Genomic DNA, 55811 nt, shown 5'->3' with positions numbered 1-55811 from the left:
GCTACCTCCAGATGGCCGGGGTGCTGCTCGGCGCCGGCCTGGCCGTCCTCGGTGGCGCCGGAGCCAGCGGCCACCTGCCCCGCACCGCCTTGGTCGCGAGTGCGGTCACCGCCTTGGTGGTCTTGGTCGCCGTGGTGCTGCTCCTGCTCGCCTCCCGGCCCCGCCTCGGCGGCGACTTCGGGTTCATCGCCTGGGCCGACGCCGATGACGCCCAGGGTGTGCTCACCCGGCTCGTCGCCGGTGACGCCCGCCAGGTCGCGCAGATCACTCCCCTGGCCAAAGCGCGGGAGCTGTGGTGGCTGAGCCGATCCGTACGCGCCAAGTACGTCGGCATCTCTCGGGCGGTGCCGCTGCTGCTCGCCGGGTACGCCGGAGCCGCCCTGACCGCCGCCCTGGCGATCGGCGGGTGGTGACCGTGATGGTGACCACCACGATCGTCGTCGGTGACCCGGTCGACGCCTACGAGCTGTTCGCCCACGCCCGCACCGTGCTCGGCCTGCCGCTGGACGGTCGCTGGCACCTGGTCGACCACGGGCAGGTCCACACGCTGCACTCCCTGCCCGAGCCCGGCGTGCCCGCCCAGGTCAGCGTGTCCTTCCCCGTCCAGATCGGTACCCGCCACCCCGGCGACCCGGACACCGGGATGCCCGGCGGCTACGCCCTGCTCGCCTTCACCAGTGAAAGCCTGGACCGGCGGTGGCACCGCGACCTCGCCGGCCGGGCCGGCGCCTGGCTGACCGGCCGCCGGCTGTGCTGGACCTGGCAGCACGCCGACGGCCCGTGGACCGTCGGCTACGCCCTGCACCCGCAGGTGGTGGCCCGATGACCGACCGCACCTTCGAGACGATCGTGGCCGGCACGACCGACGAGTACCGCCTGGACGTCGTCACCGACCCCACCGTCGACAACCCGCAGATCGTCACCTACTTCACCGCCACCGACGTCGAGGCCGCCTGCCACCAAGCCACGCGGTTGCTCACCGCCGTCACTGGCCCGGACGACCGCTACGGCGAGCTGTACGCCCACGACGGCGACGGCGGCGCCGTGCACTGCGACACCATCCACCTGCCCGCGTGACCGACCACCACACCGCGCACGGGCGGCCCGCCACACCGGGCCGCCCGTCACCCCGTCCGTGCCTGAAATCCGTTGCGATACAAGGCCGTCCGTCTTGTTGCCTTATGTACCGAATTTGGGGCGTAGTCCACACAGGACTGCCCGTGTCGGCGCGTGTTGGTACCCCTACGCCGATGAGAGTGCCCGTAAGATCCTCGGGTCATCCGTCTCACTTGACCTTGAGGGAGCGCCTGCGCTCAACCCCTAACTGCAGACAGCAAGAGAGCCCCAAACCCCCATTCGTTTGGCCGCGATCAGGGTCTGAGGCTCACACAAGCTCGGAGGACACCATAGCACCCACCTCCGGGCTGGGTGCACTTTTGTCTCCGGGCACGTTTTCAGCGTGTCGTGGCGACGCCTGCTCGCGCCCAGCCTCATCCCCCATGCCTGCGGCCCTGATGACGGTGCCGCGATGACCATCGCACCGCAGCGGACGCTGCTGCCTGCGGACCTCGGGTACTGCCCCGACTGCTACGCCACCGGCACGATCGCGCTCGTCGCGCCGGGCACTCGGCGATGCCGGGCGCACCTGGTCGACCAGCGGTTGCTGGTGGAGACCACCAGCACCGGGCAGGCCCGGCTGGCCGCACCGGCCGGTGGCCGCCGCCGGCCGACGTACGCGACCGGTGTCCAGACGCCGTGCGTGGCCTGCGCTACTGCTGGCGTCGACCGGCAGGGCCTGCCGCGCGACGGCGCCGGTTCGGACCCGCTGTGCATCCCGTGCTGGCGCGGCCGGACCGACCGGCAGGACACCGCGGACCGGCGCCGGCTGGTGGCTGCGCTGCGTGAGCGCCTGGACGTCGACGAGTCGACCGGGTGCGCGGCGTGCGGCGAACCGGACCCGGTGTCGACGTGCTGGTTGTGCGGCTACTCGTGGCTGGCCGAGGTCCGCGCCGACCATGAGCACATCGTGGCGCTGGAGGCCGCCGCCGTGGCCACGCGGTTCGCGCAGCTCGCCGAGACGGCCGAGGCCCAGCAGCGCGTCGACGCGCTGACCGCGTGGATTGACCGGCTCACGGAGACGCTGACCGCGTTCCACGCTGGCGACAGTTGGGGCCGTCCGGTGTGGCTGCTCGCGGACCTGCTCGCCCGCAACGCCGCCGCCCGGACCAGCCGCCGTGGCCGCCGGTCCGCGTTGGGCATGGTGTGCGGCGTGCTGGCCGTCGACAGTGACCGGCGGTCCGGCCGCCGGGCGATGCCGGGCCGGGCCGTCACCGCCGAATTGGCCGGCTGCGGCGACAGCACCCGGCCGGTCACCGACGCCTGGCGCCGGGCAGAAGCCCTCGGCTGGTGCGTGCGGGTGGAGCAGGGCCGCCGGCTGAGCTACGCCGAGCGGTGCGCCACCGGCCGCTCCCAGGCACGTGCCGTCTTCGACATCACCCCGCTGCACCACGGTGACCCGGCCGCCCAGGCCGCGCACATCCCGGCCGCACTGGACGTCCTAGCCGACCTGCTCGACCACGCCCGCACCCTGCTCGCCGCCGCCCAGGAGCACGTCGACGCCCTCAACGCCCGCGCCGGTGGCTGGGTCGACTACCACGAGCAGGTCCGCCGCCAGCAGATGCGCCGCGCGGTCGCCGCCACCCGCGACCACGCCCGCCAACAGGCCACGAATTTCCGCACCCCCCACACGGTGACTCAAGCTATGAGTGTTTACTCCAGCTTGTCTTGGGGTCTGCTGCTCTCACCGCCGATTGCGTCCACACCGTCGGTGGATGGCCGGCCAAGCCGGAGGAAGGACGGCGCTTCGCGCTCATCGACAAGGACGGAGGTCGGTCGCACGTGTGCCGGGCCATCGCCTGTACAGCGTCCTAGGTCGCCTCAGAGGCACAGTGACGCGTCACTGTCACGCCGGGCACGTCCTGAGTGGTCGGCGTGGGCGTACGACCTGGCACGGGCTGTTCAGGGCCGGTGGGTGTGGCTACGTCGCACTTCCCTGCCCCGGGTCGCGGCGACGCTGGGCGCCACGCTAGGTCCGGACTGGACGGCTGAGGCGCTGGACACCTGGTTGCGCCGCAGCAGGTCTCGGCCGCTGCTGTCCGAGCCGGACAGCCCACTGTCGTACCTGCGTGCCGTGCTCGAAGACGCGCTGACCGGCCCGGCCGCGCCGCCGCACCCTGCCCGCCGCCACACCGAACACCGGCGGGCCCTGGTCGCCGCCAACGCCGCTGCCCAGGCCGAGCACCGCGACGCGGTCCGCGCCAACCTGAACGACCGCGAGTGGACCGCCACTCGACCCGGCCGGCGTAGCCCAGCCGCCGAGGCCGCCCTCGCCGCAATCCGCGCCAACACCTCCGGACACCTGCGCCGCGCCGACCGCGCCACGTTGCTCGGCGAAGGGCCTGACAGCGACTGCGACTGGCCCGAGGTCGCGCAACCCGGCAGCGGCCTGCCGGCGGCCTCGCGCCGCCCCTGAAACCAACCTCGTCCGCCTGGAAAGGAACTGTTGCCCCGCGCCCTCGTGGTCGCCGCTCGCAGCGTAGGTTCCCCGCCGGCGGTTGCGCGCGGGGAGAGCCGGTGGCGACCTCTGCGGTTTAAGGGGCCGCCACCGTAGCTACCCGGCGAAGAGGCTACGGACGAGAAGCCGCAACCTGGTCCGAGGTGAGCAGTAGATCCACTAGCGCCCGGAGGTCTTCCTCCGTCAACTCCTCCCGGAGGGAGGCCGCAATCTTGTCTGGGGTGCCACCAAGGCGTTTGATGGCTGACGCTGCGGCAGACCTACGCGGAGGTGCGACCTTGCCGTTGGCTGAAGCGGCGGCCTCGGCCGGATCCGAGTTAACCGCGGTTAATCCTTCCTCGACTCTGGGTGACGGTGCGCGTCGGAGCCTCAACTCCTCCAGCTGCATCTCAGGCGGAACCTGGTGGAGATCCCGAACCTCCCGGAGTGGAACTTCGCCGCTTCGCACCAGCGCTTGCAGCTCCGGTGCCAGCTTGAGCAGGTTGAGTCGCTGAGTTACCCAGGCTGGGGTGCGAGACATCTGTTCCGCTGCCGCTTTGCCTGAACCGCACTCGTTAACCAGAAGCTGGATGGCTCTGGCTTCCTCGATGGGATCAAGATTCTCCCGGTCCAGGTTCTCCGCAGCGGTCGCGCTGACCCACGCCTTGCGACTCTCGGCCGGCTCTTTCTTGACGACGATGTCCAGTGTCGGCAGATTCGCCAGCAGCGCTGCTGCCCGACGCCTGCCACCGGTCACCTGAACCCAAGCAGCGCGCCCGACCGCCTTCTCGTGCTCTGGATAGATGCGTAGGAACGCCTCTCTAGACACCACGGCGCATGGCTGAAGTTGGCCATGGGTCCGCATCGACTCCGCGATGCCTTCGATCTTCGCCCGGTCGGACTCAAGATCGCGGGTGTTGAGGGGGTTGGGCGCGATCTGTTGCACCCGTGCCGTGCGGGGGGCAGCCTCAGCGAATGCTGGCAGGCGCGCCTCGGGCAACGCCGGTTCGGTGGCTAGATCTGACAGGTTGACGCGCTTACCTGCCATCGTCAGACCTCCTGCAGGTTCGGCGAACCAGCCTGCGACGGTACGGCCGCACTCCCGCCGTACCCCATCTCCAGTGCCAGGCGGAAGAAGTCCTCACGCGCCTCCATCGCCACACGGTTGCGGGGGTACTGCGTGACCACCAGGCCCTCGGCGGAAGCCCGCGAGTGAAGCTTGTACCGCCGGATGACCGTGTTGCACATCGGCCACCCCTTGCGCTGAATGAACTGCGCGGTCTGCTGGAGATCGGGCAACCCATCACGCGGATCCCAGCTGTTGACCACCACCCGGTAGGGGATGCCGCGCGGCGCGATGACCGCTTCGATCGTCCGGGTCGTCGGGTCATAGCAGAGGGGCTCCGGCACCATCGGCACCAGCACGTCGTCGCACTCATCAAGCGCTGCCTGCAGGATCCGCTCATCTTCCAGGGAACCCGGCGTGTCCACGAAGATGTGTTCGTAGTGCAAGTTCCGCAGCTTACGTAGGTCCCGCGGGTCGTCAACCTGGGCGAAGTCGAAGGGCAGCCCACCCTGCTGTTCGACCCTTCTCGACCACCACACTGACGAGGCTTGAGGGTCGGTAGACACCACCATCACCGGGCTTGCCGGATCGCCGATAGCCTCAGCGGTCGACTGGAGGATCGGCTCAGGGTTGACCAGAACGTCGTAGGTCACCGCCCCGAGATTGACCGCGAGCGTCGTCTTGCCTACGCCGCCCTTCTGGTTGGCGACGACATGGACCTGGGTCACGTTGGCTCCATTCCGTGTGCTTCCCGGGCCGCCAGTCTGCGGGCCGCGGTACTTCGGATGTCCGACATGCTAAAGCCGACCCTGACCTGCGGAGAAGTCGACCGCTCCGGGCCGCCCACAGTTAACCGCGGTTAATCCCACCCGGTCTGCTGCTGCCGCCGACGCAGTGAGAAAACCGGGGCCGCCTCGACCCAGGGGGAGGACCTCTGTCGTTTGCGCGAGGGGCGGCTACTCGCGGTGTTGAACGATGCGAGCTAGCAAGGGCAGCTCGGGTAGGTGGACGGTAACGCGCTGCTGGGTCCAGGGCCGGCGAAGTGCGAAGAGGCTCAGGACGATCCACCACAGGGCGGCGATGCCAGCGGTGGTGGTGCGGGCCGGGCCGGTGGTTGCGGCCCAGACCATTGCCACGGTGGCGGCGCCGTAGAGGATCCAGCCGAGGCGAGCGGCGACGGCACGCCAGAGGAAAGCGAAGGTGAACAGTCCGACGCCAGCAGCGCACCAGGTCCACCAGAGGGTGCTGGCGTTGACGGGGAGGCCGGCGGAGTGGGTGGAGAGGTAGTCACGGACCGGGTCGAGGACAACTCGGGTGAGGTTCCAGTCGTGCAGCCAGCTGGAACCGTCCCTTACCGCGTCCCAGGCGAAGTGGGCGATCCAGCGGAGCAGAGGCATAACGAGTCCGAAGATCAGGAGTGCGACAAGTAGCACCCCGGTGCCGCCGACTGCCGGGATGAACCACTCGGGCGGCCAGTCCTCGCTGGCACGGGCGCGGTGAAAGCGGCGCCACAGATCACCGGCCCATTCGTTGAGCATGGCTGACCACCTGGCGTCTGTGTCCTCGATCGATGCCGGCCGGGCCGGGGCGGTGTCGGTAGTCACGCGTCGTCCTCGTCTTCGTCGTCGACAGCGATGATGACCGGCTCACCGCGGCGGGCGGCTTCCAGTTGAGCGCGGGTGAGCACGGTGCGGTCGGGTAGCTTGCGGGACAGCAAGGCCTCCAGGCCCTCGGGTGCGCCGTTGATGCCGGCGGGGGCTTGGGCGTTGACGTCGTCGAGTAGCGCGTCGACGAGCAGCGCGAGAGAGCCAGGTCCGGATCCGCCGTAGCCCCAGCTGATGCCGTAGTACGAGTCGCGTGGAGCGGGGTAAATCTTCCCGTCTGCGGTACGGATCCAGACCGGCCCGTCAAGGATCAACTCCGCCAGCGGCGCAGTCGCGGGCAACCGTTGGGGCATGGCAGCGGTGTAATCGCCGTCGCTGCTCTTCCAAACCGGGGCGTCGGTATCCGGGTCGACCAGGGCGTCACCCGGCTCGCCGGCCCGAGCGAGCAACTCGAATGCGGCAGTGCGTTGAGTGGGGATGAGTCGCTCGGTCCACTTGAAGGCCCAAGTACTTTCAATGCCCTCGACGTGTTGTGGGTTGCTGTAGGGGAGGTCGGCGCCGGCGTCCCAGTTGCTGACCTCGCGGACACAGCGGCGGGCGAGATCATCGGAGCGGGCGAGCAGGTCGAGCCAGCCGGCGCGACGCTGAGTGGGGTCGAGGTCCAGTTCCGCTTCGGGCACCGATAGGGGCCGGGCTGCGATCCGCAGTACCCCGTCCGGCAGGTTGGCCTTTTCAACCATCTCGACAAGTTGCTCGGCGGAGGCTGCAGCCTGAGCGTGTGCGAGACGTGCGAGATTGACCAGAACCCGGGAGGCGGGGTGCGTCTCCGCGTAGGTGGAGGCCATCATGAGCAGCGCGCCGCTGTCCAGCGCTGGAACGGCCATCGCGGTAACCGTGTCCGTTGACGGCTTCCACTCCAGCAGTAGCTGCTTGTCCCGCAGAGGCAGCGGCCACCATGGCAGTGGCTGTCCCACTACGCCGGCTAGTTCGATCCAGGTCGGAGTGTAGGTGCGGCCAGGAAGGCCGGGTAGCAGTCCCTTGAGTTCCGGTCCGTGCCGTAGCGAAAGCCCGCCCGACACCACGACCACCGCGCCCTCACGGCGGGGGGTGAGTTGTTCGGCCCACTGCTGGTGTGGTGCGCGCCGACTGGTGGGCAGCGGCCACACCAGGTGGACCGGGCCCTGCCGGGTATGCCAGCGCAGCGCGACGGCGCCAGGCAGCTCCACTGTGGTGTCGAAGGCGGCGTTCAACGGCATCGACGGCCAGGCCGTGACCGGCACTCGTCCCGACCATTGGTTCCCGCGTTGGCTTAGCGCCCACTCGTAGGCGTCATCCTCGGACCACCACATCTGGCCGTCGTCGAAGCCGGTCGAGGTCAGCTTTCCGGTCTTGACCCACCACCACACGGTCAGCCGGGGTACACCCAGCAGTCGTCCCACTCCGCCCATGCCGAGTCGCCGGCGGCCCGCAGGTCCTTCCACGCATGATCCTCCGTTACGAAGAGATTGCCCTGTGTCACTGCCGCGCCAGCGTGCCAGAGCGACCCGACGCTAGCCACCCCGGACACGATGAAGGTCGCCAAGAAAAAATCAACCTACTTAATTGCCTATGAGGTCTCAGAGGTCTTAGGGTTTTGGTCATGACACGTAGTCCCCGTTACCAGGAGATCGCCGAGGACCTTCGCCGCAGGCTCGCGGCCGGTGAGTGGCCCGTGGGCACGACGCTTCCCGGCATCAGCGACCTGCAAGAGGAGTACGAGGTCCCAGGGTTGAACACCATCCGTCAGGCGCAGCGGATGCTGGCCGACGAAGGGCTGCTCAATCCGGTTCAGGGGCGGGGCACGTTCGTCACCGCGTTGCCCGGATCGCCGGGTGACCCGGCCAGCTTGAAGCAGGCCCTGGACGAGCTGCGTGTCGCGCTGGCCCAGACCCAGACAGCCCTCACCCGGGTCATGAGCCACCTGGACTGAACCCGCACCACGATGCGAGGCGGCCCCGAAACCGACCAAAGCCCAGGACCGCCCCGCTCCAACTCCCTGGAAGGAGCTACCCCCATCATGTCCCACGCTCTACTACCCGTGTTCTCGGCCTTCGTGCCGCAGCACGTCGTCAACGCGGCGGTGCTGGCACTGTGCGGCCATGACCACCCGGATCTGACCGCACCACCCTGCCTTGCCTGCACGCGGCGAGCCATCGCCACGGTGGAGGCCGCGGTCGTCACGATCGACCCGGCGTTCGGCCGCGACGAGCACGTCCTAGTGCTCGGCGAGGACCGGTGGACGCTGCAACACCCCCTGGCTTGCCGGCCCCGTCTGGCAGCCCGCCCCCTGCACGAGGACCTGGCCGACATAGAGGACTGGTCGACCGTCCAGCCGGGGGAGTACCCGGTCCTCATCGACGGCGACCAGGTCACCGTCGCCGGCATCGTCGTCCGCGACGGTGAGCCCACGACCGTCGGGGAGAACGCATGACCGACGTGGCCGATTCCCCGGAATCACGGGCTGCGGTCGTGGCGCCGATGCGACCCGAGTCGGTAAGGCTGGCCAGCGTGGCCACTCACCCGGCCAACCCCCGAAAAATCATGGGCGACCTCGCCGATCTGGAGGCGTCGATTCGCGAGGTGGGGGTGATCCAACCGCCGGTGGTGCTGCCCGCCGCCCGGGTCGCCGCCGCCTGGCCGGCAGACGCGGGAAAGCTCGGCGACGCCGAGTGGGTGGTGCTGGTCGGCGCCCGCCGCCGTACCGCCGCCGGCCACGTCTACGGAGACGACCCCGACGCCCTGTTGAACGTGCTGGTGCGTGAGGACGCGATCGCCGACGACCCGCTCGCACAGCTCGACGTAATGACCGCAGAGAACGTCGCCCGGTCGCCGTTGAGCCCGGTCGAGGAAGCCCGCGCGTTCGTCGAGCAGGAAGCCGCCGGCCGAAGCCAGCGGCAGATCGCGGCGAAGGTCGGGTGCTCACAGTCGCACGTCTCCAAGCGCCTGAAACTGCTGTGCCTGCCCGAGTCGATGCTGGTCGAGCTGGAGACCGGGCAGGCCCCACCGGGCGAGGACCAGGAGGGCGAGCGGGACCGGCCGGCCTTGCAAATCAAGGACGCGCTCGCGTTCGTCGACGCTGCTGGCGACGACCAGGAGCTGATGCTCGCCGCGTACGGGCTGCGCGACGACCGCCGGCACCACTGGAGCGCCGCCCAACTGGTCGACCAGGTCCGGCGCGACCGGGAGCGGCAGGAGACGGTCGACGCGACGCGTAAGAAGGTGGCCGACGAGGGTGTGCCGGTCATCGACAGCGCGATGCAGCGGTTCGGTGACGGCTACTGGAAGCTGCGCCTGGACGGCGCGAAGGCGATCGCGAAGGCCCGCAAGGACGGCACCGTGGTCGCCGAGGTCAACTCCTGGGGACAGGTCACCTACTACTCCACGGTGAAGCCGAAGGCGGCCGACAACCGCACCCCGGCCGAGCAGCAGCGGATCACCGACGAGCGGGAACGCCGCAAGTCGATGGCCGCCCGCGCCGAGGCCGCCGCGATCCTGGCCGCCCGGCCGCCGAAGCTGCCGCGCAGCGCGGAGGACATCGTCGACGCGTGGCTGTGGGCGCCGGGCAACGAGTGCGCCCAGCTCGCCCACAAGTGGCTGCTCGCCGCTGGTGTCGGCCCGGACCCGGCGCTGCCGAACTACCGGTGGTGGGAGGAGATCAGGCGGGCGGACTGGCCGACCCGGGTGCACGCCGCGCACGCTCTCGGCCTGGCCCGCCGGGAGGTCCAGGTCCGGGCCACCTACCGGTCGTCGTGGAACGCGGCCGACGCGGCGTGGCTGGCCCGACTCGTCGACGACGCCGGCTACACCCTGAGCGAGTGGGAGCAGGCCCGGGTCGACGCCATCGCCCCGCCGGAGTCCGAGCCCGACACCGGGCAACCCGAGCCTGGCGGGCAGACCGACGTTCCGGTGCGTGGGTCGCTGGTCTACGACGCCGGGGACGCGTGCTGCTGGGTGCTGCACTACGACCTACAGGTCGACGAGCCGGCCGCGTACGCCGAGCACCTCACCGACTCCGCCGACGTCGACGCCGCCCAGGCGTGGGCCGTCGAGGTGCTCGCCGACCGGCACCGGATCGAGGTCACTGGCTGGACCGATGGGCACCTACTGCCTGACCAGCCAGCCCGCATCGCGGTGCACGCCGGGGACACCGCCCTGGTCACTTCCATGGCGGGGCAGTGGCGGCTGCTGCGCGACACGGTCGACGACGGGTGGCTGCTGCTGGCCGACGACAAGCCGCACGCCGACCACGACGCCCTCGGCGTCGACGACGTCGACCAGGCGTGCCAGTGGGCCACCGGTGTGTTGACCGAGGCGGGCGTGACCTGCCACGGCTGGACCGCCCGCGCCGACAACGCCGGTGGCGTCGAGTACCTCGCCGACCTGACCGGGGAGTGCTGATGATCCTCGACGCGACCGGCCCGGACGAGATCCGCACCGCGTTCCATGCCGCCATCGCCGCCGCCGGAGACCGGGTCGACGAGCTCGGCGGGATCGCCGGTGTGCTCAGCGACGCCGCAGACCGGTACGAGACGCTGGAGATGGAACCGTCGACGGTGGAGCACCTGCGTGACGCGAGCCGGGCGTGCGGCACCGCCCAAGCGGCGGTGGCCACCGCCACCGGGCAACTCCGGAACGCCCTGACGGACTTCAACAACCACGACGGGGCGGTCGCCGACACGGTCGCCGACGCCGGCACCCTGGCGAGCAAGGAGATCCTGATGGGCGACGGATCCACCCCGACCACCTCCGGCGGCCTCACCAACCCGCTGGCCAGCACGCCGTCCGACCCGGCCGGGGTGGGCGACGTGCTCGGCGTCGCCGACGGCGACACCTGCCACGGCACCGACCAGGTACCCAGCGCGGCCGGGCCGGCCACCACGCTCGCCCTCATGGACTACGGCGACGGCGGTGACCGGTGGGACGGCGGCCGGTACGTCGCGGTCGGCACCTCCCCACACCCGTGGCACCCGGTCACCGGCGCGGAGCACCCCACCGGCGACGAATACGCGCAGCCCGGGATGTACCACCCGCCGCACCTGGACCCGGCCGAGGCCGAGACCGCCGCCCGGCACCTCGACGAGCTGGCCGACCTCGCAGAGGCCGGCCACCGGCCGCCGACGCCCACCAAATGGGGCAGGGCGGCGCAGCGGCTGGAGCACCTCATCGACAGGGACTGCGAGCTGGCCGGGGTGAAGGTGGCCATCGGCGATGACGAGTTGCCGGTGAATGTGCGGGACCTGCTCGCCCTGCTGCGCGACAAGGAGCCCGCGACCGGCCCGTCGACCCGTCGGCACGTCACCACGGCGGCCATCGATTACGCCGGTGGCGACCCCGGGACGCTGTGGATGGACCTGGTCGACCACGACGGCGCGACCCGGATCGCGGTCACCGGGGTCGAGGGCGACGAGAGCCCGGACAGCGACTACTGGCAGCCGTACATCGCCCAGCACACCCCGGTCCAGGCCCGCGACCTGGCCGACAGGCTGCGGACCTTCGCTCACGACGCCCGCAGCGTGCTGCGCCTGGGCCAGGGCGCCGACGCTCCCTACCTGGACTGGTCGACGCGAACGGCCGACGGCGGCCGGAACCTGGCGATCGGTGCCGGCCGGGACGCGGTCAGTCTCGACCTCAACCCGACCCAGCTCCGCGAGCTGCACGACGCGCTCACCGCCACGATCACCGCCGACGACTTCGCTGAGGCGCCCGGCGGCTACTGGCCGGAGGAGAACAGCACCCGCTACATCGACTGGTCCGACTTCGAGTACGAGCGCGGTTTCCTGCTGGGGATCGGAGACGGCACCACGGCGGTGGAGATGACCGTCAGCGCCGGACAGTTGCGGGCCTGGCGTGACCGGCTCGCCACCGACCTCGCCGAGGGGAAACCACAGTGACCACACCGCGACGGGTGCGGGTACTCGGCGACCTGTACCACGGGCGTGTCCCGGCCGGCGCTGTCTACGTCGGCCGGGCCACTCCCTGCCTGCGAGCCAGCCGGTACTCAAACCCCCACCGCGTCGGGAACTGCCGGCGCTGTGGCCACGAGCATGACCAAGCTGGCGCGGTCACCGCGTACGCTGCCGACCTGGACCGGCAACCGGAGCTGGTGGCCGCCGCCCGGCGGGACCTGTCCGGCGTCGACGTCGCGTGCTGGTGCCGCCAGGACGTGCTCGCCTGCCACGGCGACGTGCTGGTCCTGGTCGCCGCCGGGATGACGCCGCAGGCCGCCGTGGCGGCCGTGCTCGGCGACCGTGCGCCGGTCCGGCTCAGGTGATGAGCCACCCGCCGTTCCAGCACGGGAACTTCGTGGTGAAGACATCGGCGGTCAGGTCGAGGGTGTGCGCGGCCGGCGCGAACAGGGCCGCGTAGTCGGGGTCGAGGCAGTACAGCGTCCATCGGCGGCCCCAGCCGTCGACGGCGAACAGCAGCCCCACTCGTCCGGCTCGGCACAGGCCAGCTCGCGCAGTCGCTGGCGGGATCGTTCGGACAGGTGAGCGTGATGCGCGCCACCGACGTCGCAAAGCATGGCGCCGTCACCTCCGGCCGTCCGGGCCGCCGAACGGGCGGTCGCCGCTCACCCTAGCCGCGCCAGCACCTGGGACTCGTGACAACGGCGGGGCGGCAGGCGCCCGGAGAGCCCGCGCCCGGCCCGTCGACCCCCGTCGGCACGCCACCACGGCGGCCATCGATCACGCCGGTGGCGACCCCTGCCGTGGCTCGGGTTCGTACCTGATGAGGCGACCGCCGCGCCTCGGCCGCCGGCCGCCGCGCGCCAGCCCTGGGCGACATCTGCCCGGACACCGGCCGGGGCCGGCTGTCCTACCTGCGCGCCGAGTACCGGTTGAAGCAGGCATCCAAGCTCCACGACCCGCACGGCGCCGGGCACACCCTCCACCAACTGCGGCACTCCGGGTTGACGCACCTCGTCGCCAAGGGCCGCAGCGCCGCCGAACTACAGGCCAAATCCCGCCACCGGCACCTCGCCACCCTCGGCATCCACGTCCGGCTCGGCGAGGAGACCTCGGCCCGCATCACCGCCGAGAACGACGAGCACCCCCGTCGGCACCGGCGCTGACCTCGCGTCCCACTTACCGAGATCGCAGGAGACGGCCAAATGCCTCCCCTGCAACTCACTCCCTTGACGCAGCCGCCCCAGGTGCGGGCCTAGATCAACCGCTTAGCGATGTTTTTGGTCTGGAAACTACGGACGGCCTGCTGGGGTGCTGCACTACGACCTGCGGGCCGACGAGCCGGCCGCATACGCCGAGCACCTCAGCACCGTTTCGTTCCGCTCCAACTCCTTGGGTAGCCCGAAGGGCCGAGGCTAACTCAGCCATCCCCTTGTGGCGGCTACGAAACCTAGCGCTACGAGTGAACTAGACCCCGTCGCCTGCTTCATGTCGCTAACAACCCTGCGGACAGTTCTTTCACTCATATGCTCCGTCAATGCTATATCTCGGTAGCTTCGCCCTTGGATTAAGAATCGCAGTATCCTGATTGATGCTTCACTCGGCTCGTATCTCGTTTTCGTAGTTGAACGCAATCGAATCCCCCGGAGCGCCAAGCGAATTGCCGCGAAGATGGAAGCATATCACCGTCAATCGATGGATGCAATGGCTGTTTGACGCCTGCGAGAATCTGGCCGTGGCCGGCCAATCTATGCCAGGCGTCTTCAACTGAGCCGATCTTTGCATTAGTTTAAAGTGTAGGAGGCGGGCCGTCGCCGATTGCTTCTGCAGAAGGGAATGGCAATGCCGTTACTTCGTCGTGCCTTAATCGCCGCAACAGTTTTCTTGACTGCGCTGACAGTTAGCGCAACTCCTGCGAGTGCGAGCTCGCCGCCCTCCCAGGATGTGTCGACGATGGCCACCGTTACATGCACCATCAGTTACCCCCTCGAGAGAAGTTGTCAGACGGCTATACTCTCTGCCCCGTCAAGTCATAAAATTTACTATAGTGTCCGGTCCACCATCACGCCCTGCATTACTAAACCAATCTACTATCGGTTCTGGGACGTAGATACTAACGTCACCATCAGGTCGGGCACTACGACCTTTGAGGACTTTGAAAATGTAAGCGGCTTGTATGGGCGCTATCGCTTGTCCCTTAATGCTGATTGCAATGCGCAGGGTAGTTTGAGTCAGACGTAGGGGAGGCATCACAGCTTCCCGTTCAAGTAATTCTAGAGGCCCCCATCGAAGTTCTCCCTCTAGGAGATTTCCTTGACGGGCATTTACTCAACTGCGACGGCGTCCGCTTTTGTAACTTGATTGTTGAGTGCATCTCTCGGTGCACTCAACAATCATCTACTGGCGATTAGGGGTGGGCTGGGACTTGGGGGGTAGCTTACGTCGAACACTTCGGCGCATCCCAGCAAACCAACGGCCCACACGCCCCGCCCCCTTTGTCTGGGAGCAGGGCGAGGGCTTTTAACCTTTAACTGGTCGGCGACGCCAGACTAGGCTTAGTACATTCGTAACCTCGCCGATCCGTAGCATCGTGGCCAAGCCCAAGTAGGTTCCTCCGATCGCCACACCGCCGACCACAAGCTGGACCAATGCCTCGAACCTGCTCGGCACCTCGCCGGCGGGCAACAGGCCGACAACCAACGCACCGACCAGCGTGGCGCCTACAGCAGCGGCAGCGACGCGGCTGAGGGTCCAGACGATGTCACGCAGCCCGATCCGGCCGAGACGAGGCCGAAGTAGCCAGGCAGAGGCAATCGCTGCGGCCAGGTAGGAGACCGCATTGCCGATCATCATCCCGGCAGCGGCGAGGTGGGCGGAAAACGCGACGAAAAGCGCGATCTGTACGACAACTCGCAGCACCACAACTGGAATATTGATCAGGGCGGGGGTGCGGGTATCAGGCAGGGCATAGAACGCAAAGGTGAAGAGCTGACTGATTGAGAACGGTACCAGAGCGAGCCCAGCAAATAGCAGCACGAGTGAAGTGTCGGAAACGTTTCTTTCGTTGAATGCGCCGTAGTGAAAGAGTATCACGGAAAGCGGTTTGGCGAGGACTGCGTAACATACGGCAATTGGAGCGAGTACTGCAGAGATAGTCCGAGCCCCCCGAGAGAGATCGGCAGCAATTTCGATGTATCGGCCATCGCTAGCGGCGGCGCTCATTCGCGGCATCAGGGCAGTAACGATCGAAACGGCGATGATGCCGTGTGCCATCATGACCAACAAGAACACATTGTTGTAGATCAACGCTCCGGCGTTTCCAGGTCCGGTCCGGTTTAGCATGTTTATGAGTGCGATAAGGCCTATCTGGCTTACCGCAACGTAGCAAAACATCCAGGCTCCCAGTCGGCCCAGTTCGCGCAGACCGAGCGCGCGGAAGGTGAATCTGGGACGCCATCGGAAGCCAACCCCGCGCAGGGCGGGCAGTAGCCCAACCGCCTGAATCACGACTCCCAATAGTGTGCCACCGCCGATTAGCAGTACCCGTCCGGCAGTCATCTCCGCTGGTTGAATGATCTTCGCGCCGAACATGGCGATGTAGATGCCGGCGGTCGCAATCACTACGATATTATTCAGGATTGGAGCCCACATCGGTGCGGCAAAGTGCCCCCGAGTGTTAAGTACTGCGCTGACAAGCGCGCTCAGGCCGGTAAAGAAGATCATGGGAAGCAGTAAATACGATAACCGAGTAACCAGTTCTTGGTACTCTGGCCCTCTCTCGTCGCTAACGTACAGCGTGGTGAGAAACTGCGCGGCTACTATGGCGATAATTACGGCAATAGCCAAGGTGAGCACCGCGAGGGTGAGCAGTCGCTGAGCATATTCCTGGCCGCCGTCGCTGTCGGTCTTTCGGCGCCGCATCAGAACAGGAACAAGCACGCTGGTGAGAATCCCGCCGAGCAGGAACTCGTAGACCATCCCAGGCAGAATCTGGGCGGTGGTGTATGCGTCGCCGACCAGTGCGCCACCAAGCGCGGCTGTCAACACCAGCGTGCGCAGGAAGCCTGTCCCTCGGCTAACTAGACTGCCGATCGCCATGACCGTACTGTTTCTTGCGGCGCTCCGCTCGGCAACCTTTTCTGGCGCTGGGGGGGCTACGGACTCCACCGAGGGCTGGTAAAGTTGATCGACGGATATAAGAGTGGCGTTATCCATCGGAGGCGCTTGGCCGCCGTCGTGCCCGTCCGGGCTGGCATCCCGCGCGGCATTCGCGCTGCGGTAGAGCCCATCACCCATCTCTTCGCCTCCAAATGAATTTCTTCTGGTCTCAAGGTATCGAATAGGCGGCCGATGTCGTGGAATTAGCCACTGTCCATATCGGGGAGCATGCGCGGGGACCTCCGCTTCTGTTCGGCGAAAGGGCTGTCGGCCCACTGAGTCGGCCAATCCCGAGGGCGGAACGCCAACGACGCATACGTCGCCTCGCCCATCCCTCGATAGGTCCCCTGCCGGGTTGCCGTGCCAGGTGACTTTCTCGGGGCCCTGGAACGAATTAGATCAGCGCCACGGGCGCACCCTGCGACCGGCCACCCACAGTCTCGTAGCCGCCGACGCAAGTTCGCGTGGCTGACCGAGCGCCCCGCCCGGGACGGCCCCATGGATGTCCAGGCATTGGCCCCCTTACCCCGCGCAGCTCGGCTGCCGGAGCTCGCTGGAGGAGACCGGGGCCACCAGCGGTAGCTTGTGTACGAATCTGCGCGGGGTACGGATTCGTATCGCTACCCGCTGAGGCCACCAGCGAGGCCCAACACACCCTAGCCCTCACCGGGTGGCGACTCCGTAGAACAGCCGCCCGGCAAGATCATCTGTTGATGCCTCCATAAGTGTTCTTATGAAGGCACGGGAAACGCCGGGATCCGGACCGCCGAGTTCGACCTCGTGCCGGCGGGCCGGGACCACCCGTAATGGTCCTGTCCCGCTACCTGATCATCCCTCCGACAGGAAGGCACCTCACATGCCCACCAGGAAGCCGACCGACGCCGGCCGGGTGCCCCGGGCCCGCCGGCTCGCGCCGGTCGACCCTGAGTTCGCCGCTCTCATCGCGGGCTGTCGAGTCGCTGCTCGCCGAGTGGACCTGACCGGGCCCGGTGCTGCCGCACGGCGTCGCCCACCAGGACCCGCGCACCAACCTGCTGACGTGGCACCTGCGCGGCCTGCCCGCGCAGCTCGACCACATCCTTGCCGCGCTGCGCGCCGTCGACCCGGCCGAGGTCCGCCTCGCCCGCGTCCTGGTCGACATCGCCATCGTCGACCCGTCCCGTCCCGGTCACACCGGCCCGGACACCCCGCAGACCACCGCCCGCTACGACCGACGCAACCGGCTGATCTGGACCGCTCTCGCCCTGGCCCACGAGGCCGGTATTCCCGCCGGGCCGGCCACGACCCGAGCGACCCCCACCCGGTCGTCGTCTACATCGAGCTGCCTGGCGGGCAGATCTCCTGGCACCTGCCCGCCCACGAGGCCGCCTGGGACGGCCACACGACCAGTAGGAAGTATGAGCGGGTGGCGGCCTTCGTCACGGATAGGACCAAGGGAGCATGATGAGCGCCGACCGGGAAACCGCCCAGCTCGCCGTTGACGAGCGCGAGGACCCGCGATGATCAGGGTTCGGATCGTCGCCGACGACGTCGACGAGCTGCACGCGGCGGCACGGGCCATCGGCCAGGTGCTCACCGTGACCCAGGAGAGCCGGCCCCGACCGCGTCGCTCCGGCGACGGCGTCAGCCTCTACCTGGACATCGAGATGCCGCCGGTCAAGGTCGACGCTGCGGACAAGGCGGACCCGTTCAACCAGTGCGGCCGAGGCAAGGAGGGGTGCGGCCAGTACGTACCGCTCAAAGAGGCAGCACGGTGCCGATCGTGGTCGATGGAGCGGATCGGTTCGTCCGTTGGCATCCCGCGTGTCTGCGTGCCGAACAGGGGAAGCTGAGGCCGGACCGGTGAGCGTGCTGTCCGGCGAACTGCTGCCCGCCGCCTCCCCGCCGACCGCCACCAGGGCGGCCGGCGGGGAGCTGGAGTGGCTGATGCGGGAGTGGCTTATCGGCTACCAGTCGGTCAACACCAGGTCGGCGTACCGGCGCGACCTTGGGCACTGGCTGGCCTTCCTGGCCGCGTCCGGGGTCGACCCGCTGACCGAGGCCCGCCGGGTGCACACGCACGCGTGGCTGCGCGCGCAGGAAGCCGCCGGTGCGGCGCCAGCGACCCGGGCGCGGCGGCTGGCGGCGGTGTCCTCCTTCTACGCGTGGCTGATCGCCGAGGACCACACCGACCGGGCCAACCCCATCGGTATCGATGCAAAACGCAAACCGCGGGCACCACGTACGTCATCGACGGCCGGACTGTCCCGCGACCAGGCCGACGCGCTGCTGGCCGCCGCCGACACCGACAGCAGTCCCCAGGCGGCACGCACCGCCGTGATCGTGGCGATCCTGCTCTACACCGGGCTGCGCGTCGGTGAGCTGGTCGGCGCCGACGTCGAGCAACTCGGCCACAACGGTGGACACCGGGTCCTGCGCTTCACTGCGAAGGGCGACCGGCCGCACCTGGTCGCGCTGCCCGCCCCTGTTCTCCGCCGCCTGGACGCCTACCTCGCCGGCCGCACCGACCTCACCGGCGACCGGACGCCTGTGCCGGCCGGGCAAGCCGGCGCCGGAACGCGTCGGCCGCTGGTGGCGACCGCCAGCGGCGGCCGGCTGGACCGGGGCGCGGTCTGGCGACTCCTACGCCGCCTCGCCCGCGCCGCCGGCATCCCGGTCACCATGAGCGCCCACGTCCTGCGGCACACCTGCGCCACCCTCAGCCGCGACGCCGGGGCGAACCTCGAAGACGTCCAGGACCAACTCGGGCACGCCGACGCCCGCACGACCCGCCGCTACGACCACGGCGGCGCCCGACTCGATCGCGCTCCGGCCTACACCCTCGCCCGCTACCTCAACGGTTGATCGGGGTGGGGGCAAGGCCGCCTTGCCTCCACCTGGCGGTCGCCGGCAGGATCAACCGGGGTCAGGGCAGACCTGACCACGGCCCGACTCGTTGAGCAGGCCATGACGGATCAGGTGCACCACCTGCGGGACAACCCGGCGCGCTACTACGAGGTGCTGGGACGGGTTATGTCGGCCCTGCGCGAGACCGGCGCGCTCAACGGCGCCACCCATCTCGACTGGTGGCAAGGCGACGGCGGCCGGACCTGGGAGATCGAGTGGCAGGGCGGCCCCTTCCCGGCCGAGGTCGCCGCGCGGCTGCTGGGAGCGCCGGAGCCCGGTGGCGACGACGACCAGGGCGAGCACGCGGTACGCGGCCTGATCTCGCCCGGCCGAGGCGTAAACGAGCGTGCGCACCTGGTCGTGCTCGACGTGCCGGTGAACCTGCGCGCGATCGACCCGATCGGCGCCAGTCAGGTGTGGGCAACCCTCACGCTCGCGCAGGGGTAGAGGGAGTCCGAATCAAGGCGCTCTAACGCTGGTCGGCACCGAAGATGGTAGCCGCAGGCACCGCGTCCGGCCGGTCGAGGGCTGGAAACTACGGACGGCCCCGAACTCGCGTCGCTCGACACCGACGGCTACCGGCCGTTGCGGCTCTTACGATCGCGGCACATCCGCGTGACGATCCGATGCCATAGGGTTACCGGCATGGTCGATGTGAACGATGAACTGGACCATCAGGGCATGGCGATCGAGCTGATCGACGCCTTTGCCGAACGCGACGCGGCAGGTCTGGCCGCGCTCGACGCCGGTGGCCGGGCGGCACAGGTCCAGGCCCGGCAGGCCCTGTACGACTACGTCGACCGGATCTGGGAGGACGCCAAGGCCCGCGGCCTAAACCCGGCGGTCCGGCCGGACTGGAAAGTCGTGGCCGGGCTGCGCGACCTGACCAACGCGCTGGTCGAACAGGCCAGGGATGCGCAGACCGACGCCGGCGAGGACTGAGCCGCCCATGACCGACACCGGCTCGCGTGATGCCGAGATCCGGGACCTGGTGGCCAGTACGGCGATGCTCGGGCGTGAGCCGTGGCGCGACCTGCTTCTGCGGTTGACCGGAGGTCGGTGGCCGCGCCGGTCCGGCTGGCCGATCGTGCCCCGGCTGGCCACGCCGTGGCAGGACACCGTCTCGAACGAGCGGATCGGCTGGCGGATGCGCGCGGCGAACCTACGCGGCCACGACCCCGATGACGCCTCCGTACGGGACGAGTTTGTGTTCGCGGTCGACTACCAGATATGTCATCGGTGCCGGACCGGCTGGGTCGAGCAGCCGCACACTCTGCCGGCCTACCGCCGCCGTGGCCTCGCCGCCGCCGGTCTCGCGGCGCTGCGCAGGGAAAACCCCGGCTACGCCTGGCACACCCTCGGCGGGCACATCGATGGCTCGCCGCCGTTCTGGAACATCATCGGCGCTGACGTCCCGGGCGGCTACCGGCCCCGCCGGGTATGCGAGCACATCACGGCCGGTGGCTGAACGGTCCAGGACTCAGAACGGCGCCTGAACCAAGATGTCGACGAGGCGGCGCAGGGCTTTTCGCTCGTCCCAACACCTGCTCTGACGTCATCACCCGATCTCACCCCGGCTAGCCGCCTCGCCAGCGGCGAGGGGACATCAGCCTTCACTGGCGACACCTCGCACAGATGTGCGCCGTCACCGGCGTGTCGAACCTGGACAGCGCCGCTGATGTGTCGGGTCTGTGGGATACCGTCATCTCTCGGCACTGCGGTTGTCACCAACCGTGGACCTCCTACCATCCGGCGCCGCTTCTCGGAGCGACCGCGGGGCTCCGAACCCCGGAGCCGGAGAGGAGGAACACGGTGCGACAACAGCCGGAGCAGGACCCTCCGCGGGTCACCTCGCGAACCGAGCGGGTGTGGCAGATCGTGAGGCCTGCGCTGGAGCTGGCCGCCCTGATGGCGGCCTACAACCAGCGCGAGGGCCTCGCCGTGGCGGCGAAGGCCCTCGCGGTGCTGGGGCATACATCGGTGAACTGGTTCCTAGGCCGACGTCACCGGTGATTCCCGGGGGCGGGGAGCGTCAGCTTCCCGCCCTCACCTATTTCTACGTCATCCCACCCTAAGACGTATCAGAGCTGATACAAGGACCGGCCGGTGTGTTGACTCAATCCGTTCCGCTGAGGAAGTTCTGAGGATGCTCCTCACGTAGAGGATGCGGTACACCCCCGACATCGTGGAGAAGAACAGGGAGAACTTCTTCTTGAAGTCTCGGGTGGCGGTAGCGTCCCCGGCGTGAGCGTGGGCTGGGGCCGACTGACACCCACGTTACGCGCCGGTGACTGGACCTGTACCGACCACGGTCGGATCCGACCGCCGACGGCCAGGCCGGTGCCGACCTGCCCGCACTGCGACGTCGTCGCCCACCAGGTCCGCGTGGGCATCGCGAGTTCGTCGCGTCGTTACCACAGCGCTGTGTCGGGTCCGAGTAGCGTCCGCTCGCCACAAGCCGCTACCACCTGAGCTGGACACCTGTCCCTGGCCGCCGCCGCACACCAGCGCGGCGTCGGCGCGGTGGAGCAAGTCTTCGAGCTAGTTTTCCGGGGACCAGCTCGCAGGTTACCTGCCTCATCGCGGCTCGCCGGTAGTGAACTGGATGGCAGTGAGTATGAGCAACATGGTGCCGGCGAAGCTGCCACCGCCGGTCAGCACGGCGGTAGGTGGGTTGAGGCCGCCAGCCCAAGCGAGGATGCCAGCGGCGGCGCCGACGAGGCCGGCGGTTAGAGCGGCGATCGCGAGCCAGAGGCTGCGGACGGTCACGCTGGTCAACAGAGGGAGCCTTTCGAGGGTCGAGCTTCTTGGACGGCCTTGGAGTCAGTTAAAGAAGCGGGCGGCCTGCTGCCGGATCTTGTCCAGGCGCTTCGAGACAGCGCTGTGGTTGCGGTACCCCATCAGGGACGCGACCTCGGTTAGCTTGGTGATGCCGCTGTTGAGCAGCACGACCACCGTGCGATCGCGTTCGTTGAGCAGCGCCAGAAAGTCGCCGCAGAGCATCTGACCCACGACCTCGGTCTCCGGCCCGTGCACTGGGATGGTGTCGGTCAGTTCAACGAAGCGGACCTTGATCTTCGAGCGCTTGTTGTAGAGCTTGCGCTCGAAGTCCTCGCGGGCACCTGTCCATCGGGAGGAGAAGTCGTCCTCGCAGCGATGTGAGCGCACGGCATCGAGGATGCCGCGCAGCCGTCCGTCAGCGTCGGCGGCCTCGACCGTCTGGCGTACCACCTCCGCAGCCTCTTCCTCCCCCTGCCAAATGTCTCCCCCTGTCCGAGGGTTTGCCGCGACGGCCCCTTCCAGCAGAGACCCGTCCTGCAGTCGCACGGGTTCGGGCGTGATTCCGTTGGCTACCTCAGGAAAGTCGCGGAGGACGTTCTGGGTCACCGCAGTGACCGGTGGGATCCAGAAGTCAAGGTTGTGCGCAAGGATCCGGATTGGATCGTTCGCGGTGAATCCGCTGATCGGGGACTGATACTGCGGCATTAGATGACGCCACACGGTGCCGGCCCAGGCCCGGGACAGCCGGGCTTGGAAGTTGGCCGGGAGGTACGCGTCGATGTCGCCTAGCTGGACCGAGAAGGGCCAGATTCCGGAGCCCAACAGCGGGAGACCGTGCCTGGCGAGGGCGGCTCGCGGAAGCAGATGGAACAGCGGAGCGTACTCGTAGTATCGCGAGCGGGTACGCGGGACGAAGACGACGTTCAGGTCGCCGCTGTCGGCCACCTTGTACAGGGGCGCTGGGAGGTCCTCCTCGCCGAAATAGCGCCGGCGGAACTGCGCGGACTCCCACAGCAGGTTCCACTGCGCCACCGCGACGGCGGGGCGTGGATCTCCGGCCATGCCGACAGACAGCGGTACGGTCACGTACTCCGGAGGTGCTGGGTCGAGAGCTCGAACCACTCCCCGGTACGCGAAGGCAGCGGACAGGTTCCTCATCCGCGGGTACATGCCTGGCTCCGCACGCTCGTCGGTCGGGTTGAGCAGCGGGTTGAGTGGATCATCGGGCTGATGGAAGTCGTCGGTCATGGTTTCACCCGTCATCACGATGCTGGTTGTCATGCCCCCTCACGACAACCAGCCGTGGTTCTGTTCCACGACGCCCCGGATTTTCACGGCGGGACGCTCCCGCCGGGCAACCTGGGCCAGCGCGCGGACGACGTCGGCGCTTTTCAGCCCGATCGGAGGGCTGCAGGAGCAGGGGGCCGTGGCTTATCGATGCGGGCCGAAATGAGACTGAGTCAGCGGCGGTGAGCCGGATCGTTCTGTTGGCGACCAGCTTTCCGGCACCAGGGTGGATAGGACCGCACGTAGTCGTCCTCTCCGGCTGCCCTCATGGCACCAGTTACCGCGTGGTCTCCTCGCTCTTCCCGTCTTCGCGGCTCCGGGGCCTGGCTGGCCCGGACTGATCACTCTGACGCGTGGACGGTTGGGTGGGCAATGACCGGCGGGTGCTCCTTGGGAAGGCCTTAGCAGCCGCTGCAGCCGCTGAGGAAGTCCCCGAAGGTTGCGAGATCGCGATCTGCGGCTCTGCAGGCGTGGTCGATGGGATGGGTTCACCGCGTGAACCAGCCAGCTCCGTACTCCTGGGCCGGGGATTGCGCCACGCCATCGGGGCGTCAGGGCTGTGGATGACCCAGTCTGTGTCCCGGAAATGAGAGGAGAGGGAACGGCCGAGCACGGTCGCGTCGAACGGTCCGCTGGATTCGAAGATCCCCAGGGACAGCGGTCTGCCCAGCGTCTCCTCCCATTTCCGGGACCACTCGGCCAAGGCGGGAAGGGCACCCATGGCAGTCTGTTTGTCCAGGTAGCCGTGGCCGTTCATGAAGTCGCCCAGATAGCGGTCGGAGTGGTGGGATCGCCAGAACGTGCGGGCGGCTCGCACCATCGCGGTGCTGTTGATGTCGAGGTCGATGTCGCTCGGCTCTCGTTCTATGCCGAGGCGCCACATGGCGTCGTACGGGCGGCGCAGGGGACGGTCCTGACCTGCGCCGAACCAGTCTCGGAGGCGCTGCCTGGTCGTTGGCTCGGCGGGGAGGTCCTCTTCCCTTAGCATCGTCTTGTGTTGCCCGGAGAAGAACCCTGCTCCGGTTCCTTTGATGCGGATGTCGACCTGCGCCGGGTCGATGCCGTCGTTTCGGAGCGCCTCCAGCATCTCCGCGCCGAACCGTCGGTAGAGGTCCGGGGTCATGCCCATGGGTGCCTCACCGGTAAGCATCCACTTGACCTGAACCGGGTTGATGCCGAGGAAGTCCAGGTCCCGTTTGGTGATGGCGTAACCCGAGTCGTCTCGTGGCCACCAGTCGGGCGCCTCGTCTTCGCCGTCGAGGACGCGGATGATCCGGCTGTCCACCGGGTCGGCGGGATCGAGCCGGGCTGTGATGGGCAGGGGGTCCCATCGCTTGGCCGGTACCTGCCGTTCGTCGGTGCCGTTCGTGGTGGCGGGTGCGGCATCTTCCAGGGACGGGGCGCCGAGACTGATGCTGCTGGCTGCGGTCTGTTCGGCTTCGACGGCTGGGGCTTTGCCGGTGATGACGCCATCCAGGGTGACCAGGCCGTCGCCCGGTAGTGTGACCAACTCCTTCTGCGCGAAGTAGCCCATCCCTGTGGCAGGGATGGAAAGCACGTCTCGAGCGGGCTTGCGGTCAACCAGGATCACGGCGTGGCCGCCGCGCTTCTCCAGCCAGTCAGCGACGATCTGCCGGTCGGCGGCCCAGCTCGCCAACGGCCGCTGACGTGCCTCGAAGGTGTCGCCGACGCTCAAGCCGGACCAGCTCGGCCGTGCTGCCCCCTCCTGCCAGGTCAGCGCCCGGTAGACGAGTACCTCGGTGATGTTGCGGCTGGCCAGGGTCTCTTGGGTCATCTCGTACTGGGTGCGCAGGAAGTCTCGTAGCGCGTCACGGTTGTAGTCGAGTTCCAAGGCCACGGCGTTGCGCGTCTTCGAATCCATGCGCCACTCCAGCACCTCGGTGAGGCCGAACTCTTCCTTGGCGGCTTCCTGCAGGGCCAGTACCCGCACGTTGTTGTTGGATCCGTACGACCAGGAGCTCATGAGTTCGCTGACCCCGATCCAGCGCACGAGTATCTCGGCATGGGGATCATCCATGCGCACCACCCTGTCGGGAGCGTGTCGCGGGTTGGCCTCATCGAGCTCGTCGACGTGGAGGACATCTGCCCCCATTGAGGGGTACTGCTCGTTGTGCGGCGCGAGGACGTACCGCCCGTCACCTAGTCGATGCGCCATGTCGGTGCCGACGGCCAAACCGAACGCCGCCAGAACGAGTTCGGGCGTCGAGGACCGCATCCGCTCGGCGATGGCTTCGATGGCGATGGTCTTGGCCTGACCGGTTTCGGTGATCCGGCCGTCGTCGGTCAGCAGCGCCTCGCTGATCTGCTGCTGGTCGGTTCGCTCCGGCGAACCCGGTGGCGGGGCCAGGGCGGCATGCCGCCGGGGTACCGAGGCGGGGAGCGCGATCCGGTCTCCAGGCAGAAGTGGAAGCAGCGGAACTGTCCCGACTGCATGCGCCGCGACTTGGCCGAACCGTTCCATGACTGTGTCATGCAGGTCCGAGCGACCGAACTGCTCGAAGACGGGGCGCAGGCCGTCCAGCTGTCGCCGCACGATCTCGACGTCGACAGCGGAAATCGGGTTGTCCACCCAGGCGAACACGTGGGGCTCGACCTGACGGTAGAACGTCTGGACGAAGGGGTTGGCTGCGTCTGGGAGGGCGCCGTGCGAGCTGACTGAGTCAGTGACGGTGATCAGACTCTGCTGTGCACCGAGGAGGACCTGATCGACATCGACGCCGTGAGTGGCGGTGAGCGCGAAATACAGACCGAGGCAGACGCCGTCGCGGGTTGCCGGTACTCCGTCGTCCGCCAGCTTTCTGAGGCTGAGGTAGTGGGCGGAGGCCGGCTCGCCCGGCATGTAGTCGGTGTAGACGTCCCGGGAGCCGAGTGGGTAGGTGAGAGGGACACGAGCGCCGACCGCTCGACCAACATAGGCATCGAGGACCTTAAGGTGTGCGTCCTGCACCTGCACGTACTGATCGAGGACTGCGAGGGTGTCATCGCTGAAGGTGACCAGCGCTCTGTGGGCGATGCCATCACCATGGTCGAGTGCTGTCCGAGCCACCACCTGGGCGTCGGTGGCCGGGTGCGCCGGCAACGACGGTGCGGTGACTGCCTGCACGGTGGCAGGTGTCGCTGCGGCCCTGAACGACTCTGTGCCCCACATGTCATCGAGTGCCGACTGGATTTTCGGCCAGCTAGCGGCGAAGCCGGGATGGAGTCGGAGGTCCTGGACCTCGGAAAGTGGCACCCAGTCCACCGCAACGGACTCGTCCTCGACCGGCCGTACCGCTGCTCGCTGGTCGAAGGAGACGATCACCGTGTCGTACGACCAGCCCCCGTGGTCATCGCGGACGACCAGCTCGAAGCGGGCGCTGGCGGCAACCAGGTCACTCTCCTCGGCGGCCTCGCGAAGTGCGGCTTCTACCGCCGACTCGTGGCTGTCACGTGCACCACCGAGTAGCGCCCAGGTCCCGCCTTGATCCGTGTGGGTACCTCGATGGTGCATGAGTACGTAGGCTTCTCCGTCGACGGATCGGTGGACGGGCAGCAGTCCTGCCGCGCCGAACCTGCCCCAGTGCGCGTGGCCCTGGGCGCAGTTCACCCAACCGTCCCCGGCGATGGCGGGCAGGGCCGGCACCGACGTGTTCGCCCTGCTCAGGTCATCGGTGGGCCGTTCGTTCACCCGGGTTCTCCTGGTTGTGGTGTTCGCGTCCGGTCATTTCGCTGCCGCCTGTCACGTGACGGGGCGGCGTGGCCGATCAGAGTTCGTCGAGGAAGGCTTCCGCTTGACGGCGGAGAATCGGGGGTGCGGCCGACCATGCCGGGCTGCGCATCACTTCGCGTAGCTTGGCTGCCTTTACGTCTGCGGGGGCCGTCTTCCGTAGGCCGACGTGTGGCCACAGGTGGTCCAGGTCGTCGTACGGAAGGTCCCAGACGGTGCCGATGGTCGGCTTACCGGCGCTGGTCGGCTCGTGAGGCGGGGTGTGGACCTCGTCGGCGGTGGCGGCGGGAGTGACCTCGACGAGGGTGAGACCGAACTGCTCGACAGCACTGCGGAGCAGGGTGCGGTGATCGGCGACGGTGTCGGCGGTGGGTGGGGTCCCCTCGAAGAACAGGGCGAGCACCCAGCCGGATTCACCGGTACGAGCGAGGTCGAGAACGAGGCGGTTGTCGGGGCTGTCGGCGAGAACGCGGTGGGCGATGCTTGTCGCTGCTGCGGGCCCTTCGGTGCGAGGAGTGTCGTCGAGCTGAAGCATGTGGCGTAGTTGCAGTTGCTGGCTCGTTGTCAACTCTCCTTGTGAGAGCACCCGAAGAGCGGGCCAGAGCATGACGATGATTCCCCTTCTCAGACGTGACCGGCAGTAACCTGAATGCCAAAATCAGTGGTCGTGAGCGCGTCGGACCTTCGGTCGATGCCTGCTCAAAGATAGATCGGATTGGTCCAGGCGCGCTGTCCGTCGGAGTTCTCGACCGTGATTCGACACCAACCACGCTTGAACATCGCCAGGGGCAGAGAACACTCCTGGAGAGCCTCGCCGTGAATCACCTGGGCCCCAGGGTTGCCTCCTGTGACCAATACCTTGCTGACGGGCGAGCAGGTGACGGTGACGAATCCAGCGTTGACCTGGACGTCGTACAGCTCGGGGCCGGTGCTCGAGTAGTAGTGGCCGGCCTTGAGCGCAGCGAGCAGAGGCTCGGGGGCGAGGGACTCCGCTCGTACCTGAACCCAGGCCGCGCAGCCCGGCGGGTCCTGGGGCTGGAAGTGTGCATCGTCGGCCGCATACGCGGTGAGCCGGTGCCCCCGATTGAGGAGGACGTCGGTCAGATGCCAGCTGTCACCACGGTCCTCGCGAGCCGCGAGGGCGTTGTAGACCTCGACGGCGTGCGCGGCATCCAGGCTCTCCGCGTCGGCGGCGGTGAGTAGTGAGGCTGCCGGATGGGCCAGGCCGACGAACGCGCCGGCTGCTCGTGCCCGGCGTGCCAGCTGGGCTGCATTCTCAGTAGGTTCAGGCGATGGGAAGTCCAGTGGCAGCCCGACGGCGAGGATGTGCCACTCCGAGGAGAACTCCGTACGCGGAGGGTGCAGCTCCGCGCCCAACAGTGTGGTGAAACCGGGGGAGCGCAGCTCACGGGTGTCTGCGAGCGGAAAGCCGTACTTGGCTCGGAAGTGATCGGTGATGGCCAGAAAGTCGTAGCCGGCCTCTTGGTAGCGGCGGACGACCTCCTCGGGCGGCAACGCCCCGTCGGAAAGGTTCGAGTGGGTGTGGAGATTTCCTCTCCAGAAGCGGCCGGGCCAGCGGAATGGCAGGTTGATCACGGGCGGCACCCGTCAGTCACGTGTCCTCGTTTCATCCAACGGGGGTGGGGTCATGGCTGGTCGTGCTTGGTCTCGTGCCGGCGGACGCTCTCCGGGGCCCCCGCGTAATCGCAGCGGGTACAGCGGATCCACGGGCAGTCGGCGGCATCGACAGCTGTGTCGGTCACGGACCTGTGTGGGCCGAAGCCGTGACGGTGAAGGAACTGCGGCACGGAGCTGCCGTACTCCAGCGCCATCAAGGCCGCTTCTGCCGTCTTGTCATGACCGCGGACGAAGTAGGAGCCCACAGTGGTTTCTCTGCCGCAACCGCACCAGCAACTGCCGGTGGGAAGCAGCCGCGGCGAGAGGGGAGGCCCCGGGGCATCAGTCACCGTTTCAAGATAGTCTATCAAGATAGCTGGTCAAGATATTTAGGTCGGCGATCCCATGACTTAACGTGGTCCAGCTAGATGTCGTCCAGATCAGGGAACTGCGCGAGGACCTCTGGTGGCGCAGGCTCGACGGGCAGCGGTCGGGGTTCTGTGTGCTTGTCCGGGCCGCATCGGCTGAACGACCCGTACTCGGCGGCGAGCGCGGCGAGGTGGGGGTCCAGGTGGTCACGCCACCAGATGCTCATGCCGGTCTGCGGGTCGCTGACCCGCAGCGTCTCCCAGGCCCGCCACAGCGCGTAGAGGCGGGAGATCGCCTCTGGGTGGGCCCACCAGCGCGGGCACCAGTTGATGCCGGACGTTGGTCCGCTGGCGAGGCGACGCTCGACGACGTGAGCGAGGTAGTCGCCAACGAACGCTGCGACGTTGCGGTAGACCGGCTCGTCGTCGGCCGGCGCGGCGGCGGCTGGCGGCGTGCTCGGGTGGTCGCCGGCTAGTTCGCCGAGTAGGGCGCTGAGGTCGGCGACCGGGTCGACCGGCCCGGTGGGCTGGGTGGTCATGGTGCTGGCTCCGGCGGGGTGTCGGGGGTGAGGGTCCAGTCGGTGCGGCCGGTGGGGTCCCAGCGGGCGATCGAGGCCCGGATCGCGGCGGCGTACGGCCCGTCGTGCCAGGGGGCGGTGCGGGCGAGCGCGGGTGGGGCGCCGGAGGCGTAGACGACCATCCGGCCCCGGGGCAGGGCGTGCAGGTCGGACACGTCGAGGATGCGCTGGCGGCGGGTGGAGTGGGAGACCGACCGGTTGCCCCAGCCGGATCCGCTGTTGCTGGTCGACCGGGTGGTGACGTCGTGCTCACCGATGAGCTTGGAGAGTTCTTCCAGCCAGTCGGGGTCGGCGACGCCACCGCCGTAGGTGCGGACGTTCGCGGCGGACCACAGCTTGCGCATCCCCTCACGGCCCCACACGTCGACGCCTTGGGGGTAGGACTGGAGGATCGTGATGATGGGCAGGCCGTGGGAGCCGTAGAACGAGTACAGCGCGGGGAGCTGCCGTAGCCGGCAGATGTTCGCCGCTTCGTCGAGGACGCTCAGCAGCGGCGGGTCGAGGCGTCGCCCGGCCGAGGCACGGGCCTGCAGCTCACCAGCGCGCAGGACGGCATCGGTGAGCGCGGCGACCAGTGGAGCGGGGGAACCAGGCCCGCCCTGAGAGAGCAGGTACAGCACGTCGGTGCTGACGACGAACGCGGCCGGGTCGAACTCGAGCACCCCGGCTCTGGGGGGTGGGGTGACCCAGCGGGTGACGGCGGGTTCGGTGAGGCACATGAGCATCTTCTGGGCACCGGCGTAGATGCCGCCCCGGGTCTTGTCGGGCATGTTGACGACCCCGGCGACCGCGTCGGCGGGCAGGTCGAAGCCCCGGTCACGCAGCAGGAGGGCCGGTTCGTCGTCGCGGGGGCTGACGGCCCATCGGTATGCGGCGAGGATGTCCCGACCGGACACGGCGGCCGCGAGGAGCAGGTTCGCCACCAGTTCCTCGGAGCTGGGGTCGAAGAAGGCGTCCCGACTGACGCCCGGTTCTCGTTCGGCGGCGGCGAAGTGTTCGGCGAGGCGGCGGGCGTCGGTGATGGTGGCTACGGCGCGCAGCGGGTTCCACCACATGCCCTGCTCGGCGCCGAGGATGTGCTGCGGGTCGAACGCCCACACGTCGCCGCGTGCGGCGCGGAGCTCGCGGGTGGCGTCGACGATGTCGCCCTTGACGCTGGTGACCAGGGTCGGGCCGGGTGCGGCGACGATGGCGGGGATGGCCCGGCTGGTGGTCTTGCCGGTACGCGGGCCCCAGATGTCGACGGCCATGTCCTCCCAGGACTGGCGCAGCGGCATTCCCCCGGCGACGGTGGTGCCGATGAGCACGCCGAGCTGGTCGGGGTCGGGCCGGTCGACGTCGGCGAGGCTGGGCCGCAGTCGTCGGCCGCTGTCGGCGACACCCTTGGGGCCGAGGTGCGCCAGGTCGTCGCGGCTGGCCATCCGGCGGGCGGCCGAGTCGACTCGGGTCCGCCGCCGGCCGATCCACCGTCGGACCGCGACCACCGTCCCGATCAGCAGCAGCAGGACGGCGAGCTGGGCGACCGCGACGAGCGTGCACGCGGTGGTCCAGGTGATGTCCCCGCGCAGGACGTCGAGGGCCACCTGGATCGGGTGCCCGCCGGTGTAGCCGGGAGGCCGGGTGAGCACGACCGGCAGCCACACCGTGCCGGCGAGGACCAGGACCAGGACGGCGAGTCCGCCTACGATCAGACCGGCGTCGTCGTGGCCCCCACGCGGCCCGGCAGGCCGGTTCACGTCATCGTCCAGCGGAAGTCGGTGTTGCCGAGCTGCTTCTCCACCTCGGTGGGTTCCAGGTGCACCGGGATACCCGGCCGGGAACCGACCTTGATCAGGAAGCGCCCTCGGCCGACGGTTTCGCCGCCCTCGCTGGCCGTCCACGACGGTGGCGCCGACCAGGACAGCACCTCCCGCCGTTCGGCCTGCGACAGCGGCCGTACCCGGGCGACGGCGTCGAGCTCCTGTTCGGAGCACGGGCCGATCATCAGCACGGCGGAGCGTTCGGCGAAGCCTCTCGCTTTGGCCCGGTCGTGGGCGGTGGGCAGCGCCTCCAGGTCGGCCAGGGAGTGGGTGATGAAGGCCGTGCCGGTGCCCTTCTGCCGGTTGAGGCGGGTGAGTCCGTCGGCGCGGTCGACTAGGCCGTGCCCGACCCGCAGCGCCCGCCACAGCTCGTCGAGCACGGTGAAGAACGTCCTCGGCGGCGCGAGGCCGAGGTCGGCCATCAGGTGCGCGGCCTCGACCTGGGCGAAGCCGTACGACCAGGTCGACAGCAGGGTCGCGGCGGTGCGCAGCTCGTCGGTGTCGTCGATGCCGGAGATGTCCACGCACACGGCCGGGGTGTCGAGGCGGATGGCGGTGGTGGTCTGCCCCTCGAAGGTGTCGCCGAGCGGGCCGTGTAGCAGCGCCAGCAGGGTGCGGTGCAGTGCGGCGGTGTCCTCCCGGAACCGGGGGAGATCTCCCTCTTCCTGCCAGAGGGTGACCGCGCGGACTTCGGCCGGGGCGTCGCGGATGACGGCCAGGACGTCGGAGAGCACCGGCTGGGCGTCGTCGGTCTCGCGTTCGGCGAGGTAGCGCAGTGCGGCGGCCAGCACGGTGGTCTCGTCGGAGCTGACCGGGCCCCGGCGGACCAGGGTCGCCAGGGCGACCAGCATGTTCAGGCGCCGGTCGGTGACCGCCGCGCGGACGACGGCGCCGGTGCGTTCGTCGACGCGGCCGAGGACCTGCCGCCACGGACCGGCGTCGAGGGGGTTGATCCGGTCCAGGCCCGGTCCGACCCGCAGCACCTGCCCTCCCAACGCGCGGACCAGCTCGGCGTAGTCGGGTTTGAGGTCGCCGAGGATCAGCGGGGTCACGCCCTGGGCGGTGAGGCCGAGGACCATCCGGCGGACCGCCGTGGACTTGCCCATGCCGGGCTCGCCCTCGATCCACACCGACGGGTTGTTGATCAGCCGGGCGCGGGTGTACCAGGAGATTGGATCGAAGCACACCGCGCTGCCGGTGTAGAGGTGGCGGCCGAGCGGGACGCCGATCATCGGGGTCGACGCGCCGGTGCCGAACGGGAATAGGCCGCACACCTGAACGGTGGTGCCCCGGTACTCCGTGGGCGGTTCGATCCATGACCATCGGCCGCCGCCGGGCCCGGCGTAGCCGAGCCGGCCCGGTCGCCGTGCGGCTGGTCGACGCTGTGGCGGGGGCGTGCTGTTGTCCCGGGTGCTGATGGTCATGCCGGGTCCTAGAAGGGGATCGTGGCGTGGGTGGGCAGCACGACACCGGCGGGCAGGCCGGCGGCGAATCCGGCGGCCTGGCAGCCGTACATCGGCCGTAGCACCAGCCGGGCCTCACCGGCGCGGGCCCGGATGATGCCGGCGGCCTCGTCGAGCTGCGTCTCGTCGGAGACGGTGGCGGTGACCAGCACGGTGAAGCGGACGACGCCGGCACCGGCGGCTTCTTCCTCTGCGGCCTGCTCGGCGGCGACGACGTCGGTCATGTCTCGGGCGCTGGGCCGGTGCTTCTTGCTGGCCAGGAACCGGGCGTCGCGTTTGTCGGCCTCCACGAGGCGGGCCGCGTCACCGGGGGAGTAGGGCCGGTAGACCATCGTCACCCGCTTGCGCAGCAGTGCCGGATCTGGATCGGTGAGTCGGGCGAACAACCTGCTGTACACCACGCCCCGGGGTGCCTCCACCATGCACCAGGTCCGTGATGCTGCGGAATCGTGTCGGTAGGCGTCCCAGCTCTCCCGGGTGGCCACCGGTCCGGCCTGGGGCCAGTCTGGGGTCAACTGCGGGTCACGGGCGAGATCCACGGCGACGGCCGGGTCGTAGGCGGCGCGCACCACGGAGGCGAGGCTGCGCGCGGACAGCGGCGTGATCCCGGCGCCGGTCGCGCCGGTCAGCCCGGCGTGCAGATGCGGTAGCCGGCCGGCGACCTCCCGGCAGACGTCCTCGTGGGACATCGACCGGCCGGGTGGGGCGGTGTAGGTCAGCGAGACCCGGGTGTCGACGGTGGCGGAGCCGGCCGGGGAGGACTCGACGACGTCGTTGAGGACCTGCAGGGCCAGCGCCGGGGCGTCGGGCCGGGAGGTGGCGGCGACCTCGGCGGCGAGCCGAGTGCCCGGGTCAGGGGTCGTCTCGACGGTGACCTGCGCCTGTACCAGGTGCGGCTCGCGGGACAGCGCCGACAGCCAGGTGGCGAGGTGCGCCACGCGGGCGTCGACGACCGACTGGTCGACCAGGTCCAGCCCTTCCGGGGCGCAGCGCAGGGTGACGGTGTAGTGGCGGCTCTGCGGCACCACGACGACCGCGACGACCCCGGACCGGCCGGTCTCCACCTCGTACACTTCGGAGCGGGCCAGCACGCCGGGAAGCTGGTGAGCGGCGGCGACGCGGGATGCGACGCCGGAGACGTAGATGTGGTGCCGGCGGGCCCGGGTGAGCCACCACGCCACCCGGGCGGTGATGACCTGGAAGCCGGTGCGCCCGTTGACCCGGATCGCCAGCGGGGCCAGGAGCAGCACGCCGAGGACCGCCGTGAGTAGCGCCGCCAGCGGGGACACCGGCAGCATGGCGGCGGCGAGCACCATGACCAGGAACGCCGCGATGGTGCCGGCCGGGCCGAGCCCGAACAGACCGGCCCCCCGGCCGAGCCGCCAGTTGCCGTAGGTGCGTTGCTCGGTCGGCCTGTTCTGTACGCCGGTGCTCATGAGCCCTCACCGCCCACCGCGCCGGAGGCGGTGCCACCGACCCTGCGTACGGCGGCCGGGCCGGCCTGCGCCGCCGCGACACCACTGGCCACCACGGGCCCGGCCGGGCCCGCCGCCGCTGCGGCACCCGAGCCGGCTGCGGCGCCACCGGTCGCACCCGGGCCGGTACTGGTCCCGCCTGCGGCGGGAGCGCCGCCGGAGGGGCGAGGTGACGGCGCCGACGGCGACGCGCCACCAGGCCGGCCGGACCCCCCGCCCGTGTGCCCACCGGACCTGCCGCCGCCCTGCCCACCGCCGCTGTTGGACAGCCGCACCGCGCCGGAGGCCACCTGACCTGCCGCCGAGACCGCCGCCACGCCAGCGCCACTGGAGCCGCCGCCGCTGGACAGCACCGACACCCCCGGGGCGATCAATCGCAGCAACGCCGGCAGCGCCACGATGGCCATGCAGAGCATCACCAGGCCGGTGAGCAGGTCGATGAGGGTCTGTCCCTGGCCGCCGAGCCAGAACGTGGCCGCGTAGATGGTCGCGGCGGCCGGCTTGTAGAGGATCAAGGCGATCAGCCACGTCAGGTACCGGGTGAGGACGGCCCGCCCCGAGCCGGAGATGGCCGCCGCTGCGGGCAGTGGCAGCAGCCCCGCCAGGAGGATGAGTCCCGCGTTCTGGGCGAGCAGCATGAGTAGCTGCACCATCGCGGCCATGAAGATGAACAGGCTGACGCCGATCAGCATGATCGGTGACAGGGTGGAGGCGCCGGCAGCCGGGCTGAGTAGCAGGAGCCGGCCGCCGAGGTCTTCGCTGGTGGACTCGGTGATGATCCAGTCCGAGTATGAGTCGCCGACGGTGATGAGGACCTGCACTGCCGGCACGCCAGCGCCGGTGATCACGACCAGGGCGGCCAGGCCCTTGGCGATCGACCCGGCTTCCCGCCCGTTGCGCTCGATGGCCAGTCGAATCGCCCCGACCAACAGCGCGCCCACCGCGATCGCCGCGACCGCCCAATGCGTGTAGCTGCGGAGGTTGGCTACGACGCCTGAGGTTTCCGAGATCTCCGGCCTGTCCACCCTGAGCCATCCGGCGACCAGCGTGGTGAGCATTTCGGCGGCGGCCTTTGACGCTTCCTCGGCGATCTGTTCCAGGTGGCGGCCGGCTACGTTCCCGGCGACCTTGGTGGGGACGCAGAGCGGGTCGACGAGGGGGATGCAGTCGGGCATTACTGCGGTCCCCACTCCACCACGCCGGCGAGGGTGTCGGTGATGCGGTTGACCGAGAGCCAGCTACCCCCGGGTGGTGCCTGCATCCGCCAGTCGCCGTCGCGCCAGAGCAGCGTCAGTGACAGGACGTGGTAGCGCGGGGTGCCGGCGGATGGCGCGCGGAGCACGAGCCCGATCACCGCCGTGTCGGGGGTGTATGACTGGTAGGTGTACCCGGCGATTCGGCTGAGGGAGCCTGGATCGGCCGGGCCGCTGTCGGCGGCGGTGAGCGCGGCGAGAAGCTGGTCTCGGTCAGCGCTGGGCACGAATTGCCGCTGGATGGTGGGTTCCCAGCGGTCCCGACCGAGGGCGTGCCCGGCTCTCGTCATGATCTGCGCGGCGGCGACCAGGGCGCCCTCGGGGGTGTGCGCGAAGCCGGAGGCCGTTGTGTCGGTCACCTGCTTGGGGCCGGCGGTGGCGCTGACCGGCACAGCGTGAGGCCCGACCAACTCCCACCGCACGTCATCGGGCGCGACCGTCGGCACGGCGGTGGGTAGTGCCTGATCCGGCGTGCTCGTGGCGGTCGGAGGTGGTGCCGACGGCGATGTGCCACCGACGACGTCGGGGTCGTCGCCACGCGGGGCGAGAATGGCGATCAGCACCCCGGCGAGGACGATGACTGCCACCAGCACTGCGGCGGCGATGAAGCCGGGTCGGGTCCACGGAGGGCGCTCGGCGAAGTCGGGCCCGACGGGGGGCATCAGGTCGTCCTCCCACCGCCGATCAGGGCGCCGACGATCGCGGACGCGCTACCGATCAGGACGCAAGCGGCAAAGACCCAGCCCAACTGCGAGACGTTGGTGTCGTCACCGCGGCGGTGGGAGATGGCCATCTTCGCGGCGGTGACGATCATTCCGGCGACGCAGGCCGCCACGGCCAGCCAGGCGATCCACTGGAGGATGAGCAGAACACCGCTGCCGGCGACGCCGGGAGGCGCTACACCACCTCCGGGGTCGGGGACGGCCTGCACGAGAATGGTTTCGGCCTGCGCCAAGGCGCCGATCAGGGTCATGGTCGTCCTTTCTGCTTCGCGACGTGCAGCGTGTGCCAGATCGCGGTGCGCAGCGCCTCGATGTCGGGAGGGGTGCCGATGTCGGTCGGCTCGTCGACGGCGAGTAGGTCGTCGATCCAGCCGACCCGCCAGATCTGCGGTGCCCAGCCGCTGAGTAGCCGTAGGCGTTCGGTGGCGATGCGGGGTGGACGCCGTGGTGACGCGGCGACGGCGACGACGCCGAGTAGCCAGGTCATGCGGGCCACTCCGGAGCGACGGCGCCACTGCTCGACCGCGCCGGTGGCGGACCATGTGCCCGACGCCGACGCGCGGCAGACGAGGACGACCTGGGCGCCGGGCATCGCGGGGGTGAGCGCCGGCCACGCGGCGCCGAAGTCCGCGCCGAAGCCGACCATCCGGGCGAGGGTGCTTGTGCCGGCGCCGCCGTGGCAGCCGACCCACCACACCGGAGGCCACCCGTCTCGGACGTGATTCTCCGGAATCACGGCGAGGGGGAGCTGCGGTACGGCGGTCGGACGGGTACGGCGGGCCGCGACTGTTCCGGACCTCACCGCCTGGATCCGCACACGGCCACGCGGTCGCCACTCGTCACCTGATGCCTCCCCCGCGTGTCAAGGTCACTGACGAGTACGTGACAGTAGCACCGCGTAGGTAGCTGGTCCTATGGTGATTGCTCGGTCAACATCGGACATGATCGGCACCACGGGGGCGTTGAATGGCAAGGGCAGCGCACGCTGTCACCGGCACTGCTCGGCTGCGTGACGTTGGGCTGGTGGCACTCGTGGCTGCGCTGCTGGGGGTTGGTGGCTGCGCGGGATCTGCCGCGCCGACGGTGCCGGGCCCGGACCGCAGCGGCCCGGTCTACCCGACCACCGGCGACGCCGTGGAGTCGCCGACGCCTGGTGAGTCTCCGGGCCGTGACGACCATGGTGGCGATGACCTGACCGTTCCACCGCCACCGGCGGCGCAGGCGGCACGGGTAGCGGCGCGGTTCGCACGGGCCTGGGTGCGCTCTGACCTTCCGGCCGATGAGTGGTGGCGGCAGGTCGCTGAGGTCTGCGACGACGGGTTCGCCGCGCAGTTGCGGACAGTCGACCCCGCGCGAGTTCCGGCGACCCGGGTGGACGGCGGCCCGGTGGCCTCGAAGCCACCGAAGGGCGGTGCCGCAGAGTACGAGTTCACCACCGACAGCGGCACTCTGACCGTCACGGTGACGGCCTTGGCCGGGCGCTGGCTGGTCACCGGTAACGACTTCCGGCGGGCCATCGGATGACGACCCGCAGACCGATCGCGTTGGCAGTCGCGGTGGTGGCCGTCGTGGTGCTGTTGTGCGGCGGCACGGTGGTGCTCCCGGTGCTGATGTTCGGTCAGGAGCAGGCGGAAGCCGCAGCGTGCGAGGTGCCGTTGCTGCCGGATGGCGCGGCGCCCGAGGTGGGCAGGTGGAGCGGCGCCCAGGTGGCCAACGCGGCAGAGATCGTCACGGCCGGTCTGGAGCAGCAGATGCCCGCCCGTGGCTACGTGATCGCGCTGGCGACGGCGATGCAGGAGTCCACGCTACGCAACCTGGCCAACGCCAACGTGCCCGAATCGCTGTCGCTCCCGCATGAGGGTGTTGGCCGTGACCACGACTCGGTCGGGTTGTTCCAGCAGCGCCCTGGGTGGGGGACAGTGCGCGAGCGGATGACACCCAGCTACGCCGCCGACAGGTTCTACGAGGCGCTGGCGCGGGTCGATGGGTGGGAGCGGATGCGGCTGACGGACGCCGCGCAGGCGGTGCAGCGCTCTGCCTACCCGGAGGAGTACCAGAAATGGGAGGACGACGCCGAGCTGCTCGCCGCCGCAGTGCTCGGCGTACCGGACATCCGCAACGTCGGTGGCGGCGCACCGACGGCTCCCTGCGGCATGGGCGAGTTCGGGCCCGTGCCGGTCGGGCCGGGCGGGTGGGTGCAGCCGTTGCACGCCTTCGTCGGTAGCCCGTTCGGCCCCCGCAACGGCCGGTTGCACGCCGGGGTGGACATGTCACGGAGCGACGTGCGGGGTGACCCGATCCGGGCGGCCTCAGGCGGGGTGGTCGAGCAGGTCAAGTGCGACTGGTACACCACCTGCGACCGGGACGGGCACACCCGCGCCCGGGGCTGCGGCTGGTACGTCGACATCCGCCACCCGGGCGACATCGTCACCCGCTACTGCCACCTGATCCGACGACCCGAGGTAGCCATCGGCGACGCCGTGGCGGCCGGCGAGGTGATCGGGTTCGTCGGCAACAGCGGAGGCTCCTCCGGCCCGCACCTGCACTTCGAGGTGCACGTCGACGTCCCGGGCGGCCGGTACAACGCCAACAGCAGCAACGCCGTCGACCCGGTGCCGTTCATGCGAGACCGGGATGCGCCGTTGGGGGCGCGGCCATGAGCGTCAGCACGACGGCGGCCACCCTGGGAAGGATGGCCGCCGTCGTGCTGTGTCGGTCGCGGCTACGCCTGCCCGCCGGTGTCGGCGTGCACGACCTGGTCGTCATGCTGCTGCGAGCCGGAGGTCGAGGCCGGCCGGCGCGAGCGGCGACGCCGGCCGGTGGGAGCCTCTGGTGCGTCCAAGCCGAGCTTGGCCAGGTCCTCCGGCGTCCATCCACCCTGCACCGCTGCGTCGTAGCGCTCGGCGTAGCGGGCGTTGGCAGCACGCAGGGACTCGGCCAGTTGGTCGCGGTCGTGCCGGGCTGTGGCCGCCTCGCCGACCAGGTTGGCGCGCTCGCGCAGCAGTCCCAACGCGGCCCGTTCCGTCTCGGCGCGGACGGCCTTGGCGGTCTGTTCGACCATAGGTTTCTCACCCAGGATGGTCCGATCTGGTGTGCGTGGACGCCCACCTTAACGGCCAAGATCGATCGGCACGGTCCTGCTCTTCCATCCTTTCCCCGGGCCGGTGGGTGCACCATCAGTGCCAGCCGAGGGCGTCGACCAGCGTCAAGGGTGGGCCGTAGGACCATCGCGCAGCGACGCGAAGCGCCCTTGATGCTGGGCGGCGACGGGCTACGCTTCCTGGCCCCCACGGGGTGGGCTCGTGGTACGCGCCGTCAGGTGCGTTCTGCTCGACCGTGTACTTACGTCGCGCGCACGCGACCCGCCTCCTCTGTCGGAGCAAGTTGGAGTAAAAGTCTGACTTCTGGTCAGACGGGCCGCGTTGCGGCCGGCCGAGACGCGGCGGGCGACGCCGCTCGGGAGGGTGGTCGACGTGGCTGATCCGGCGCAGGTCGGCGTGGTCCGGTTCGGTGCGAGCCAGCGTCGGCGGCGGGCTCACAGCGACGACGATCCGCGGGTGCATCGGGTGACGGTGCGGTTGTCCGAGGCGGAGTTGGCGGCGGTCGAGGCGAATGCGGCGGCGGCCCGGATGGCCACTTCGGCGTACCTGGCGGAGGTCGGATCGGCGCCGCTCGTTCCGGCCCCGGCCGGACCGGCTGGCACCGCGGAGACGGGACCGTTGCTGGTCGAGTTGATGGGTGTTCACCGGCAGGTGCGGGGTGCGGCGCACAACCTGAACCAGGCCGTAGCGCGGTTGCACTCCACCGGGGAGCCGGGCGGGGACCTGGCCGCAACATCGGCGTACCTCGCCCGGGTCGCGGCGCGCGTCGACGAGCTGGTGACCGCGATCGCCGCCGTGCAGACGGGCCGTCGATGATCCCGAAGGTGACCTACGGCAGTCGGGTACGTGGTCTGCTGGAGTACCTGTGGGGGCCAGGCAAGGCGGAGGAACACGTCAACCCGCACCTGGTCGCCGGGTACGACGACGTGGCGCTGCTCGCCCCCGAGAGCCGCGAGCGCGAGGGTGGCGGGTGGTCGCTGGAGGAGTTGGCGGCCCGGCTGGACGCGCCGCAGATCGGCGCCGGCGAGCGCGGGGTGCAGCAGTACGTGTGGCAGTGCTCGCTGAGCCTGCCCGCGCAGGAGGGGCAGCTCGACGACGCGACCTGGTCGCGGATCGCCGGCCGGTTCGTGGCCGAGATGGGCTTCACCGGCAACGGGGAGCGGGCCGGCTGCCGGTGGATCGCGGTGCGGCACGGCCTGTCGGCCAAGGGCAACGACCACGTGCACCTGGTCGTCACCCTCGCCACCGAGGACGGGGCGCCGGTGTGGCTGCGGCAGGACAAGCGGCGCAGCCAACAGGTCGCCGACCTCCTAGAGGACGAGTTCAGACTGGGCAAGTGGACACCGGGCCGGGCCGGGGCGACGAAGCGGCCGGAGCTGAACCGGCCGGAGGTCGACCGGGCCCGCCGCAGCGGCCAGGCACCGGACCGGGATCTGCTGCGCCGCCAGGTCCGGGCTGCCCTGGCCGGGGCAGGAAGCGAAGCCGAGTGGGTCGCGCGGATGAAGGGCGCTGGGCTGCTGGTCGCCCCGCGGACCTCCGAGCAGGACCCGAGCCAGGTGGTCGGGTACGCGGTCGCGCTGCGGCCGGGCGGGGTGGGTAAGCCGACCTGGTACGCCGGGCGCAGCCTGGACGGTGACCTCAGTCTTCCTCAGGTCCGCAAGCGGTGGCCCGAGGCGGAGCGGCCGTCGGCCGGTCAGTGGAAGGCGGCGGATTCCGCGGAATCGAGCCTGCGCGGTGAGGACCGAATGGCGGTGTGGCGGTCGTCGGCTGCCGCGCTGGAGGCGATCAGCGGCCGGCTGGCCGGGGTGGCGCCCGACTCGCCGCAGTGGCCAGCGGTAGCGCGGGCCAGCGCCGAACTGCTGGCCCGGGTAGCGGCGGCCACCGAACCGTCAGGGCGGGGTCCGGTGAGCCGCGCCGCTGACGCCCTGGCTCGCGCAGCGGCACCGCCGCGTCGCGCGCCGGCGCCCGCGGCGTCGTCGGTGGCCGGGGAGTTGGGTCGCGTGGCGGACGCGCTGCTGGTCGCCGGACACGCCCGCGACCGTGGTGAGGCGGCCGTCCTGCTCGCCGTGGTCGTCCAGGCGGCCCGGCTGGTCGTGGCGCTGGCCGAGCTGCGTGCCGCGCAGCAACAGGCCCACGCCGCCGGGGCCGCTGCTGCTGCCGCCGCGCACCTGATGCCCCTGCTCCAGTCGGGTGTCCAGCTGGTGGACCAAGGGCATGTGCCGAACCAGGGCGGGTCGCCGCAGCGGCCGATCCACACCGCGCCGGGCCCAGTCCGGCCTCGCGTCGACCCGAACGTCGAGCGGGATTCGCAGCGTTGAGGAGGACGAGCTAGTGCCCGACAACGAGATGGCCGAGATCCACCAGCGGGCTACCGCGGCGGTCACCGCCGCGATCCAGGCCGCCGGGCAACTGGCGCAGGCGGCCATCGAGATCCGTATCGCTCAGCTACAACGCGCCGCCCGGGCCGGCGAGGAACAGGCCCGTCGCATCCGCGCCCAGGTGCGCGCGGCCCAGCAGGCCAGCGCGACCGTGTGGCGGCCGGCGACCCGGCCGTCGTGGTGGCGGCAGGCGTCGGCCGAGGACATCGCACGGGCCTGGCGGGCCAGCACCGAGTGGGCGGCCGTCGACCCGCGTGCCCAGGCCGCCCAGCGGGTCATCGTGGTGCGGCTCGCCGAACGCGGCGTCCACGTCGACCCGCCGGCCGGCGCCCGGCCGGTAGACGAGACATGGCTGTCCGACCAGCTCGACCGCGCCGCCATGGACGACGTCGACCGACCGGCGGAGGCTCGGCCCGGTGACGCCGGCGAGCGACGCCGGACCGCCCAGGAGCGTCAGGAGGCGATGGCGGTGCACGTACGGGAGGTGTGGACCGCCGACCGGGCGGAGCGGGTCATTGTCTCGGCGGCGTGGCCGGCACTGGCCTACAAGCTCGACCAACTGGAGCGCGCCGGGCACGATGTGCGCGACCTGCTGCGGCAGGTGCCCGGCTTCGTCGACCGGGCCCACACGCCCGCCGCCTATGCGTTTCGGGTGGTCGACGACTACGCCACCGAGCAGGGTGCCGGAGTGGCACAGGCCGATGGCACCGTCCAGGGCGATGGGGATCCTCCCGCCGTCACCCTTGACGGTGAATGGCGGGAGACGGGCGGCGACAGGGGGGAGGACGCTCGCGGCGACCGCCCCGAGGCCGACCAGATGTCAGCCGGGCTCGGTGAGCGTGACGTGCACGCGGCGAAGCTCGCGGCCCAGGCATTCCCTCAGTCGACTGCGGTCGCTGTCACCGATGCCACGTCGGCGGGCCGGTCGGCTGAGGCGCCACCGGCGCCGTCGCGATCTCCTGCAGCGGGTGTGGCCGCCGAAGCGCCGGGCCGGTAGAGGCCCCGCCTCACTGCGGCTCGCCGACCGTGAACCGGACGGCAGTGAGGATGAGCAGGAGGGTGCCGCCGAAACCACCACCCCCCGTCAAAACGGCGGTGGGCGGGTTGAGGCCGCCGGCCCAGGCGAGCAGGCCGGCGGTGGCGCCGACGAGGACGGCCGTTAGGGCGGCGATCGCGAGCCAGAGGCCGCGGACGGTCAGGGTGGTCAACGGGCAGCCTTTCGATGGTCGAGCTTGCTGATGAATCCATCGTTAGGCCTGCTCAGAGCAGTTGATCTCCGGACGTCGACTTGGGCTCATGGTTGTTCCAGCGTTGTCGTGATGTGGGGAAAGCGAGTCGTGGGTGGTGGGTCCTAGACTTTGGTTGTCAAAGCGTGACTTCCGAGCGGGGGGCGGGCGTGCCGAGAACGTTGAGGATGCCGTCGAAGGACGGGCTGCCGGAAGGTCCTCGCCGCGCCTTCGTCGAGGAATTGTTCACGCACTACCGGGAGGCTGGCCGGCCGACACTGCGGCAGATCGAAAGCTGGATCCGGGACAACGAGGACCTGCCGGGTACGGCGAGCACCGAGACCATCCGCCGCGTGCTGACTGGTGCCGTTGTGCCGCGTACCTGGGCAACCGTCGATGCCATTCTCCAGGCGTTCTGCGCCCTGGCGGACCGGAGCCCGGACGAAGACCGGTGGCCCGAGGACAACTGGTCCGAAGTGACGCTGCGGGGTGAGCTGAAGAAGCGCTGGAACGCTGTGCTCGACGACTACGAGGGCGACGTGCCGACGCTGCCGCCCAAGCCGAGCCCTCCACCGGCGCCGGCGCCTCGTGGCAACTTCGACGAGGAGCCGCCCTTCTGATCGGGCGTCGCGCTCGGGGCTACTTGGTTGGTGGTTCAGTAACCCTCGGGAGTGTCGGTGTCTCCTCCAGTGCCCATGCCAGGATCTGCTCGTCGGGAGGTACTCCGGCGGCGTCGGGTGCGAGGGGGCGTCGGCGCGGAGGTCTGCGAGGGCTTCGGTCCGGGTCTACGGCTTCAACCTGTCGTCACGCATCGTCTGGTAGTGCTTGAGTAGGGTCGAGCCGGCCTGCACCCATGCTAGGCCGGATGGCGTGACACCGGCTGGCGTACCCGGCCCTTCGATCCCCTGTAGAGGCCAGTCCGGCGCACCTATTCGGTAACGGGCCCGTCGTATCTTTTCCCATCAAGAGTTGCGCCACCAAAGCTCGTAGTGCCACTGAACGTCGCCATGTCGAACTGGGCGTCGCTGCTGAACCTCGCCCCAACAAACCTGGTGATGCCACTGAACGTCGCCCTGCCGAACTCGGCATCTTTTGCGAACGTCGCCCCTTCGAACCAGGCGTCGCCGCTGAACCTCGCGTGCATGAAGTTGGCTTTGCCGCTGAAGGTCGCTTCGAAGAACCAAGCTTGGTGACCGCTGAACTTCGCCTCGAAGAATTCGGCCTTGCTGTTGAACCCCGTGCGGAAGAACCAGGCGTCGCCGCTGAACGTCGCGTTGAGGAATTCGGCTTCGCCACCGAACCTCGCCTCGATGAATGTAGCGTCGCCTTTGAACGTCGCCCCGCCGAAATTGGCATCTTCTGCGAACGTCGCCCCGTCGAACCGGGCGTCGCCGCTGAACGTCGCTCCTACGAACTGGGTGGTGCCGGTGAAGTGGGTTTTGTTGAAGGTGGCGTTGTGGAGGTGGCAGTTCCTGAGGTCGAAGTCGATGAGGACGGCTTCGGGAAGGTCGAGCGTCGTCTTTGGGCCCCAGTACAAGGGGTCGGGTTGTTTTTCGGGGGTTGTTGGTCGTAGGTGGCGGGCGAGGATGCGTTGGGCGGCGAGGCGGACCTGGCGTTCTTCCCGGGGATCCACGGCGGGTTTGTCGCTGTCTCCAGTGACGTCCGTCGGCCCGGCGGCGGGAGCGGGGCCGTCTGCGGGGGACTGGTCGTCGGGTTCCGGGGTGGGTTGGTCGTCGGGTGGGGTGTAGGGCATGCGCAGGTAGGCGCAGATCACCTCGACGATGCTCTGCCGGTGGGCGGGGTTGTCCTGGGCAAGGCGTTCCAGGGCGTACAGGCCAGCGAGACGGACCGGAGCCTTGGTCGCGCCGAGTTGGTCGGCGGCCTTGACGTACAACTCGGTGACCCGTTTCTCCCCGGCGTCGTACTCCGTGGCTTGCTGGGTGCGCTCGGCCAACTGCTGCCGGCGAAAGGCCAACAACAACGCGAACGCGGCCGTCACGCCGGCACCGATGGTCAAGCCGGTGCGGATGGACTCGACCCGCAACTTCGCCCGCTCCACCTGATCGCCCACGGCCGGCACCGAACCCTGCAACCTCCACACCGCCAGCCAGGTGATCACCGCGACCGCTACCGTCCCTGCCGGAATGACCCATGTGGGCAACGGCCGAAGCGGTCGGTCCGGAGGTAGCGGAGCCGACGAAGCCTCGGCCACCTGTAGCCCCGATTGGCCGTCGCGGTACCGCAAGACCCCGCTGATGGTCAACGCCGCCACGGTGGCTGCGGCCAGCAGCAACATCGGCCAATTCGCCGCCAGAACGCCCCACCAACCTGCCGGCACCTGCATCATCACGAAGGCCACCACGCCCAGTCCGCCCAGGACCGCGAGACCTGTGCTGATTCGCTCCGCCACGGTGCGTCATCGTGCCGTACCGCCGCCACCCCGCCGTCGTCCGGTGAGGTCTTTCGGAGCCTCGCCCACCGTCCTACCGAGTGAGCTCAGACTCGCGGGCAGCCGGGCCAGTCCCGCGAGCAGCCGGCGTGCTGGCTGACGCTGATGTTGCTGCGGGGGCGGTAGTGGACCGGAACGCGAGTGCCGCCACCGCTGCGGCTTTCGCCGCATCGTCGGCCGGCGCGGGCTTGGCCGGCGACTCGGTTTCGGTCCGGGTCTTGGTGTAGACGTAGTGCTGGATGAGGGTGCGTAGCTCGTTGACCAGGCCGTCGCCAGCGGCGGCCAGCTCGGCGAGCCGGGCCGGTGCGTCGGCGAGCTGCGCCGTGATGGCCGGGCTGAAGACCTGGGCGAAGCGGTCCGGGTCGTCGGTCTGCGCGACGGCGCGGAGGTCAGGCTGTGCGCACAGGCGGGCGGTCGCCTGGTTGAGCCAGATCCTCTCGTCGCGGGTGAGCGCTGCCGCGAGCTTCGGCACCAGGGTCCGGATCTCGTCGTCGGTGAGCACGACCCGCGGCGGCGCGGCCGGGTCGGGGCCGGGTCGGTCAGCGTCGGCGCCGGTCGTGCCCGTGCCGGTCGCGAGCGCCGGTGTGGCCCGGATGGTGTCGTGCACGGCCTGGCGGGCGGCACCGGGCCGGGTCAGATGCAGGCTCTTGATCAGGAAGTGGTTGTGGATCGAGTGCTTGCCCGGGTTGTGTCGCCGGTCGGCCAACACGAACTTGCCGAACGGCACGTTCCCGATCGTCAGGTCGAACGCCCCGGCCGGCGCGCGGGTGTCCGCGAACGATTCGGTACGGATGGTGGCGTGCGGGTAGAGCGCGGCGGCGATTCCGGCGGTGACCGGCTCCACCTCGACTCCGGTCAGCCGGGCGCCGTCGGGCGCCAGGCCGATGAAGGTGCCCGGCCCGCAGCCGGGTTCCAGCACGTCTCCGCCCTGGAACCCGAGGCCGGTGACGGCGTCCCAGATGGCCTGGACGTACGCGGCGTCGGTGTAGTGCGCATTCAGGGTGTTGCGCTCGGCCGCCGCGTACTCCCGCTCATCGAGCACCTGCCGGAGCTGGTCCCGGGCCGCCGCGAACCGGGCGTGGTCGCGGTGGTCGACGCGGCCCTCGAACACCCCGGGTACCGCACCCCACCCCGACCAGCGGGCCAAGACCGTCTGTTCCTCGGCGGTCGCCGGTCGGTCCTCGGCTTCGAGGGTGCGCAGGGTACGAAGCGCCGCCAGGTTCGCGTTGAGTCGGGCCATCTCGCCCCGGGGCCCCGCCGCCGTGGTGAAGGTCCGCGCGGCCCAGTCCACCCGGCCGGTGACCACGACCTCCACCAGCGGCCATGTGTCCGCCGGATCGCGTCGACCGCTGGTGGCCACCGCCAGTGGCGGCCCGCGGGCTGGTTCGTCGTCGCGGGGGCTGACGGCCCATCGGTATGCGGCGAGGATGTCCCGCCCAGACACGGCGGCCGCGAGGAGCAGGTTCGCCACCAGTTCTTCGGAGCTGGCGTCGCGGCTGACGCCGGGTTCTCGTTCGGCGGCGGCGAAGTGTTCGGCGAGGCGGCGGGCGTCGGTGATGGTGGCTACGGCGCGCAGCGGGTTCCACCACATGCCCTGCTCGGTGCCGAGGATGTGCTGCGGGTCGAACATGCCGACCTGGTTGTCGTCCGGTCTGTCTCGCTGGAGAGGACGGCCCAGGCGAAGATCAGGATTCGGAGTTGGGTCCGATGCGAAGCGGCCATCCCGCATCGGACCCAACTGACGCCCCCGTGGCCGCGCGCCCCCCGTGGCCGCGCGTTGCCACTCTGGCGGCTGTGGTGGAGATCTACCAGGTCCATCGCGGCACACGAAGTCCCAGTTCGTGTCATGTGGGTGCGTACCATTGCGAGGTCCTGGAGGTGTGATCATGGGCGAGCTCGTGAGTCAGGTGCTGCGGCATTGGCGCGGCCGTCTGACCCGCGAGGACATCGGGCTACCGTCCCGGCTGCGTCGCCGCCGCGATGGAGGTCTGACGCAGGAGGACGTCGCCGAGGCTACGGGGTATGGCCTGCGCGCCTATATCGATCTTGAGCGTGGTCGAGGCCGCCCCAGCGCTGACCTGTTGGAGCGGGTCGCGGATGTGCTGCGTCTGGATGCCGATGAGCGCCGCACGCTGTGGGTGACGGCGACGGGTACGGCCCGGCCAGCGCAGAGCTACGCGACCGATCTCGACGCCGGCCTGGCGCAAATGTGCGAGCAGATGGAATGCCCGGCGTACGTCACCGACGCGGCATGGCAGGTGCTCGCGGCGAACCGTGCCGTCGCGCAGTGGTTCGTTGATTTCGGATCCGTACCCGCCGCTGAGCGCAACATCGCCAAGTGGATCTTCGGTAGCGTGCACTCCCAGCACGCGTTCGCCGATTGGCCGCACTTCGCAGACGAGTTCGTGGCCCGCTTCCGCGCCCTGTACGCGCCGATGGCTAGCAACCCGGGATTCTCGGCGCTGCTCGACGATCTGCTCGACTACCCGGAGTTCGCCGCCCGATGGACTGCGGCGTCGGCGATCAGCGTAGATCCGCCCACCGCGCGCCGCTTCTTTCGGCAGCCCGGTGCCAATCTCGATGATCCCGGGGTGCCCCTGGACATGGTGATCCTCGCCCCGTTGTCACCGGAGGACGGCCGGCGCCTCGTGGTCTTCCAGTATCCGCCCGGCTACACGCCACCGGTACCGTCGGTCGAGAGTGGGCCGGACCGCTGTCCAGCCTGTGCGCGACTGCGAACATGACCGTCGCTCAGCCCGTGGGCGTCTGGCTGGCCGCCGTCCGTCGTGGCGCGGGCCTGACCCAGACGGTCGCCGCACGGCGGGCAGGAATCACCAGTCGGGCCTGGCAGGCCATCGAGGCTGGCCGTCAGGCGTCACCCCGCACCCTCGCCCGGGTGGCCGAAGTGCTCGACCTCGACGCTGCTGCCGTGCGGCATCTGGACCGGCTGTCCCGGCCGCCATACGCGGCTCCCGCGCCGCCGGACCCCGCCCAACTCTCGCAGATGGTCACGGGCCTGGCCGTCCCCGCATGGGTGGTCGACCCGGCATGGAACGTGCTGTCGGCCAGCTCGGCCGCCCCGACCGTGCACAACCTCGCAAGCTGGGCGATCCAGATCAGCAGCCTATGGGACGACTGGCCGACCATCGCCGGCCAGGCGGTGGCACGGAGCCGGGCGGTCGCCTCGTGGTACGCCGCCCCCGGACAGGCGGTACTCGACATTGTCGCGGCGTTGTGCGCGGCGAGCGATGCCGCGGCCGCCGCATGGTCTGCTGGCCGGGTCGAGGACACACCGCACCACGAGGTCGTCCGCCTGGCCGGCTCCGCCATCACCATGCAGTGGGCGTGGCTGGGCGCGGACCCGTCAGCCCGGCTGGTGATGATCACGGATATCGACGGGCGGCCTCCGGTGCTGTCATCCTGACCTCATGGATCAAAACGTTGCGACCAGTCTCGTCCTGGTCCACCCCGGCCCTGAGTGGGACTACTCCCAGCCGTTGGCAGGACAGCGCAACGCCGCAGGCCACATTGCCTGGGTCAAGCGCCAGGTCGAAGCCGGGACGGCCGTGGTCGCCGGCCCGATCTGGCGGCATGACGAGCGATTAACCGGCGATCTTGTCGGCGCCCTGGTCCTCGCGCTGCCCCCAGGCCCGGCCGCCGATCTGACCGCGACCGATCCGGCTGTCGTCGGCGGTCAGCTCACGATGACCACGCATCCGTACCACCAGGTCCGACCTCGGTAGCTTGGGGTCTCGCTGGTAGCACCGCCGGTGCTACCAGCGGGGTAGGCTCGGACCATGACCGCGAAGCGCTCCATCAGCGTCCCGGACGACGTCGCTCAGTGGCTCGACGGCCAACCCAACGCCAGCGCCGCCATCACTGCGGCCGTCCGCGCCCAGATGGCCGGCGCCCAGCTCGACGAGGTGCTGCGCCGCGCCGGCATTGAGGTCACCGACGCCGGCAAGGCCCGCTGGCGCGACCGCCTCGCCACCCCCATCCCTGATGAGGCCCTCGCCGAGGGGCAGCGCCTGCTCGACGAGGCCGCGTGAACGACGACCAGGTCGCCGTCGTCCTGGACGTCACCGCCCTCGCCGCGTACGTCGCCGGCCAGGTCGCCGTCGGTGAGCTGATCGCGGAGGTCGCCGACGAAGGCCGCACGGTCGGCGTGCCGGCCGCCTGCCTCGCCGCCGCCTACGCCGCCACCAGCAGCGAGGTCAGCACCGCACTGCTCACCCTCCTGACCACCACCCCGGCCGTCACCGTGCTACCCCTCGGCGCCGAGCCCGGCATCGACGACGCCCGCCAGACCGGCGTCCTCGCCCGCGCCGCAGGCGGCGACATCGCCCTCGGCCACGCCGCCCGCACCGCCATCGCCCACCAGGCGCACCTGGCCACCACCGCCCCCACGCCGGCCGCCACCGTCCTACCCGCTGGCTGGAGCATTCTCGACCTCAGCCAGGCGTAACCCGCAAGCTCGTCGACCGTGCTGCGCTCCTGGTGCCGGTCCTCCGGGGACTGCGACCAGACGTGAGGAGTACGAGCAGCTGGTCGCTCGCCAGGAGCGGCACCGGCAGCAGCGGGCACCCCAGGTGGATCCCGCTACCGGCAAGCGGGTGATATCCGCCGCGGCCGCCGTGGCCCGCGACTACACCGCCCGTCGACCGAAGACAACGAGCACCCCGAGGTCGAAATGACCGTACGGTCAGCGTCCGACATCGCGCTACGCGGCGGCGGGACGCTCCCGCCGGGCGACCTGGGCCAGCGCGCGGACGACGTCGGCGGGTCGCACGGTGATCGGCTCGTCGCCGGCGGCGTCGAGCGTGGCGTAGTGCGCCTCCACGATCTCCCGCAGGATCGCCCCCGGCTTTACCCCCCGGGCTTCCGCGTCCTCCATCACCCGGCGAGCGATGTCGCTCGGGTACCGGGCGGACATGCTCACCTTCGTCGTCGGCGGGGTGTCGTCGACCACCGCGTCGGACCAGTCGCGGCTCTCCAGCGACTCCTGCGCCGCCCTGATGTCCTCTGCTCGGCTCATCGTCCGCCCCTCTCCATCAACTTGCGCAGCGGCTGCGCCTCGTCCTCGTCGAGCCACCGAGCCCCGACCACCATGTACTCGTCGTCGGTCTCCTCGATGAGCGCCACCGCCAGCAACCGCCCGTCCGGCACCGCACCGACGACGTGCATCACCGCGCCGATGTGCCGCACGATCCGGGGCCGGGAGGCGGTGAGTACGTGCAGGGCCGCCTGCCAGCCGACGCCAGCGCGGTCGAGCGCCTCGTAACTGGTGTACGAGAACCGGTACGGGTCCACCGACATGGGGAAAGTATACAAACGCATACGCCGTGCGGACGGCTATTGGCTGTGGCCGTCACCGGCCAGTAGATCGGACGCAGGATGATCCCTGTGTGCCTGTTCGCCTCTACCCGCTGACCACCCCAGAACCGCAAGGTTAATTCCTCAGCAGTTCTGGCGTGGTCAGGGGGCACGCGGCATTCAAGATCAGCAACGAGACAACGCGCGAGGAAGCCGTCAATCTTGCACCTGGCGCTGCTGCTCGGCAGGCCGGAGAGGGGCCTCCCGCCCGCCATCGACCGTAGGAAGTTGGACGGCGGACGGGAGCTCGTACCGATCGGAGAATGACACATGCTCGGCCTCGATGACCAGCACGGATGGGCGGCTGCCGCCCTGCTGATCACCCTTCCCACCGCGGTGGTGTCACTCGGCGTCGTCCTGGTGGCGGTCCTGGCGCTGGCCGCGCGCCACCCGCGGACCCGCCGCCACTGCATCGACGTCCTCACCCAGCTCACCCGGTTCGTCGGTGCGCTGAGGGGCGGGCGGTGAGCGTCGTCTCGCCCGTGCCGCCGGGTCGCCCCAGGGCGGCCCGGCCGCCCCGGGCGGCCATCAACGACGCGCTGCTCAGCGCCTGCGATGGGCCCGAAGGGAGCACCCTCCTGCACGAGGAGGTCCGGCGGAACCTGGAGCATCTGTGGCAGTACGGCGGCAACCGTGACGGCAAGACCCCTGGGCGCCGGCCCGAACGGATCTTCATCCGGCCGGACTTCCTCTTGCAGCAGCCCGGCGCCGATCACGCGCCGGCTCTGGCCCGCCTGGTCCCCGCCAGAGGGCTGCCGCTTCGCCTGGAGCTGCTCATGCTCTTCGACGCGCAGTGTCGATACGACCCCGGGGAGCGGGCCCGCGTCGACCGCACGTTCGAGGACGTGGAGACGAACGCGCCGATCAAGAGCTGGCAGAAGGTGGTGCTCTCCGACACCAGCTCCGACTACCGGGAAGCCGGCGCACTGCGGGGCCGGCAGATCAAGGAAGCGCTGCGGGTTCTCGACAAGCAGCACCTGGTGGACATCGGCCCGGACAAGAGCCGCCCCGGCCGGCGTGATCTCAACCGGATCACGCTGCTGTCCGAGGCCAGCACCCCGGTCAGCCGGCCCAAGTACACCGTGCCCACGGAAGGCGTGTACGTCTCGCGTCACTTCTTCACGAGCCTGTGGGTGTTCGCGCTGACCAACACCGAGATCGCCGTGTTCCTCGCCCTCTCGGCCCGACGCGCAGCCTTCCCGATCGCGCACAACACCGGCAGCGGCGTGTTCGTGGTGCAGGAGCACCGCCGTCAGTTCGGGTTCAAGGACAACACCTGGCGCGGCGCCCGTGTGCTGCATCGCTTCGGCGTGGTGGATCGTCGCCTCGATCCGGAGCGCGACCCGCTGACCGGCACGATCACCGACTACGGCAGCCGCTGGAAGAAGAACGAGGTGATGCCGACGCGCTTCACCATCCTGGACGACGTGCTGGAGCAGCCGGCCGTGCCCACCATCGACCGAGTCTTAAACAACCCCACCGCCGAGGACCAGTGGAGGCAGTGGTTCACCTGAACACCTCCTACCGCGGTAAGGGCGGCTCGTCGGGGGCTATCAGTACACTCCGGGCCCGATGATGTCCTCGCCGATACAGCGCGCGACCGCGACGGGCCGGATCACTCACGTCACCCGCCGCCGCCTGGTCGAGGGGTTCGCCGCTATGCCCACGGCACACTGGAGCGGCGACCTCGACGAGCCAGACTTCCTGGCTCGGCTCTACCCGCTGGAGCAGATGCCGAGCATCGACCCACGCTACGACACCGCCGGTCGGGACATCTTCCAGCACCGTGTGCTCAACCCGCTCGACTGGCCCGACGACTGGATCTTCGAGGATGACCGGTTCGGGCTGGCGGACAACGACGACGCACTGCTGGTCTTCCTCGTCGAGATGCTGCACCCCGAGGTCCGCACCAACCTTGCCGAGGTCGAACAGCTTAGAGACTTCCTCAACGAGGTGCTGATCCACGACGGCTACGAGATCGTCCAGGTCGATGCCATCAGCGGCGCTCCGATCTTCGACTACCGCCTGATCGGCTCCGGCGTGCGCGGCTTCATGAAGAACCTCATCTTCGCCGCGCTCGGGCCCAAGCCGGAGATCGTGCTGGACGATGCGGTCAACAACGACCTGCACTTGGTCCGCAACGCCGACAACTGCCTGGTGTACGACCGGCCGCTGGGCGCATACGGCCTGACCTGGGCCGAGCTGACCGACTGGTGGGCGAATCGACAAGGGATGACCGGCGAGCCGGAGCGGGACATCTCACGCAGCCTCTATCGCAGGCTGGACCAGTCGCTCGGCGACAACGACGCCGAGCGGCGCATCCTGCGCACCTACGCCGAGCGCTACGTCCGGCTCGGTCCCGACATCCCGGCCCTGATCCCGCAGGTCTACCTGCACTACGACCCATACACCGCGACCGAGCGACGGGCACCCGGCCCGCTCCCACGTCAACGCATGGACTTCCTGCTGTTCCTGCCTCACCGGGCCCGCGTCGTCATCGAATGCGACGGCAAGCAGCACTACGCCGACCCCGATGGCCGCGCCAACCCGCGCCAGTACGCCGACATGATGCGCGCAGATCGTGACCTTCGCCTGAAGGGGTACGAGGTGTACCGGTTCGGCGGCGCCGAGCTCGTCGATGACAACGCGGCCCAGCACCTGCTCAGCGCGTTCTTCGACCGTCTGCACCAGCGGTACCACTCATGACCGGGACGCAAGCATCATGCCCGTGTCGGTGTCTTCGCCTACAGTGACACCCGTGCCCGAGGGACGACACAGTGGATAGCAAGACGAGCCAGGAGCTAGCCACCGTGTCGCAGATGCTGGTCCAGGCCGGGAACCAGCACGCGGCGCGGCTGCTGTCACTGGCCGAGCAGGCAGAGATCGGGCAATCGCCACCGTGGGATCCCGCGCCCGTTCCCGTGGTGCTGCGGGTGCATCCCGCGTTCGTCGGGCTGTTTCGGCCGGCGGATCTGCAGGTGATCGCAGCGCAGTTTGATCGGGTCCGGAAGTGGGGGAACGGCGACAATCACCAGGTGAGCGTCGCACCCGTGCTCGCCGACCCCTTCGCCCGCAATGACCTGGGCAGCGGCACGGACGCCATGCAGCTGCGCGACGAGATCGCCGAGACGTTGTGGCAGATCAGCGCCACCAAGCTCCCGGACGTCTGCCGGGCGCTCGGGCTCGAAGATGGCGACGTTGACGAGGCGATGGCCAGCAAGCGCGCGTACGTGCGCAGCCGAACCAGCAACTACACCCTGGACCAGCTGTGTCAGCTCGGCTCACGTGTGCTCGAGCAGCATTACCGCCCGCGGCTGTGGGGGCTGCTCCAGGTGCACGCCGGCCGGCGTACCGGAGTCGACTCGCCGTTCAAGAACCTCATCTTCGCCGCGGACGGCCCCAAACCAGAATTGGTGCTGACCGACGCGCTGAGCAACACCATTGAGATCAGCAAGAACGGCGAGTTCTGCCTCGTCTACGATCGCGGCTTGGACCCCAGCGGGTTGAGCTGGCGGCAACTGGTCACCTGGTGGACCGAGACCCACGCCGAGGCCGGGACCAGCGAACAGGAGGCCGGCCGGCAGTTGTACCTGCGTCTGCGGCGCTCGCTGGACCGCGACCGCAAGCCCTCGGACCCACCCGGCCCGGAGCGGCAGGTGTTCCGCGCATACGGCGAGCTGCTCAACGACCACGGCTTTGACCTGCCGGCGCTGATTCCACAGGTCTACCTGCACTACGACCCCTATACCCGGGCCCAGCGGCGTGAGCCGGGACCGCTCCCGCGTCAGCGGATGGACTTCCTGCTGCTGATGCGTGGCCGTTGGCGGCTCGTCATCGAGTGCGACGGCAAGCAGCACTACGCCGATGACGACGGGCGGGCAAGCCCTCGTCGCTACGCCGAGATGGTCGCCGCAGATCGGGAACTCCATCTGGCCGGCTACGAGCTCGTGCGCTTCGGCGGCGCGGAGTTCCAGTCCCAGGAACAGTCTCTGCCGATGCTGCGCCGCTACTTCACACGGCTGTTCATCGTGCACGGCTACCTGCCTGAATCCGCAGCGTGACATCGCTGGCCGGCAGGTCGGGTAGTAACCACCGAATGACGACCCGGCACCGCGGCTGCGCCGACGCGAGCACGCCGGGACGTCACCCTGACCGGACACTGGTGGCGACGATGGCACTCAGGAGAGGGATGGCCGCGGCCCGGCGTCGATACGGGTCACCGCTCGGGCACGAGGCCCCCTTTAGCCCCCGCGCCATGCTGATGGGTTCGCACGATGGTCGAGTCGACCGACACCAGCCAGTCGATGTCCCCGGGCGCGTCCGCGTCGGCCTGGACCCCGGCGAGCATCCGCTGAAACGTGCCATCGAGAGCCCACCTGCGGAAACGGGTGTAGATCGACTGCCAGGACCCGTAGCGGGCGGACACGTCCCGCCACGCCGCCTCAGCCCGGATCTTCCACACGATCCCGTTGAGCACCCGCCGGTCATCGACCCGAGGTCCTCACTGGGTCGTACACATCGGCGGATTTTGGTAGGCAGCTAAGGGATTCATAGGCCCGAATTGGTGTGGTGCGAGTCCTACCAGTCGCCGCGTAGCCGCTGCGCTGCATGGGTGTACCCAAACCGACAACACGGAGGGCCAACCGCAAGATCGAATTAGGCTGCCGCTCGCCAGACCCCCAACACACGAGCCGCCGCTACGGTATCCGGGTGCTCGTCGCCGAGTAGCCGGACCCGGTCGGTCAGCACCTTCTTTAGGAGGGTGATCGCGTCGTTGGTGCGTCCCGCCTGCCAGTACGCGGCGGCGAGGTTGGCCCGGGAAGTCAGTGTGTTCGGGTGTTCGTCGCCGAGTAGCCGGACCCGGTCGGTCAGCACCTTCTTTAGGAGGGGGATCGCGTCGTTGGTGCGTCCCGCCTGCCAGTACGCGGCGGCGAGGTTGGCCCGGGAGGTCAGTGTGTCCGGGTGTTCGTCGCCGAGTAGCCGGACCCGGTCGGTCAGCACC

Annotated in this window: 59 protein-coding genes (1 of these 59 running past the window's edge); 31 read left to right on the top strand and 28 right to left on the bottom strand. The window is 69.5% G+C overall.

From position 1 onward, the window contains the following. From HUT12_RS32440 to HUT12_RS32425, 4 genes are all read left to right on the top strand, one after another. Positions 1-413, top strand: the 3' portion of a protein-coding gene (locus tag HUT12_RS32440) for a Pycsar system effector family protein (protein ID WP_176096115.1). The gene continues 331 nt to the left of window position 1, outside the view; only the last 413 of its 744 coding nucleotides appear in the window; the start codon falls outside the window, past its left edge; its stop codon occupies positions 411-413. Positions 414-418: 5 nt separating this feature from the next. Beyond that, positions 419-826, top strand: a complete 408-nt coding sequence (locus tag HUT12_RS32435) for a hypothetical protein (protein ID WP_176096114.1) — start codon at positions 419-421, stop codon at positions 824-826. After that, complete coding sequence (locus HUT12_RS32430; RefSeq protein WP_176096113.1) at positions 823-1077, top strand: hypothetical protein; 255 nt, start codon at positions 823-825, stop codon at positions 1075-1077. The genes HUT12_RS32435 and HUT12_RS32430 overlap by 4 nt, the downstream gene beginning before the upstream one ends. Positions 1078-1528: 451 nt before the next feature. Further along, entirely contained in the window at positions 1529-3532 is a 2004-nt protein-coding gene (locus HUT12_RS32425) for a hypothetical protein (protein ID WP_254877105.1), read from the top strand. 154 nt (positions 3533-3686) lie between these two features. Here HUT12_RS32425 and HUT12_RS32420 read toward each other — a convergent pair whose 3' ends face one another. From HUT12_RS32420 to HUT12_RS32405, 4 genes are all read right to left on the bottom strand, one after another. Beyond that, positions 3687-4601, bottom strand: coding sequence for a ParB/RepB/Spo0J family partition protein (locus tag HUT12_RS32420; RefSeq protein WP_176096111.1), 915 nt, complete (start codon positions 4599-4601; stop codon positions 3687-3689). 2 nt (positions 4602-4603) lie between these two features. Next, on the bottom strand, positions 4604-5347 hold the full coding sequence (locus tag HUT12_RS32415) for a ParA family protein (protein ID WP_176096110.1): 744 nt from the start codon (positions 5345-5347) through the stop codon (positions 4604-4606). A 228-nt stretch (positions 5348-5575) separates the two neighbouring features. After that, the gene (locus HUT12_RS32410; protein ID WP_176096109.1) at positions 5576-6157 is read right to left on the bottom strand and encodes a hypothetical protein; all 582 of its coding nucleotides are present in this window, start codon (positions 6155-6157) and stop codon (positions 5576-5578) included. A 62-nt stretch (positions 6158-6219) separates the two neighbouring features. Continuing rightward, a complete protein-coding gene (locus HUT12_RS32405) occupies positions 6220-7662 on the bottom strand; it encodes a hypothetical protein (RefSeq protein ID WP_176096108.1) in 1443 nt (480 codons plus the stop codon). Between the two features lie 200 nt (positions 7663-7862). Here HUT12_RS32405 and HUT12_RS32400 point away from each other — a divergent pair, with 200 nt between their 5' ends. From HUT12_RS32400 to HUT12_RS32380, 5 genes are all read left to right on the top strand, one after another. Then, positions 7863-8192, top strand: coding sequence for a winged helix-turn-helix domain-containing protein (locus HUT12_RS32400; protein ID WP_176096107.1), 330 nt, complete (start codon positions 7863-7865; stop codon positions 8190-8192). 87 nt (positions 8193-8279) lie between these two features. Next, positions 8280-8693, top strand: a complete 414-nt coding sequence (locus HUT12_RS32395; protein WP_176096106.1) for a hypothetical protein — start codon at positions 8280-8282, stop codon at positions 8691-8693. A gap of 110 nt (positions 8694-8803) precedes the next feature. Then, positions 8804-10660, top strand: coding sequence for a hypothetical protein (locus HUT12_RS32390; protein ID WP_254877104.1), 1857 nt, complete (start codon positions 8804-8806; stop codon positions 10658-10660). Beyond that, a complete protein-coding gene (locus HUT12_RS32385) occupies positions 10660-12153 on the top strand; it encodes a hypothetical protein (RefSeq protein WP_176096104.1) in 1494 nt (497 codons plus the stop codon). Before HUT12_RS32390 ends, HUT12_RS32385 begins: the two co-directional genes overlap by 1 nt. Then, complete coding sequence (locus HUT12_RS32380) at positions 12150-12533, top strand: DUF4326 domain-containing protein (protein ID WP_254877103.1); 384 nt, start codon at positions 12150-12152, stop codon at positions 12531-12533. The genes HUT12_RS32385 and HUT12_RS32380 overlap by 4 nt, the downstream gene beginning before the upstream one ends. On the opposite strand, the gene HUT12_RS32375 is transcribed toward HUT12_RS32380, so the two are convergent. Beyond that, a complete protein-coding gene (locus tag HUT12_RS32375; protein ID WP_176096103.1) occupies positions 12526-12693 on the bottom strand; it encodes a hypothetical protein in 168 nt (55 codons plus the stop codon). The two genes, HUT12_RS32380 and HUT12_RS32375, sit on opposite strands and share 8 nt — an antisense overlap. Positions 12694-13100: 407 nt before the next feature. Between HUT12_RS32375 and HUT12_RS32370 the strand changes: the two genes are divergently transcribed. Continuing rightward, positions 13101-13334, top strand: coding sequence for a hypothetical protein (locus HUT12_RS32370; RefSeq protein WP_254877102.1), 234 nt, complete (start codon positions 13101-13103; stop codon positions 13332-13334). Positions 13335-14688: 1354 nt separating this feature from the next. On the opposite strand, the gene murJ is transcribed toward HUT12_RS32370, so the two are convergent. Both murJ and HUT12_RS32360 read right to left on the bottom strand, forming a co-directional pair. Next, complete coding sequence (murJ, locus tag HUT12_RS32365; protein WP_176096102.1) at positions 14689-16464, bottom strand: murein biosynthesis integral membrane protein MurJ; 1776 nt, start codon at positions 16462-16464, stop codon at positions 14689-14691. Between the two features lie 800 nt (positions 16465-17264). After that, positions 17265-17498 carry a hypothetical protein gene (locus HUT12_RS32360; protein WP_176096101.1) on the bottom strand — a complete coding sequence of 78 codons (234 nt, stop codon included), beginning with the start codon at positions 17496-17498 and terminating at the stop codon, positions 17265-17267. 327 nt (positions 17499-17825) lie between these two features. On the opposite strand from HUT12_RS32360, the gene HUT12_RS32355 reads away from it, so the two are divergent. The 6 genes from HUT12_RS32355 to HUT12_RS32330 all read left to right on the top strand — a co-directional run bounded on the left by HUT12_RS32355 (position 17826) and on the right by HUT12_RS32330 (position 21225). Next, on the top strand, positions 17826-18158 hold the full coding sequence (locus tag HUT12_RS32355; RefSeq protein WP_176096100.1) for a hypothetical protein: 333 nt from the start codon (positions 17826-17828) through the stop codon (positions 18156-18158). Between the two features lie 10 nt (positions 18159-18168). Continuing rightward, positions 18169-19170, top strand: coding sequence for a tyrosine-type recombinase/integrase (locus HUT12_RS32350; RefSeq protein ID WP_176096099.1), 1002 nt, complete (start codon positions 18169-18171; stop codon positions 19168-19170). Between the two features lie 102 nt (positions 19171-19272). Then, positions 19273-19659 (top strand): hypothetical protein, encoded by a 387-nt coding sequence (locus HUT12_RS32345; RefSeq protein WP_176096098.1) that lies wholly within the window; start codon positions 19273-19275, stop codon positions 19657-19659. 198 nt (positions 19660-19857) lie between these two features. Then, complete coding sequence (locus HUT12_RS32340; RefSeq protein ID WP_176096097.1) at positions 19858-20154, top strand: hypothetical protein; 297 nt, start codon at positions 19858-19860, stop codon at positions 20152-20154. 7 nt (positions 20155-20161) lie between these two features. Further along, positions 20162-20680: a hypothetical protein gene (locus HUT12_RS33105; RefSeq protein ID WP_254877119.1), complete on the top strand. Its 519-nt coding sequence runs from the start codon at positions 20162-20164 to the stop codon at positions 20678-20680. Between the two features lie 344 nt (positions 20681-21024). Then, a complete protein-coding gene (locus tag HUT12_RS32330; RefSeq protein WP_176096096.1) occupies positions 21025-21225 on the top strand; it encodes a hypothetical protein in 201 nt (66 codons plus the stop codon). Between the two features lie 564 nt (positions 21226-21789). Here the strand turns inward: HUT12_RS32330 and HUT12_RS32325 are convergent. The 13 genes from HUT12_RS32325 to HUT12_RS32265 all read right to left on the bottom strand — a co-directional run bounded on the left by HUT12_RS32325 (position 21790) and on the right by HUT12_RS32265 (position 36928). Continuing rightward, complete coding sequence (locus HUT12_RS32325) at positions 21790-21990, bottom strand: hypothetical protein (protein ID WP_176096095.1); 201 nt, start codon at positions 21988-21990, stop codon at positions 21790-21792. A gap of 45 nt (positions 21991-22035) precedes the next feature. Next, positions 22036-23274, bottom strand: coding sequence for a sigma-70 family RNA polymerase sigma factor (locus HUT12_RS32320; RefSeq protein ID WP_176096094.1), 1239 nt, complete (start codon positions 23272-23274; stop codon positions 22036-22038). Positions 23275-23557: 283 nt separating this feature from the next. After that, positions 23558-26968, bottom strand: a complete 3411-nt coding sequence (locus HUT12_RS32315; protein ID WP_254877118.1) for an NUDIX domain-containing protein — start codon at positions 26966-26968, stop codon at positions 23558-23560. A gap of 76 nt (positions 26969-27044) precedes the next feature. Next, positions 27045-27575: a hypothetical protein gene (locus HUT12_RS32310; protein ID WP_254877120.1), complete on the bottom strand. Its 531-nt coding sequence runs from the start codon at positions 27573-27575 to the stop codon at positions 27045-27047. A 131-nt stretch (positions 27576-27706) separates the two neighbouring features. Next, a complete protein-coding gene (locus HUT12_RS32305) occupies positions 27707-28603 on the bottom strand; it encodes a CehA/McbA family metallohydrolase (RefSeq protein ID WP_176096093.1) in 897 nt (298 codons plus the stop codon). A 445-nt stretch (positions 28604-29048) separates the two neighbouring features. Continuing rightward, the gene (locus HUT12_RS32300) at positions 29049-29531 is read right to left on the bottom strand and encodes a DUF4913 domain-containing protein (protein WP_176096092.1); all 483 of its coding nucleotides are present in this window, start codon (positions 29529-29531) and stop codon (positions 29049-29051) included. Continuing rightward, on the bottom strand, positions 29528-31306 hold the full coding sequence (locus HUT12_RS32295; RefSeq protein WP_176096091.1) for a type IV secretory system conjugative DNA transfer family protein: 1779 nt from the start codon (positions 31304-31306) through the stop codon (positions 29528-29530). The genes HUT12_RS32300 and HUT12_RS32295 overlap by 4 nt, the downstream gene beginning before the upstream one ends. Further along, positions 31303-32793 carry an ATP/GTP-binding protein gene (locus HUT12_RS32290; RefSeq protein ID WP_176096090.1) on the bottom strand — a complete coding sequence of 497 codons (1491 nt, stop codon included), beginning with the start codon at positions 32791-32793 and terminating at the stop codon, positions 31303-31305. The genes HUT12_RS32295 and HUT12_RS32290 overlap by 4 nt, the downstream gene beginning before the upstream one ends. Positions 32794-32801: 8 nt before the next feature. Continuing rightward, positions 32802-34268, bottom strand: coding sequence for an SCO6880 family protein (locus HUT12_RS32285; RefSeq protein WP_176096089.1), 1467 nt, complete (start codon positions 34266-34268; stop codon positions 32802-32804). Next, on the bottom strand, positions 34265-35482 hold the full coding sequence (locus HUT12_RS32280; protein ID WP_176096088.1) for a hypothetical protein: 1218 nt from the start codon (positions 35480-35482) through the stop codon (positions 34265-34267). The genes HUT12_RS32285 and HUT12_RS32280 overlap by 4 nt, the downstream gene beginning before the upstream one ends. Next, a complete protein-coding gene (locus HUT12_RS32275) occupies positions 35482-36222 on the bottom strand; it encodes a hypothetical protein (protein ID WP_176096087.1) in 741 nt (246 codons plus the stop codon). The genes HUT12_RS32280 and HUT12_RS32275 overlap by 1 nt, the downstream gene beginning before the upstream one ends. After that, positions 36222-36533, bottom strand: a complete 312-nt coding sequence (locus HUT12_RS32270) for a hypothetical protein (RefSeq protein ID WP_176096086.1) — start codon at positions 36531-36533, stop codon at positions 36222-36224. The genes HUT12_RS32275 and HUT12_RS32270 overlap by 1 nt, the downstream gene beginning before the upstream one ends. Then, positions 36530-36928, bottom strand: a complete 399-nt coding sequence (locus HUT12_RS32265) for a hypothetical protein (protein ID WP_254877117.1) — start codon at positions 36926-36928, stop codon at positions 36530-36532. Before HUT12_RS32265 ends, HUT12_RS32270 begins: the two co-directional genes overlap by 4 nt. Before the next feature lie 377 nt (positions 36929-37305). Here HUT12_RS32265 and HUT12_RS32260 point away from each other — a divergent pair, with 377 nt between their 5' ends. Continuing rightward, entirely contained in the window at positions 37306-37806 is a 501-nt protein-coding gene (locus tag HUT12_RS32260; protein WP_254877116.1) for a hypothetical protein, read from the top strand. Further along, on the top strand, positions 37803-38942 hold the full coding sequence (locus tag HUT12_RS32255) for a M23 family metallopeptidase (RefSeq protein WP_176096084.1): 1140 nt from the start codon (positions 37803-37805) through the stop codon (positions 38940-38942). The genes HUT12_RS32260 and HUT12_RS32255 overlap by 4 nt, the downstream gene beginning before the upstream one ends. Positions 38943-39004: 62 nt before the next feature. Here the strand turns inward: HUT12_RS32255 and HUT12_RS32250 are convergent, their stop codons facing one another. Further along, positions 39005-39343, bottom strand: a complete 339-nt coding sequence (locus HUT12_RS32250) for a hypothetical protein (protein ID WP_176096083.1) — start codon at positions 39341-39343, stop codon at positions 39005-39007. A 412-nt stretch (positions 39344-39755) separates the two neighbouring features. On the opposite strand from HUT12_RS32250, the gene HUT12_RS33310 reads away from it, so the two are divergent. Genes HUT12_RS33310 through HUT12_RS32235 form a run of 3 tightly spaced genes read left to right on the top strand, consistent with a single transcriptional unit; the run spans position 39756 to position 42758 of the window. Continuing rightward, the gene (locus HUT12_RS33310) at positions 39756-40199 is read left to right on the top strand and encodes a hypothetical protein (RefSeq protein ID WP_303393519.1); all 444 of its coding nucleotides are present in this window, start codon (positions 39756-39758) and stop codon (positions 40197-40199) included. After that, the gene (locus tag HUT12_RS32240) at positions 40196-41701 is read left to right on the top strand and encodes a relaxase (protein ID WP_176096081.1); all 1506 of its coding nucleotides are present in this window, start codon (positions 40196-40198) and stop codon (positions 41699-41701) included. Before HUT12_RS33310 ends, HUT12_RS32240 begins: the two co-directional genes overlap by 4 nt. A gap of 13 nt (positions 41702-41714) precedes the next feature. Continuing rightward, positions 41715-42758, top strand: a complete 1044-nt coding sequence (locus tag HUT12_RS32235) for a hypothetical protein (protein WP_254877115.1) — start codon at positions 41715-41717, stop codon at positions 42756-42758. 10 nt (positions 42759-42768) lie between these two features. On the opposite strand, the gene HUT12_RS32230 is transcribed toward HUT12_RS32235, so the two are convergent. After that, a complete protein-coding gene (locus HUT12_RS32230; protein WP_176096080.1) occupies positions 42769-42969 on the bottom strand; it encodes a hypothetical protein in 201 nt (66 codons plus the stop codon). Between the two features lie 206 nt (positions 42970-43175). Here HUT12_RS32230 and HUT12_RS32225 point away from each other — a divergent pair, with 206 nt between their 5' ends. Next, a complete protein-coding gene (locus HUT12_RS32225) occupies positions 43176-43607 on the top strand; it encodes a hypothetical protein (protein WP_176096079.1) in 432 nt (143 codons plus the stop codon). A 308-nt stretch (positions 43608-43915) separates the two neighbouring features. Here HUT12_RS32225 and HUT12_RS32220 read toward each other — a convergent pair whose 3' ends face one another. Continuing rightward, on the bottom strand, positions 43916-45397 hold the full coding sequence (locus HUT12_RS32220; RefSeq protein ID WP_254877114.1) for a pentapeptide repeat-containing protein: 1482 nt from the start codon (positions 45395-45397) through the stop codon (positions 43916-43918). A gap of 73 nt (positions 45398-45470) precedes the next feature. After that, complete coding sequence (locus tag HUT12_RS32610; protein WP_217706116.1) at positions 45471-47066, bottom strand: hypothetical protein; 1596 nt, start codon at positions 47064-47066, stop codon at positions 45471-45473. 256 nt (positions 47067-47322) lie between these two features. On the opposite strand from HUT12_RS32610, the gene HUT12_RS32210 reads away from it, so the two are divergent. The 5 genes from HUT12_RS32210 to HUT12_RS32190 are packed head-to-tail and all read left to right on the top strand — an operon-like array spanning position 47323 to position 49901. Beyond that, positions 47323-48180: a helix-turn-helix domain-containing protein gene (locus tag HUT12_RS32210; RefSeq protein WP_176096078.1), complete on the top strand. Its 858-nt coding sequence runs from the start codon at positions 47323-47325 to the stop codon at positions 48178-48180. After that, on the top strand, positions 48177-48860 hold the full coding sequence (locus HUT12_RS32205; RefSeq protein WP_176096077.1) for a helix-turn-helix domain-containing protein: 684 nt from the start codon (positions 48177-48179) through the stop codon (positions 48858-48860). The genes HUT12_RS32210 and HUT12_RS32205 overlap by 4 nt, the downstream gene beginning before the upstream one ends. A gap of 4 nt (positions 48861-48864) precedes the next feature. Then, positions 48865-49179 carry a hypothetical protein gene (locus HUT12_RS32200; protein WP_176096076.1) on the top strand — a complete coding sequence of 105 codons (315 nt, stop codon included), beginning with the start codon at positions 48865-48867 and terminating at the stop codon, positions 49177-49179. Positions 49180-49233: 54 nt separating this feature from the next. Further along, on the top strand, positions 49234-49485 hold the full coding sequence (locus HUT12_RS32195; protein WP_176096075.1) for a hypothetical protein: 252 nt from the start codon (positions 49234-49236) through the stop codon (positions 49483-49485). After that, positions 49482-49901: a hypothetical protein gene (locus HUT12_RS32190; RefSeq protein ID WP_176096074.1), complete on the top strand. Its 420-nt coding sequence runs from the start codon at positions 49482-49484 to the stop codon at positions 49899-49901. Before HUT12_RS32195 ends, HUT12_RS32190 begins: the two co-directional genes overlap by 4 nt. Positions 49902-50156: 255 nt before the next feature. Here HUT12_RS32190 and HUT12_RS32185 read toward each other — a convergent pair whose 3' ends face one another. After that, a complete protein-coding gene (locus HUT12_RS32185; RefSeq protein WP_145777870.1) occupies positions 50157-50471 on the bottom strand; it encodes a hypothetical protein in 315 nt (104 codons plus the stop codon). Next, positions 50468-50752 carry a hypothetical protein gene (locus HUT12_RS32180; protein ID WP_176096073.1) on the bottom strand — a complete coding sequence of 95 codons (285 nt, stop codon included), beginning with the start codon at positions 50750-50752 and terminating at the stop codon, positions 50468-50470. The genes HUT12_RS32185 and HUT12_RS32180 overlap by 4 nt, the downstream gene beginning before the upstream one ends. 327 nt (positions 50753-51079) lie before the next feature. Between HUT12_RS32180 and HUT12_RS32175 the strand changes: the two genes are divergently transcribed. From HUT12_RS32175 to HUT12_RS32160, 4 genes are all read left to right on the top strand, one after another. Next, positions 51080-51277 carry a hypothetical protein gene (locus HUT12_RS32175; RefSeq protein WP_176096072.1) on the top strand — a complete coding sequence of 66 codons (198 nt, stop codon included), beginning with the start codon at positions 51080-51082 and terminating at the stop codon, positions 51275-51277. Beyond that, the gene (locus HUT12_RS32170) at positions 51274-52323 is read left to right on the top strand and encodes a hypothetical protein (protein ID WP_176096071.1); all 1050 of its coding nucleotides are present in this window, start codon (positions 51274-51276) and stop codon (positions 52321-52323) included. The genes HUT12_RS32175 and HUT12_RS32170 overlap by 4 nt, the downstream gene beginning before the upstream one ends. Positions 52324-52468: 145 nt before the next feature. Beyond that, entirely contained in the window at positions 52469-53515 is a 1047-nt protein-coding gene (locus HUT12_RS32165; RefSeq protein WP_254877113.1) for a hypothetical protein, read from the top strand. 104 nt (positions 53516-53619) lie between these two features. Continuing rightward, a complete protein-coding gene (locus HUT12_RS32160) occupies positions 53620-54870 on the top strand; it encodes a hypothetical protein (RefSeq protein ID WP_176096069.1) in 1251 nt (416 codons plus the stop codon). A 155-nt stretch (positions 54871-55025) separates the two neighbouring features. Here HUT12_RS32160 and HUT12_RS32155 read toward each other — a convergent pair whose 3' ends face one another. Next, positions 55026-55286 (bottom strand): transposase, encoded by a 261-nt coding sequence (locus tag HUT12_RS32155; RefSeq protein WP_176096068.1) that lies wholly within the window; start codon positions 55284-55286, stop codon positions 55026-55028. Positions 55287-55465: 179 nt separating this feature from the next. Next, entirely contained in the window at positions 55466-55810 is a 345-nt protein-coding gene (locus HUT12_RS32150; protein ID WP_254877112.1) for a tetratricopeptide repeat protein, read from the bottom strand. Position 55811 lies beyond the last annotated feature (1 nt).

It is taken from the genome of Verrucosispora sp. NA02020 (assembly GCF_013364215.1).
Classification (GTDB): Bacteria; Actinomycetota; Actinomycetes; order Mycobacteriales; family Micromonosporaceae; genus Micromonospora.
Note: the sequence above shows the minus strand (reverse complement) of the source record. Positions and strands in the feature narration are given on the sequence as shown.

Excerpts from the sequence above, each read along its gene's own strand:
- HUT12_RS32225 (WP_176096079.1), top strand. The coding sequence starts at position 43,176 with ATGCCGTCGAAGGACGGGCTGCCGGAAGGTCCTCGCCGCGCCTTCGTC.
- HUT12_RS32410 (WP_176096109.1), bottom strand. The coding sequence starts at position 6,157 with ATGCTCAACGAATGGGCCGGTGATCTGTGGCGCCGCTTTCACCGCGCC.
- HUT12_RS32390 (WP_254877104.1), top strand. The coding sequence starts at position 8,804 with ATGGGCGACCTCGCCGATCTGGAGGCGTCGATTCGCGAGGTGGGGGTG.
- HUT12_RS32185 (WP_145777870.1), bottom strand. The coding sequence starts at position 50,471 with ATGAGCCGAGCAGAGGACATCAGGGCGGCGCAGGAGTCGCTGGAGAGC.
- HUT12_RS32200 (WP_176096076.1), top strand. The coding sequence starts at position 48,865 with ATGGATCAAAACGTTGCGACCAGTCTCGTCCTGGTCCACCCCGGCCCT.
- HUT12_RS32175 (WP_176096072.1), top strand. The coding sequence starts at position 51,080 with ATGCTCGGCCTCGATGACCAGCACGGATGGGCGGCTGCCGCCCTGCTG.
- HUT12_RS32250 (WP_176096083.1), bottom strand. The coding sequence starts at position 39,343 with ATGGTCGAACAGACCGCCAAGGCCGTCCGCGCCGAGACGGAACGGGCC.
- HUT12_RS32210 (WP_176096078.1), top strand. The coding sequence starts at position 47,323 with ATGGGCGAGCTCGTGAGTCAGGTGCTGCGGCATTGGCGCGGCCGTCTG.
- HUT12_RS32425 (WP_254877105.1), top strand. The coding sequence starts at position 1,529 with ATGACCATCGCACCGCAGCGGACGCTGCTGCCTGCGGACCTCGGGTAC.
- HUT12_RS32610 (WP_217706116.1), bottom strand. The coding sequence starts at position 47,066 with ATGTTCGACCCGCAGCACATCCTCGGCACCGAGCAGGGCATGTGGTGG.
- HUT12_RS32385 (WP_176096104.1), top strand. The coding sequence starts at position 10,660 with ATGATCCTCGACGCGACCGGCCCGGACGAGATCCGCACCGCGTTCCAT.
- HUT12_RS32180 (WP_176096073.1), bottom strand. The coding sequence starts at position 50,752 with ATGTCGGTGGACCCGTACCGGTTCTCGTACACCAGTTACGAGGCGCTC.
- HUT12_RS33105 (WP_254877119.1), top strand. The coding sequence starts at position 20,162 with ATGACCGACACCGGCTCGCGTGATGCCGAGATCCGGGACCTGGTGGCC.
- HUT12_RS32285 (WP_176096089.1), bottom strand. The coding sequence starts at position 34,268 with ATGAGCACCGGCGTACAGAACAGGCCGACCGAGCAACGCACCTACGGC.
- HUT12_RS32420 (WP_176096111.1), bottom strand. The coding sequence starts at position 4,601 with ATGGCAGGTAAGCGCGTCAACCTGTCAGATCTAGCCACCGAACCGGCG.
- HUT12_RS32345 (WP_176096098.1), top strand. The coding sequence starts at position 19,273 with ATGACGGATCAGGTGCACCACCTGCGGGACAACCCGGCGCGCTACTAC.
- HUT12_RS32270 (WP_176096086.1), bottom strand. The coding sequence starts at position 36,533 with ATGACCCTGATCGGCGCCTTGGCGCAGGCCGAAACCATTCTCGTGCAG.
- HUT12_RS32290 (WP_176096090.1), bottom strand. The coding sequence starts at position 32,793 with ATGACCATCAGCACCCGGGACAACAGCACGCCCCCGCCACAGCGTCGA.
- HUT12_RS32355 (WP_176096100.1), top strand. The coding sequence starts at position 17,826 with ATGATCAGGGTTCGGATCGTCGCCGACGACGTCGACGAGCTGCACGCG.
- HUT12_RS32320 (WP_176096094.1), bottom strand. The coding sequence starts at position 23,274 with ATGACAACCAGCATCGTGATGACGGGTGAAACCATGACCGACGACTTC.
- HUT12_RS32205 (WP_176096077.1), top strand. The coding sequence starts at position 48,177 with ATGACCGTCGCTCAGCCCGTGGGCGTCTGGCTGGCCGCCGTCCGTCGT.
- HUT12_RS32165 (WP_254877113.1), top strand. The coding sequence starts at position 52,469 with ATGCCCACGGCACACTGGAGCGGCGACCTCGACGAGCCAGACTTCCTG.
- HUT12_RS32395 (WP_176096106.1), top strand. The coding sequence starts at position 8,280 with ATGTCCCACGCTCTACTACCCGTGTTCTCGGCCTTCGTGCCGCAGCAC.
- HUT12_RS32240 (WP_176096081.1), top strand. The coding sequence starts at position 40,196 with ATGATCCCGAAGGTGACCTACGGCAGTCGGGTACGTGGTCTGCTGGAG.
- HUT12_RS32340 (WP_176096097.1), top strand. The coding sequence starts at position 19,858 with ATGGTCGATGTGAACGATGAACTGGACCATCAGGGCATGGCGATCGAG.
- HUT12_RS32275 (WP_176096087.1), bottom strand. The coding sequence starts at position 36,222 with ATGCCCCCCGTCGGGCCCGACTTCGCCGAGCGCCCTCCGTGGACCCGA.
- HUT12_RS32400 (WP_176096107.1), top strand. The coding sequence starts at position 7,863 with ATGACACGTAGTCCCCGTTACCAGGAGATCGCCGAGGACCTTCGCCGC.
- HUT12_RS32435 (WP_176096114.1), top strand. The coding sequence starts at position 419 with ATGGTGACCACCACGATCGTCGTCGGTGACCCGGTCGACGCCTACGAG.
- HUT12_RS32265 (WP_254877117.1), bottom strand. The coding sequence starts at position 36,928 with ATGGTCGGCTTCGGCGCGGACTTCGGCGCCGCGTGGCCGGCGCTCACC.
- HUT12_RS32280 (WP_176096088.1), bottom strand. The coding sequence starts at position 35,482 with ATGCCCGACTGCATCCCCCTCGTCGACCCGCTCTGCGTCCCCACCAAG.
- HUT12_RS32300 (WP_176096092.1), bottom strand. The coding sequence starts at position 29,531 with ATGACCACCCAGCCCACCGGGCCGGTCGACCCGGTCGCCGACCTCAGC.
- HUT12_RS32430 (WP_176096113.1), top strand. The coding sequence starts at position 823 with ATGACCGACCGCACCTTCGAGACGATCGTGGCCGGCACGACCGACGAG.
- murJ (WP_176096102.1), bottom strand. The coding sequence starts at position 16,464 with ATGGGTGATGGGCTCTACCGCAGCGCGAATGCCGCGCGGGATGCCAGC.
- HUT12_RS32195 (WP_176096075.1), top strand. The coding sequence starts at position 49,234 with ATGACCGCGAAGCGCTCCATCAGCGTCCCGGACGACGTCGCTCAGTGG.
- HUT12_RS32255 (WP_176096084.1), top strand. The coding sequence starts at position 37,803 with ATGACGACCCGCAGACCGATCGCGTTGGCAGTCGCGGTGGTGGCCGTC.